General features: G+C 39.3%; 57 protein-coding genes (2 of these 57 cut by a window edge). 33 read left to right on the plus strand and 24 right to left on the minus strand.

Features of this window, described 5'->3' with window-relative positions; all coding sequences use genetic code 11:
- A protein-coding gene (locus PSE83_RS06965) for a GlsB/YeaQ/YmgE family stress response membrane protein (RefSeq protein ID WP_004256598.1) crosses the window boundary here: on the plus strand, positions 1-160 show its 3' portion. Its footprint begins 89 nt before the window's first position; 160 of the gene's 249 nt are visible here — the last part of the coding sequence; the start codon falls outside the window, past its left edge; it ends in the stop codon at positions 158-160.
- Between the two features lie 81 nt (positions 161-241).
- Here PSE83_RS06965 and sseA read toward each other — a convergent pair whose 3' ends face one another.
- Both sseA and PSE83_RS06975 read right to left on the minus strand, forming a co-directional pair.
- Entirely contained in the window at positions 242-1,081 is an 840-nt protein-coding gene (gene sseA / locus PSE83_RS06970; RefSeq protein WP_172767354.1) for a 3-mercaptopyruvate sulfurtransferase, read from the minus strand.
- 38 nt (positions 1,082-1,119) lie between these two features.
- Positions 1,120-1,281 carry a hypothetical protein gene (locus PSE83_RS06975; protein WP_004256593.1) on the minus strand — a complete coding sequence of 54 codons (162 nt, stop codon included), beginning with the start codon at positions 1,279-1,281 and terminating at the stop codon, positions 1,120-1,122.
- Positions 1,282-1,538: 257 nt separating this feature from the next.
- On the opposite strand from PSE83_RS06975, the gene dinG reads away from it, so the two are divergent.
- Positions 1,539-3,650 carry an ATP-dependent DNA helicase DinG gene (gene dinG / locus PSE83_RS06980; protein ID WP_165879243.1) on the plus strand — a complete coding sequence of 704 codons (2,112 nt, stop codon included), beginning with the start codon at positions 1,539-1,541 and terminating at the stop codon, positions 3,648-3,650.
- Positions 3,651-3,773: 123 nt separating this feature from the next.
- Here the strand turns inward: dinG and dps are convergent, their stop codons facing one another.
- Positions 3,774-4,277: a DNA starvation/stationary phase protection protein Dps gene (gene dps, locus PSE83_RS06985; protein ID WP_004256573.1), complete on the minus strand. Its 504-nt coding sequence runs from the start codon at positions 4,275-4,277 to the stop codon at positions 3,774-3,776.
- 338 nt (positions 4,278-4,615) lie between these two features.
- Complete coding sequence (gene rhtA, locus PSE83_RS06990; protein WP_004256572.1) at positions 4,616-5,503, minus strand: threonine/homoserine exporter RhtA; 888 nt, start codon at positions 5,501-5,503, stop codon at positions 4,616-4,618.
- Between the two features lie 323 nt (positions 5,504-5,826).
- Here rhtA and PSE83_RS06995 point away from each other — a divergent pair, with 323 nt between their 5' ends.
- From PSE83_RS06995 to PSE83_RS07005, 3 genes are all read left to right on the plus strand, one after another.
- Positions 5,827-6,402 (plus strand): TIGR00730 family Rossman fold protein, encoded by a 576-nt coding sequence (locus tag PSE83_RS06995; protein ID WP_096864124.1) that lies wholly within the window; start codon positions 5,827-5,829, stop codon positions 6,400-6,402.
- A gap of 30 nt (positions 6,403-6,432) precedes the next feature.
- The gene (locus PSE83_RS07000) at positions 6,433-6,891 is read left to right on the plus strand and encodes a GNAT family N-acetyltransferase (protein WP_164565411.1); all 459 of its coding nucleotides are present in this window, start codon (positions 6,433-6,435) and stop codon (positions 6,889-6,891) included.
- Positions 6,892-7,125: 234 nt separating this feature from the next.
- Positions 7,126-8,724: an ABC-F family ATPase gene (locus PSE83_RS07005; protein WP_164565410.1), complete on the plus strand. Its 1,599-nt coding sequence runs from the start codon at positions 7,126-7,128 to the stop codon at positions 8,722-8,724.
- A gap of 67 nt (positions 8,725-8,791) precedes the next feature.
- Here PSE83_RS07005 and PSE83_RS07010 read toward each other — a convergent pair whose 3' ends face one another.
- The 3 genes from PSE83_RS07010 to moeA all read right to left on the minus strand — a co-directional run bounded on the left by PSE83_RS07010 (position 8,792) and on the right by moeA (position 11,336).
- Positions 8,792-9,127 carry a zinc ribbon domain-containing protein YjdM gene (locus tag PSE83_RS07010; protein ID WP_004909208.1) on the minus strand — a complete coding sequence of 112 codons (336 nt, stop codon included), beginning with the start codon at positions 9,125-9,127 and terminating at the stop codon, positions 8,792-8,794.
- Between the two features lie 209 nt (positions 9,128-9,336).
- Positions 9,337-10,089: a molybdopterin-synthase adenylyltransferase MoeB gene (moeB, locus tag PSE83_RS07015; protein WP_172412275.1), complete on the minus strand. Its 753-nt coding sequence runs from the start codon at positions 10,087-10,089 to the stop codon at positions 9,337-9,339.
- Positions 10,090-10,094: 5 nt separating this feature from the next.
- Positions 10,095-11,336, minus strand: a complete 1,242-nt coding sequence (gene moeA / locus PSE83_RS07020) for a molybdopterin molybdotransferase MoeA (protein WP_164565409.1) — start codon at positions 11,334-11,336, stop codon at positions 10,095-10,097.
- A 449-nt stretch (positions 11,337-11,785) separates the two neighbouring features.
- Here moeA and folE point away from each other — a divergent pair, with 449 nt between their 5' ends.
- Entirely contained in the window at positions 11,786-12,445 is a 660-nt protein-coding gene (folE, locus tag PSE83_RS07025) for a GTP cyclohydrolase I FolE (RefSeq protein ID WP_004256561.1), read from the plus strand.
- A gap of 3 nt (positions 12,446-12,448) precedes the next feature.
- Positions 12,449-13,594 carry a DUF418 domain-containing protein YeiB gene (gene yeiB / locus PSE83_RS07030; protein WP_096864125.1) on the plus strand — a complete coding sequence of 382 codons (1,146 nt, stop codon included), beginning with the start codon at positions 12,449-12,451 and terminating at the stop codon, positions 13,592-13,594.
- Between the two features lie 188 nt (positions 13,595-13,782).
- Here yeiB and sanA read toward each other — a convergent pair whose 3' ends face one another.
- The gene (gene sanA, locus PSE83_RS07035; RefSeq protein WP_004256559.1) at positions 13,783-14,487 is read right to left on the minus strand and encodes an outer membrane permeability protein SanA; all 705 of its coding nucleotides are present in this window, start codon (positions 14,485-14,487) and stop codon (positions 13,783-13,785) included.
- Between the two features lie 367 nt (positions 14,488-14,854).
- Between sanA and PSE83_RS07040 the strand changes: the two genes are divergently transcribed.
- The 5 genes from PSE83_RS07040 (at position 14,855) to PSE83_RS07060 (ending at position 19,699) form a co-directional block, all read left to right on the plus strand.
- Entirely contained in the window at positions 14,855-15,550 is a 696-nt protein-coding gene (locus tag PSE83_RS07040) for a carbohydrate-binding family 9-like protein (protein ID WP_096864126.1), read from the plus strand.
- Positions 15,551-15,717: 167 nt separating this feature from the next.
- Entirely contained in the window at positions 15,718-16,638 is a 921-nt protein-coding gene (murQ, locus tag PSE83_RS07045; protein ID WP_004256554.1) for an N-acetylmuramic acid 6-phosphate etherase, read from the plus strand.
- 56 nt (positions 16,639-16,694) lie between these two features.
- A complete protein-coding gene (locus tag PSE83_RS07050) occupies positions 16,695-18,056 on the plus strand; it encodes a PTS transporter subunit EIIC (protein ID WP_004256550.1) in 1,362 nt (453 codons plus the stop codon).
- A 15-nt stretch (positions 18,057-18,071) separates the two neighbouring features.
- Positions 18,072-18,917, plus strand: a complete 846-nt coding sequence (locus PSE83_RS07055) for a MurR/RpiR family transcriptional regulator (protein ID WP_004256548.1) — start codon at positions 18,072-18,074, stop codon at positions 18,915-18,917.
- Positions 18,917-19,699, plus strand: coding sequence for a sulfite exporter TauE/SafE family protein (locus PSE83_RS07060; protein WP_004256546.1), 783 nt, complete (start codon positions 18,917-18,919; stop codon positions 19,697-19,699). The genes PSE83_RS07055 and PSE83_RS07060 overlap by 1 nt, the downstream gene beginning before the upstream one ends.
- 65 nt (positions 19,700-19,764) lie before the next feature.
- Here PSE83_RS07060 and PSE83_RS07065 read toward each other — a convergent pair whose 3' ends face one another.
- Both PSE83_RS07065 and PSE83_RS07070 read right to left on the minus strand, forming a co-directional pair.
- Complete coding sequence (locus PSE83_RS07065; RefSeq protein WP_004256544.1) at positions 19,765-20,646, minus strand: rhomboid family intramembrane serine protease; 882 nt, start codon at positions 20,644-20,646, stop codon at positions 19,765-19,767.
- A gap of 161 nt (positions 20,647-20,807) precedes the next feature.
- Positions 20,808-22,505, minus strand: coding sequence for an NAD-dependent malic enzyme (locus PSE83_RS07070; RefSeq protein ID WP_004256541.1), 1,698 nt, complete (start codon positions 22,503-22,505; stop codon positions 20,808-20,810).
- A gap of 425 nt (positions 22,506-22,930) precedes the next feature.
- Here PSE83_RS07070 and PSE83_RS07075 point away from each other — a divergent pair, with 425 nt between their 5' ends.
- The 10 genes from PSE83_RS07075 (at position 22,931) to PSE83_RS07120 (ending at position 28,015) form a co-directional block, all read left to right on the plus strand.
- Complete coding sequence (locus PSE83_RS07075) at positions 22,931-23,101, plus strand: hypothetical protein (protein WP_272660747.1); 171 nt, start codon at positions 22,931-22,933, stop codon at positions 23,099-23,101.
- On the plus strand, positions 23,098-23,538 hold the full coding sequence (locus tag PSE83_RS07080; RefSeq protein WP_272660748.1) for a hypothetical protein: 441 nt from the start codon (positions 23,098-23,100) through the stop codon (positions 23,536-23,538). The genes PSE83_RS07075 and PSE83_RS07080 overlap by 4 nt, the downstream gene beginning before the upstream one ends.
- A 59-nt stretch (positions 23,539-23,597) precedes the next feature.
- Positions 23,598-24,296 (plus strand): hypothetical protein, encoded by a 699-nt coding sequence (locus tag PSE83_RS07085; protein WP_272660749.1) that lies wholly within the window; start codon positions 23,598-23,600, stop codon positions 24,294-24,296.
- 143 nt (positions 24,297-24,439) lie between these two features.
- On the plus strand, positions 24,440-25,189 hold the full coding sequence (locus PSE83_RS07090; RefSeq protein WP_004256531.1) for a hypothetical protein: 750 nt from the start codon (positions 24,440-24,442) through the stop codon (positions 25,187-25,189).
- On the plus strand, positions 25,182-25,325 hold the full coding sequence (locus tag PSE83_RS07095; RefSeq protein WP_272660750.1) for a hypothetical protein: 144 nt from the start codon (positions 25,182-25,184) through the stop codon (positions 25,323-25,325). Before PSE83_RS07090 ends, PSE83_RS07095 begins: the two co-directional genes overlap by 8 nt.
- Before the next feature lie 31 nt (positions 25,326-25,356).
- The gene (locus PSE83_RS07100; protein WP_210852897.1) at positions 25,357-26,079 is read left to right on the plus strand and encodes a hypothetical protein; all 723 of its coding nucleotides are present in this window, start codon (positions 25,357-25,359) and stop codon (positions 26,077-26,079) included.
- An 8-nt stretch (positions 26,080-26,087) separates the two neighbouring features.
- A complete protein-coding gene (locus PSE83_RS07105) occupies positions 26,088-26,339 on the plus strand; it encodes a hypothetical protein (RefSeq protein ID WP_004256523.1) in 252 nt (83 codons plus the stop codon).
- Between the two features lie 15 nt (positions 26,340-26,354).
- The gene (locus PSE83_RS07110; protein WP_004256521.1) at positions 26,355-26,612 is read left to right on the plus strand and encodes a hypothetical protein; all 258 of its coding nucleotides are present in this window, start codon (positions 26,355-26,357) and stop codon (positions 26,610-26,612) included.
- Between the two features lie 7 nt (positions 26,613-26,619).
- The gene (locus tag PSE83_RS07115) at positions 26,620-27,474 is read left to right on the plus strand and encodes a hypothetical protein (RefSeq protein WP_272660751.1); all 855 of its coding nucleotides are present in this window, start codon (positions 26,620-26,622) and stop codon (positions 27,472-27,474) included.
- Between the two features lie 151 nt (positions 27,475-27,625).
- Positions 27,626-28,015 carry a hypothetical protein gene (locus PSE83_RS07120; protein ID WP_036957927.1) on the plus strand — a complete coding sequence of 130 codons (390 nt, stop codon included), beginning with the start codon at positions 27,626-27,628 and terminating at the stop codon, positions 28,013-28,015.
- A 157-nt stretch (positions 28,016-28,172) separates the two neighbouring features.
- Here PSE83_RS07120 and cdd read toward each other — a convergent pair whose 3' ends face one another.
- The 4 genes from cdd to metG form a co-directional block, all read right to left on the minus strand.
- On the minus strand, positions 28,173-29,060 hold the full coding sequence (gene cdd, locus PSE83_RS07125) for a cytidine deaminase (RefSeq protein WP_004256516.1): 888 nt from the start codon (positions 29,058-29,060) through the stop codon (positions 28,173-28,175).
- 206 nt (positions 29,061-29,266) lie between these two features.
- Positions 29,267-29,962 (minus strand): CidB/LrgB family autolysis modulator, encoded by a 696-nt coding sequence (locus PSE83_RS07130; protein ID WP_004256514.1) that lies wholly within the window; start codon positions 29,960-29,962, stop codon positions 29,267-29,269.
- Complete coding sequence (locus PSE83_RS07135) at positions 29,962-30,429, minus strand: CidA/LrgA family protein (RefSeq protein WP_004256512.1); 468 nt, start codon at positions 30,427-30,429, stop codon at positions 29,962-29,964. The genes PSE83_RS07130 and PSE83_RS07135 overlap by 1 nt, the downstream gene beginning before the upstream one ends.
- Positions 30,430-30,572: 143 nt before the next feature.
- Positions 30,573-32,600, minus strand: coding sequence for a methionine--tRNA ligase (gene metG, locus PSE83_RS07140; RefSeq protein WP_004256509.1), 2,028 nt, complete (start codon positions 32,598-32,600; stop codon positions 30,573-30,575).
- A 259-nt stretch (positions 32,601-32,859) separates the two neighbouring features.
- Between metG and apbC the strand changes: the two genes are divergently transcribed.
- The 6 genes from apbC (at position 32,860) to asmA (ending at position 39,190) form a co-directional block, all read left to right on the plus strand.
- On the plus strand, positions 32,860-33,972 hold the full coding sequence (apbC, locus tag PSE83_RS07145) for an iron-sulfur cluster carrier protein ApbC (RefSeq protein ID WP_004256506.1): 1,113 nt from the start codon (positions 32,860-32,862) through the stop codon (positions 33,970-33,972).
- Positions 33,973-34,177: 205 nt separating this feature from the next.
- Positions 34,178-34,738, plus strand: a complete 561-nt coding sequence (locus tag PSE83_RS07150; protein WP_004256501.1) for a LemA family protein — start codon at positions 34,178-34,180, stop codon at positions 34,736-34,738.
- Positions 34,739-34,824: 86 nt separating this feature from the next.
- Positions 34,825-35,781 carry a zinc metalloprotease HtpX gene (gene htpX / locus PSE83_RS07155; protein ID WP_004256497.1) on the plus strand — a complete coding sequence of 319 codons (957 nt, stop codon included), beginning with the start codon at positions 34,825-34,827 and terminating at the stop codon, positions 35,779-35,781.
- 178 nt (positions 35,782-35,959) lie between these two features.
- Complete coding sequence (gene udk, locus PSE83_RS07160) at positions 35,960-36,604, plus strand: uridine kinase (RefSeq protein ID WP_004256495.1); 645 nt, start codon at positions 35,960-35,962, stop codon at positions 36,602-36,604.
- Positions 36,605-36,642: 38 nt separating this feature from the next.
- On the plus strand, positions 36,643-37,224 hold the full coding sequence (gene dcd, locus PSE83_RS07165; RefSeq protein ID WP_004909269.1) for a dCTP deaminase: 582 nt from the start codon (positions 36,643-36,645) through the stop codon (positions 37,222-37,224).
- A gap of 127 nt (positions 37,225-37,351) precedes the next feature.
- Positions 37,352-39,190 carry an outer membrane assembly protein AsmA gene (gene asmA / locus PSE83_RS07170; protein ID WP_272660752.1) on the plus strand — a complete coding sequence of 613 codons (1,839 nt, stop codon included), beginning with the start codon at positions 37,352-37,354 and terminating at the stop codon, positions 39,188-39,190.
- Positions 39,191-39,240: 50 nt separating this feature from the next.
- Here asmA and PSE83_RS07175 read toward each other — a convergent pair whose 3' ends face one another.
- Together PSE83_RS07175 and PSE83_RS07180 are read right to left on the minus strand one after the other, a co-directional pair.
- Complete coding sequence (locus tag PSE83_RS07175; protein ID WP_094960640.1) at positions 39,241-39,774, minus strand: hypothetical protein; 534 nt, start codon at positions 39,772-39,774, stop codon at positions 39,241-39,243.
- Positions 39,775-39,954: 180 nt separating this feature from the next.
- Complete coding sequence (locus PSE83_RS07180; protein WP_004256484.1) at positions 39,955-41,538, minus strand: TerC family protein; 1,584 nt, start codon at positions 41,536-41,538, stop codon at positions 39,955-39,957.
- A gap of 242 nt (positions 41,539-41,780) precedes the next feature.
- On the opposite strand from PSE83_RS07180, the gene gndA reads away from it, so the two are divergent.
- Positions 41,781-43,187: an NADP-dependent phosphogluconate dehydrogenase gene (gene gndA / locus PSE83_RS07185; protein WP_004256481.1), complete on the plus strand. Its 1,407-nt coding sequence runs from the start codon at positions 41,781-41,783 to the stop codon at positions 43,185-43,187.
- A 190-nt stretch (positions 43,188-43,377) separates the two neighbouring features.
- Positions 43,378-44,559, plus strand: coding sequence for a multidrug effflux MFS transporter (locus PSE83_RS07190; RefSeq protein WP_004256478.1), 1,182 nt, complete (start codon positions 43,378-43,380; stop codon positions 44,557-44,559).
- Between the two features lie 87 nt (positions 44,560-44,646).
- On the opposite strand, the gene PSE83_RS07195 is transcribed toward PSE83_RS07190, so the two are convergent.
- The gene (locus tag PSE83_RS07195) at positions 44,647-47,799 is read right to left on the minus strand and encodes a M66 family metalloprotease (RefSeq protein ID WP_272660753.1); all 3,153 of its coding nucleotides are present in this window, start codon (positions 47,797-47,799) and stop codon (positions 44,647-44,649) included.
- A 301-nt stretch (positions 47,800-48,100) separates the two neighbouring features.
- Here PSE83_RS07195 and PSE83_RS07200 point away from each other — a divergent pair, with 301 nt between their 5' ends.
- Entirely contained in the window at positions 48,101-48,742 is a 642-nt protein-coding gene (locus PSE83_RS07200; protein ID WP_004256473.1) for a CatB-related O-acetyltransferase, read from the plus strand.
- 50 nt (positions 48,743-48,792) lie between these two features.
- On the opposite strand, the gene PSE83_RS07205 is transcribed toward PSE83_RS07200, so the two are convergent.
- The gene (locus PSE83_RS07205; RefSeq protein ID WP_004256470.1) at positions 48,793-49,269 is read right to left on the minus strand and encodes a YbaK/prolyl-tRNA synthetase associated domain-containing protein; all 477 of its coding nucleotides are present in this window, start codon (positions 49,267-49,269) and stop codon (positions 48,793-48,795) included.
- 349 nt (positions 49,270-49,618) lie between these two features.
- Here PSE83_RS07205 and PSE83_RS07210 point away from each other — a divergent pair, with 349 nt between their 5' ends.
- Positions 49,619-51,796 carry a TonB-dependent receptor gene (locus PSE83_RS07210; protein WP_164565401.1) on the plus strand — a complete coding sequence of 726 codons (2,178 nt, stop codon included), beginning with the start codon at positions 49,619-49,621 and terminating at the stop codon, positions 51,794-51,796.
- A gap of 67 nt (positions 51,797-51,863) precedes the next feature.
- Positions 51,864-52,838, plus strand: coding sequence for an ABC transporter substrate-binding protein (locus PSE83_RS07215; RefSeq protein ID WP_423810794.1), 975 nt, complete (start codon positions 51,864-51,866; stop codon positions 52,836-52,838).
- Between the two features lie 34 nt (positions 52,839-52,872).
- Here PSE83_RS07215 and hisIE read toward each other — a convergent pair whose 3' ends face one another.
- The 6 genes in view from hisIE to hisC are tightly spaced (at most 13 nt apart) and all read right to left on the minus strand, a layout consistent with a single transcriptional unit that may run on beyond the window.
- The gene (gene hisIE / locus PSE83_RS07220) at positions 52,873-53,484 is read right to left on the minus strand and encodes a bifunctional phosphoribosyl-AMP cyclohydrolase/phosphoribosyl-ATP diphosphatase HisIE (RefSeq protein WP_004256466.1); all 612 of its coding nucleotides are present in this window, start codon (positions 53,482-53,484) and stop codon (positions 52,873-52,875) included.
- Complete coding sequence (gene hisF / locus PSE83_RS07225; RefSeq protein ID WP_004256465.1) at positions 53,478-54,254, minus strand: imidazole glycerol phosphate synthase subunit HisF; 777 nt, start codon at positions 54,252-54,254, stop codon at positions 53,478-53,480. Before hisF ends, hisIE begins: the two co-directional genes overlap by 7 nt.
- Positions 54,236-54,973, minus strand: coding sequence for a 1-(5-phosphoribosyl)-5-[(5-phosphoribosylamino)methylideneamino]imidazole-4-carboxamide isomerase (gene hisA, locus PSE83_RS07230; protein WP_004256464.1), 738 nt, complete (start codon positions 54,971-54,973; stop codon positions 54,236-54,238). Before hisA ends, hisF begins: the two co-directional genes overlap by 19 nt.
- Before the next feature lie 5 nt (positions 54,974-54,978).
- Positions 54,979-55,572: an imidazole glycerol phosphate synthase subunit HisH gene (gene hisH / locus PSE83_RS07235; RefSeq protein ID WP_004256463.1), complete on the minus strand. Its 594-nt coding sequence runs from the start codon at positions 55,570-55,572 to the stop codon at positions 54,979-54,981.
- Positions 55,572-56,639, minus strand: a complete 1,068-nt coding sequence (gene hisB / locus PSE83_RS07240) for a bifunctional histidinol-phosphatase/imidazoleglycerol-phosphate dehydratase HisB (RefSeq protein ID WP_004256459.1) — start codon at positions 56,637-56,639, stop codon at positions 55,572-55,574. Before hisB ends, hisH begins: the two co-directional genes overlap by 1 nt.
- A gap of 13 nt (positions 56,640-56,652) precedes the next feature.
- Positions 56,653-57,671, minus strand: the 3' portion of a protein-coding gene (hisC, locus tag PSE83_RS07245; RefSeq protein WP_004256456.1) for a histidinol-phosphate transaminase. The gene runs 52 nt beyond the window's last position; only the last 1,019 of its 1,071 coding nucleotides appear in the window; the start codon falls outside the window, past its right edge; it ends in the stop codon at positions 56,653-56,655.

A 57,671-nucleotide genomic window follows, 5' to 3' on the forward strand; every position in this document is an offset into this window, starting at 1 on the left:
TATGACCACCGTGCTGGGGATTGTTGGTGCCGTTGTGGGTGGTTACATCAGTACTTTCTTTGGTAAAGGAAAAGTTGATGGTTTCAACTTTGGGAGTTTTGTTGTCGCGGTTATCGGTGCGATTGTCGTACTGTTCTTAGCCGGGATATTTGCCAAATAACCATTTCCTCTACTTGGTAAATCTTCATTCTATAAGCCACTTAAATAATCAAGTGGCTTATATTTTTATGGAAGAAGAGGATTACGACTCGATTGGCAGGCCGTTATCTTGCCCCCATTGGGCCCATGAACCATCATACAAACGCATGTTTTGGTTACCTAATAATGTTAATGCCATTAATACCACAGCTGCGGTCATTCCTGAACCACAGGTCATCACTGAAGGTGCATGGATATCCACACCTTGTTTATTAAAAATAGCTTTAAGTTGCTCCGGTGATTTGAATTCACCCTTTTCAACGAGAAGATCCCATGGGACGTTTTTGCTCCCAGGAATATGCCCCATACGTAGACCCGGACGTGGTTCTGGCGCTTTGGCAAGAAAGCGTGGTTCTGCACGAGCATCAATAATTTGAATTTTTCCTTGATTTACAATATCAAGCATGTGCTCTTGATTCAGTGCGTTACTGTCTTTACGTATGGCATGGAATTGTTTCGCAGCTGGCGGAGTAACTTCCCCGGACTGAACATCAAACCCTGCTGCTTTCCAAGCATCGATGCCACCGGCTAAAATTTTAACGTTTTTGCAGCCCATAGTGGTGAAAGTCCACCATGCTCTTGGGGACGAAAATAAGTTATTCTGCGAATAAATAATAACTTGGGTGTCATTACCTATGCCCATGGCACTAACTGCTTGGCTAAAAACATCGGCACTTGGCAGCATATGGGGTAAATCACAGCTTTTGTCTGCAATTTCATCTTGATGAAAGAACTGAGCGTTAGGAATATGTTCTTCTAAATATTGTTGGCGGCAATCATAAGGTGCGGTCGGTGGCGGAGAAGAAGCATCGAGTACAATGATGTTATCATCAAATAGATGTGAATTTAACCATTGTGGGGTTACGAAATAATCGTTGTACATAAGCTATCTCCATCCTGGGCTGATAAATTATTTTAAAATTACTGAATTTGATTGGGTGCTGGCAGTGCTGAAGGGGATTGCGGTTGCCCTTGCTCAAGTGGTGTGGTTGAACGTGTATAAATGTTCATACCCGCTAAAACAATACCGCCTACAGAACCAAAAGCGCATAATGCGCAAAGTGCGATAACAACCTTTTTCATTTTCTATAGCCTGCCTAGTGATAAAAATCCAAATGATATAAGAACTCAAAGTATAACCGGATGAGTGTTGCAAACAAGTTAAAAGCTATTATTTCTGTTGCAGAATGGGCGTTTTGCAAAAAGCTTCCCAATTTTTATGTATAATGGGTATTAATACAGTAGTTTTGCGAAGCGGTTGGCAAAAGCGTTTTTTACATATTCCGTATTGTTGTCAGTTTCGTTATCTTTCATTTTAACTTTGGTCACCTGCATAATTTATGTCCCTGTCGAATAAAACTAAAGAACAAATAACTCAGTGGTATAAAGGGTTGTCCGTACAAATTGACGGGTTTGTTTCCCGATCACCGCAGCGGCAGATGATCGCGCAAGTCGCAAAAAATTTAGCAGATGATGACGGCCGCCATTTGGTTATAGAAGCGCCTACTGGGGTGGGTAAAACGCTATCTTATTTAATACCAGGGATAGCGGTTGGTAGGGAAGAAGGTAAAACCTTAGTGGTCAGTACGGCGAATGTGGCATTACAAGACCAAATTTATAGTAAAGATTTACCCTTATTAAGCAAAATTATTCCTGATTTAAAATATACAGGGGCGTTTGGGCGTGCTCGTTATGTTTGCCCTCGTAATTTAGAAGCTATTTGTGCCGCGGAAGGCGAACAAATTGATTTAATGTTATTGGTGGAAGATAAAACAGAAATTGCGAATAGTGAAGAGCGGGCTATTTGTCAGCAACTGCGGCATGACTTTCAGAGTTTTGCATGGGATGGGCTAAGGGATCACCACAAACGTGCATTTAGTGATAGCTTATGGCGCAAAGTCAGCACAGATAAAATGAATTGTTTAGGTCGTAATTGTCAATTTTATCAGCGTTGCCCATTTTTTATTGCTAGGCGGGAAATCGAAGATGCCGATGTGGTGGTTGCTAATCATGCGTTAGTTATGGCTGCAATGGAAAGTGAATCGGTATTACCTGACCCGAAAAATTTATTATTAGTGCTTGATGAAGGCCATCATGTTCCGGATGTTGCAAGGGATGCCCTTGAAGTTGAAGGCGAAATTACGTTAGTTCAACTAACGGCACAGCTTGATAGCTTTATTCAGCATGTTGGGCAGTACATGGGGCAATTTCGTCCGGCGAAGCCACCAAAGTTAGCTAACCCCGAACGGTTACAGCAACATGCAGAAAAATTACGTGAAACATTTCGTGATTTCTCATTATTAGCGAATGCATTATTACCAGAAACATCAAAAGAAACTGAATATTTATTTCCGCTTGGTGTATTGCCTGAAGCTATGCAACTGAGCTGTCAGGCCTTGTTTAAGCAAACTGATGCATTACAGGGACTGGCGGAAGCCATCTTAAATGATTTGACGGAACAAACTGCGAAGCAAGATATTGTCCGCTTACATCGCTCCATTATTGTGACTAGTAGGGCTATGGGGTACTTTGAAAATATGTCGAAGCTTTGGCGGTTGGCGGCATTAGAACAAAGTTCAGGTGCCCCTGTATCAAAATGGTTAAGTCGGCGTTATGAGAAAAACCAATCTCGCTTCTTTATGCATTGTGCAGGGATCCGAGTCAGCGAACAATTACAACATTTGTTATGGCGAAATGTTCCTCATATTGTGATTACCTCGGCAACACTGAGGTCATTGAACAGTTATTCACGTTTTATGGAACTTACTGGGTTATCCGAAAAAAGTGATGACCGCTTTGTGACATTATCTTCTCCTTTTAACCATGTTGAGCAAGGAAAAATTATTATTCCTAAAATGGAATATGAGCCAACGATAAACACTGAAGCTGAACACTTAGCGGAAATGGCAGTATTTTTCCGTGAACAATTCGCTAAAAATACTCACCGTGGAGTACTGGTTTTATTTAGTAGCCAAAGAGCGATGGAAGGTTTTCTTGAGCACGTAAAGGATTTGCGTTTGCAGCTTTTAGTTCAAGGAGATCAACCACGTTACCGGTTAGTCGAAACTCATTGCGAAAGAATTAACCAAGGGCAATCTAGTGCCTTAATTGGCTTACAATCGTTTGCTGAGGGGTTAGACCTAAAAGGGGAATATTTAACTCAGGTCCATATTCATAAAATTGCATTTCCACCAGTAACAAACCCTGTGATTATCACCGAAGGGGATTGGTTGAAATCATTGAAGCGATACCCATTTGAAGTACAAAGTTTACCTAGCGCCTCATTTAACTTGATACAGCAAGCAGGTAGGTTGATTCGTAGTCATGAGTGCTATGGTGAAATTATTATTTATGATAAACGTTTGCTAACTAAAAATTATGGTAAAAGGCTATTAAATGCATTACCTGTATTTCCTATAGAACAACCTGAGATACCTAAAAAAAGTAAATAACTAAGTTAACTTATTTTATTTTTAGGTATTTGAATAACAGTTTGATTATAGTTAATGACTCGCAAATAAAATGGCCACTCTACAGTGGCCATTGGTCAATTTTAATTGACTCTATTTACGACATTACTCAATATTTGCTTCTAAGAACCAGAGGAATTTATCCATATCGCGGGAAGCTGCGGTAAACATATCCGCAGTGTCTTCGTCTTCCACTTCATCAATGGCTTTACGGATATCATTTGCGACAATAGCATAGCGGTCGGCTAACGCTTTTAAGTGGTCTTGTACGCTATGGATATTAATTGGGTAAGCTTCTAACGAGGTGAAGCGGTTAACTTCTTGCGTTGTACCAATAGCAACACCTCCCAATTGAACCGCGCGCTCTGCGAATTCATCTAAATGTTCAACTAACGTGGTTCTAAAGCCATCTAGCATTTCATGGATAGCAATAAAATTACGGCCACGCATATTCCAGTGGGCTTGTTTAGTCATTAGAGAGAGATCGGTAAAATGGACCACCATAACATTAAGAATTCCAATGGTTTCCAATTTTACGCTGTCTTCCATATCATTACGTGTATATAAAAGTTCATTTGAAGATGCTTTAAATAATTTAGCTGTGCTCATGATTCATCCTCTCTTAAATATGAATTTGTTTAGTAACCTCATCTGTCAATAAATATAAAATAACTAAACTAATTTGTCATAATGTAATAAACGATTAATTTAATAGGTCTATTCGATATACTTTATTAACCGTTAATTAATTGTGGATCTTCGGTACTAATCGTTTTTGACAATAAGTGCGATAGAGATAATAAATTTTTATTTAAAGCATAAACTAGAAATAAAAATAGATTATTTCAAATTGATGAATAAAACTTTACACGAAAAAAGGTTAATAAATATCTATATATCGAATTTATTAACCTTGATTGTCTTTGTTTGCTTCGAGCTTTTAGTGGCTAGGACACTTTTTCGATTTTTGACTTTGGTACCGCTGTTGAGGTGGAACCAATAGAAGCACAGACAATACATAATAATGCCAACCATTGAGTCATCGTCAAATGCTCATTTAGGAAAACAATTCCTAAAAATGCGCCCATACAAGGTTCAAGGCTCATCAATGTACCAAAAGTTCGAGCTGGTAAACGCGTTAGTGCGATCATTTCTAATGTATAAGGAAATGCGGTTGATAAAATCGCGACTGCTAGTGCAATAGGTAAAATTGAGGGGTCGAACATCACCTCGACACCTGTTTGCATTAAGCCGATAGGGAAGAAGATCATGGCAGAAATAAATGAACCTATTGCAACGGTTGCTGCACCGTAACCCGCTCCTGCACGTTGCCCGAATATAATATACAACCCCCAACAGACACCGGCTCCGAGAGCATAGAGAGCACCGAGTGTATCAATGGAATCAATATTATCGCCGATTGGAAGTAAGAATAATAACCCAACAATAACAAGGGCTATCCATAAAAAATCAATCGGACGGCGAGAAGAAAACATCGCAACGGCTAAAGGGCCAGTAAATTCTAAAGCAACAGCTATCCCTAATGGAATTCGTTCAAGAGATAGGTAAAACAAATAATTCATCGTACCTAGGGATAACCCATAAGCAAGCAATGGAACTAGCGAATTTTTTCTGAATTTTAAACGCCAAGGCTTAAAAATAACGAACAAAATAATAGTAGCAAGCAATAAACGTAAACCAGTAACACCGGGAGCGCCGATAACAGGAAATAAAGTTTTAGCTAAAGAAGCTCCGCTTTGAATAGAGGTCATTGCAAGCAGTAATAACCCTATAGGTAATAGCGGAAATGCGCTCTTTTTAGTGTCGGCAGACATAAATAAGTAAACCTCGGAAAACGTAACTTAATTGATAATAAATATTTAGAAAATAAGTATTCAGTGATGAAAAATAATTTCTTAAAGATTATCTCATAAAACAGCACGGCTTTATATTTGTTTATGGTTTAGCTATAGAGAATAAGGGGGTAAATGTGCTTTATTGGTTGTCAACATGTTGGTTTAAGTGAATAGCAGTGCTATAAACATGAGTTAGTCTCATTTTATTATGGCGAAGAGTGAAGCTTGAGCTTCTGTATTAGGCTCGTATAATTCAGTGCTTTAACTAAAAAGTCACAATAAAAATGGAAAATGAGGAACAAATGGGAAAAATTAAAAGTATTGCAGTGTATTGTGGTTCCAGTATGGGAAAAAATGAGGTCTATCAGCAAAAAGCCATTGAGTTTGCTAAAGAAATGGTTAAACGTGATATCACGTTAGTCTATGGTGGAGCGAGCGTGGGAATTATGGGGACAGTTGCTGATACCGTATTGTCATTAGGGGGAAAAGCGATTGGGGTGATCCCATCATTGCTAGAAGAACGTGAAATTTCTCATAAGAATTTAACTGAGTTGTATAAAGTTGAAACGATGCATCAGCGTAAAAGTAAAATGATTGAGCTTGCGGATGCCTTTGTCGCTTTGCCTGGCGGTTATGGCACGCTTGAAGAGTATGCAGAAGTATTTACTTGGAGCCAAATTGGTTTACATGCTAAGCCATGCGCTTTATTTAATATTAATAATTATTGGCAACCATTGATTGATATGACAAATAAGATGGCAGATGAAGGTTTCCTCCATGAAAAATACCGTCATATGGCGATTGTGAATGATTCTCCCGCTGAGTTATTAGAAAGTTTTGAATCTTATGTCGCCCCACCAATTAAAACCTACGACTAGCGTTAATATTAAAATCACAGAGAGGAATGCATGATAAGGGAAGCTATTAAAAGTGATGTAGAATCCATTTTATCGCTTTACCAAATTTTGTTTTCGGAAATGGCATTATTCGACCCTGAACGTTTACAACCAGCGGAGCAGACTAGGGAATTTATTGAAAATGCGATTATTGACGATAAATTTTGTTTATTAGTTGCTGAATTTAACAGTGAGATTAAAGGGCTTTGTATTGCACAACAACAAGCAGCTGACCCTTATAACTGTGTTGTTCCTCGAAATTTTGGTTATATCTTTGACCTAGTGGTTGAGCCTAATTTCCGTGGTGAAAAAGTAGGCCAAAAATTACTAAATGCGATGAAAGCATGGGCGAAGGGTAGACAATTGAGCCACTTGGAGCTGTCAGTGTTAGCGCAAAACCATAAAGCGATTAAATTTTATGAGCGAGAAGGGCTAACTGAAATCAGCCGTACTATGGGGCTCACTCTTTAGTTTGGCATTTAGTCAGCCTTTCCTTTCGTGTTAATCAATTTGCTGAAAACAGCACAAGATCTAAGCGGTGTAATATGGCATAATGCGCCGCTATTTATACCTGCCATACTCTAATGACCATACATGGAGTGTATTTTGCTGCTCAAATCACTATTTTGGGTTGTTTTGCACGCTGTAGTCATAGACCCCTAATCATCGCAGGCTATTTTACACCGTTTAATTTAAGGCATAGCAGTGTTAACAACGAACAATATCACTATGCAGTTTGGCAGTAAGCCACTGTTTGAAAACATTTCAGTTAAATTTGGCACAGGCAACCGTTATGGTTTGATCGGCGCAAATGGCGCGGGTAAATCCACGTTTATGAAGATTTTAGGGGGAGATTTAACCCCTACAGCTGGAAATGTGAGCACGACTGATCCAAATGAGCGTATTGGTAAACTTCGCCAAGATCAGTTCGCATTTGAAGAATTTACCGTACTTGATACCGTGATTATGGGCCATAGCGAGCTGTGGGACGTCAAACAAGAGCGCGATAGAATCTACGCCTTACCTGAAATGAGCGAAGAAGACGGCTACCGTGTGGCTGACCTAGAAGTCGCTTATGGTGAAATGGACGGTTATAGTGCGGAAGCGCGCGCAGGTGAATTATTACTGGGTGTGGGTATTCCTGTTGAACAACACTATGGGCCGATGAGTGAAGTCGCACCAGGCTGGAAGCTGCGAGTGCTGTTGGCTCAAGCCCTATTTTCTGACCCTGATATCTTATTACTCGATGAGCCGACGAATAACTTGGATATCGATACGATTCGTTGGTTAGAACAAGTGCTGAACGATCGTAACTGTACTATGATCATTATTTCCCATGATAGGCACTTTCTAAATACCGTATGTACCCATATGGCTGATCTAGATTACGGTGAATTGCGTTTATTCACTGGTAACTATGATGAATATATGATCGCGGCAACTCAAGCACGTGAGCGTTTACTGGCAGATAACGCGAAGAAAAAAGCACAAATTGCAGAACTGCAATCTTTTGTTAGCCGCTTTAGCGCTAACGCATCTAAATCGAAACAAGCGACTTCACGCGCACGTCAAATTGATAAAATTCAATTGGATGAAGTGAAAGCGTCTAGCCGACAAAATCCATTTATTCGTTTTGAACAAGAGAAAAAATTGTTCCGAAATGCGCTTGAATTAGAAGCTGTAACGAACGGTTATGACCAAGAGCCATTATTCAAAAACGTCAATTTATTACTGGAAGTTGGCGAAAAAATGGCTGTCATTGGTGCTAATGGTATCGGTAAAACTACATTCTTAAAAACGCTGGTGGGTGAACAGCCTGCAACGAGCGGGATGGTTAAATGGTCAGAAAACAGCAGCATTGGATACTATGCCCAAGACCACGCAGAAGATTTTGAAACGGATTTAACCGTGTTTGACTGGATGAGTCAGTGGAAAAGTGAAGGGGATGACGAGCAAGCGGTGCGCAGTATTTTAGGCCGTTTACTGTTTTCTCAAGATGACATTAAAAAGAAAGTTAAAGTGTTATCCGGTGGTGAACAAGGGCGTATGTTATTTGGTAAGTTAATGATGCAACAGCCAAATATTTTGATTATGGATGAGCCAACCAATCACTTGGATATGGAATCTATCGAGTCATTAAACTTAGCCCTAGAATTATACAAAGGTACGTTAATTTTCGTTTCTCATGACCGTGAGTTTGTTAGCTCGTTAGCGAGCCGTATTTTAGAAATCAAAGAAGATAAAGTAATTGATTTCAAAGGTACTTATGACGAATACCTGACAAGCCAAGGTGTGGTTATCTAAATAGAGTTTTTAGATTAGAAACAAAAAGCCCTCAAATTTTGAGGGCTTTTTAATGGGTGAAGTAAACTTAGTTTTTCTTCACAAACTCAGATTTCAATTTCATTTGACCGAAACCATCAATTTTACAGTCGATATTGTGGTCGCCTTCGACCAAACGGATACCTTTAACGCGGGTACCAATTTTTAGCATAGAAGAGCTGCCTTTGACTTTGAGATCTTTAATAACCGTGATGGTATCACCATCAGCTAACAGGTTGCCATTGGCATCTTTTACAATCAATTCATCAATATCAGCTACAGGTTCGGCATCATTCCATTCATGCGCGCACTCAGGGCAGATATACATATCGTTATCAGTATAGGTGTATTCAGACTGGCATTTCGGGCAAGGAGGGAATTGCATATTCATACTCTCAGTAACTTTATCAAAAGAATAAACAGTGGTGATATTTAAACCATCAAGCACCACAAAAGAGAGATAGTATAAGGTGAAAGGGCAATTAAATTATTTTTTCGGATTATTCTTAATTTTGATTTAATAAAAATAGGAAAAAGGCGAGAAAAGCCTCGCCTGAATGATGAGAAAAGCCAACTTGCCCGAAAATTTAGCAGTTAGCTTTTAGCACAGACTTCACAATGCGGGTCTTTGCTAAGTTTAAATTGGCGAAAATCCATGGTCATTGCATCAAATAGCAATACTTTTCCTGAATTAACTTTCCCATAATTAGCTAATAATTTAATGGTTTCCATCGCTTCTAGCGTACCAATGGTACCGACTAAAGGGGACATAACCCCTGCTTCCACACAAGTTAAGTTATTTTCACCAAATAAACGGCTTAAACAGTGATAGCAAGGGGTGTTTTCTTCATAAGTGAAAACAGATAATTGCCCTTCCATGCGAATAGCAGCACCTGAAACCAGTGGTTTTTTTCGTGGTAAACACAAGCGGTTGAGCTGTTCACGAATGGCAACGTTATCTGTGCAGTCTAAGATCACATCATGATGCATAATTAATTCATCAAGTTGTGCATCATCAAGTTGTGCATTGACGGTGTCAATTTGAATATATGGGTTAATGGCAGCAAGTTGCGCTTTAGCTGAATCAACTTTCGGTGTACCAATGGTGACGTCACGGTGCAAAATTTGCCGTTGCAAGTTAGACAATGACACGGTATCGAAATCCACCAATGTCAGATGACCGACACCAGCAGCAGCAAGGTATTGAGTTGCGGCACAGCCTAAACCGCCAAGGCCAATAACCAGTACTTTGCCAGCTTTAAGTTTTTCCTGCCCATCGAAATCAAACCCACGGAGGATAATTTGGCGGTTGTACCGCAACATTTCCGGATCGCTAAGCTCTTGCACTGTTATTATTCACTTTTTAATAAATAGTTAAACATTTCGACTTCAACCATTTCACCTGCTTCAACGCGCCCACGCTCTCTTTCAAGGACAATAAAACAGTTGGCTAAACTAAATGAACTAAACACATGTGAGCCTTGGTGACCCGTCGTGGCGACTTGCAACTGCCCTTGCTCATTGGTGCTTAGAATTCCTCGTTGAAAATCTAAACGGCCCGGGCTTTTCTTCAACGCGGTGGTCACTGGAACCTTAAAGCGTAGCGGAGCACGCCATTGGCCGTGCCCTGAAAGGCGGGCAATCAGCGGTTGAACCAATTGATAGAAGGTGAGTGCGGCGGAAACAGGGTTCCCCGGTAGCCCACAAAACCAAGCGTCGCTCAGCTTACCAAAAGCAAAGGGTTTTCCTGGTTTAATGGCTAACTTCCAAAAACCAATGGTGCCTAATTCATCCAAAATTTGTTTGGTATAGTCGGCTTCACCTACGGAAACACCGCCACTACTGATCACTAAATCAGCGTGTTGGTTAGCTTCGATAAAGGTTTGCTTGAGTTTTTCGGGCGAGTCCGGTATTACCCCTAAATCAAGCACTTCACAATTAAGTTTTTCCAGCATCAGACGAACGGTAAAACGGTTAGTATCATAAATTTGCCCATCTGCTAAAGGAAGGCCGACAGCTTGTAGCTCATCTCCCGTTGAAAAAACGGCAACTTTAAGGCGGCGATATACGGTGACATCAGCAATACCCAGTGAAGCAATTAAAGGTAGCTGAGCGGTCGTTAGTAAGGTGCCCTCAGGGAATACGGCACTGCCTTGGGTGATATCTTCCCCTGCTTTGCGGATATTACTACCTTGTTTAATTGGTTGGGTGAATACAATACCTTGGTCCGTTTGTTGTGTAGATTCTTGCATCACAACGGTATCCACTCCTTGTGGAATTGGTGCGCCTGTCATAATACGTACGCAGCAACCTGCTTTTAGTTCACCTTCCATCGGGTTACCCGCAAAAGATTTACCTGCTACAGGCATTGGCGTTTTACCATCCCAATCGGCGAAACGTAAGCCATAACCATCCATAGCAGAATTATCAAATGGTGGAACATTGATAGGGGAAATCAGGTCTGTCGCAATGATGCGTTGTGCAGAGGAGGTCAGTGGAATGATTTCTGTATCTGTGACAGTTTTCGTTTGAGATAGTAATTTTTCCAATGCAACATCTAGAGAAATCAAATCGTTAGTATGACACTGATCCATAAATAATGACCCTCATTATTGTTATCTGCCTTGAGGCTTTAAAATGTGTTCGTGATGCATATTATGGCAGAAATCCATTAGTGCGTGAATGAATAGAAATTGATTACAGATAGCTTTTGGTTAGATTTAACGAACAGGGAGGCATTAACGCAGACAAAATTACACATGAAATGACCAATTTTTAGATTATTTATTGCGTTAATCATTTCAAGTTTGTTTGTTTATCGCCATTCAAGGTTAAAACATTGATAAAATATGTGCTACTAATCACCTTATATAAGGTGTAAAACCTTTTAATGTATGTATTCATTTGGTGAATAAATTACAGGGCTAAATGCAAATATTTCACAGCGATTAACGATGTTGTACTGGATTATCTCTACCTGCTGTTTTAGAGTACCGCACACCTGCATTTTATAAAAATAGTTATACCATTTGTGGAGGATCACATGTCATCTCTGAGTAAAGAGGCCGAATTAGTTCATGCCGCGCTGGAGGCTAGAGGCCTAGAAACGCCTTTACGTATCCAGCCAAAATCAGGCGACGAACGTAAGAAACTGATTGAAGGGCACATGACAGAGATCATGACGCTACTGAATTTGGATTTAACCGATGACAGTTTAGCTGATACCCCTCGTCGCATCGCAAAAATGTATGTTGATGAAATTTTTTCAGGGCTTGATTACGCAAACTTTCCAAAAATCACTTTAATTGAAAATAAAATGAAAGTGGATGAAATGGTCACTGTGCGTGATATTACGTTAACAAGTACCTGTGAACACCATTTTGTTACGATTGATGGAAAGGCCACGGTTGCCTACATTCCAAAAGATAAAGTCATTGGTTTATCGAAAATTAATCGAATTGTGCAATTTTTCTCACAGCGTCCACAAGTGCAAGAGCGCTTAACACAGCAAATTTTGGTTGCTCTGCAAACATTATTGGGAACAACAAATGTAGCTGTTTGTATAGATGCAGTGCATTATTGCGTGAAAGCACGTGGTATTCGTGACGCGACAAGTGCAACAACAACAACGTCATTAGGCGGGTTATTTAAATCAAGCCAAAATACACGGCAAGAATTTTTACGTGCAGTGCGTCACTTATAATTTATGACAGCAACGACGCCGTCAAGTCGCATTGGCCAACTTGACGCTGTTCGTGGTATGGCGATTTTAGGTATTCTTTTAATGAATATCTTTGCTTTTGCTTTACCACAAGCGGCGTATTTAAATCCTTATTACACCAATAAAACACCCGACTCAGAGGCTTACCTCTGGGGGATTTTCAATGTCCTTTTCCAAGGCAAAGTTCTTGCTATTTTTTCAATCCTATTTGGGGCAACCCTTGCTTTATTACAACCCCGTTCTCTTCGTTGGAACCAGTGCCGTCTATTCGTTCTAGCCCTGTTCGGGGTGATTCATGGGGTTGGTTTTTGGGATGGTGATATTCTTTTGGCTTATGCATTGACGGGCTTGTTGGTAACCTATCTGCTTAATCAATATGAAGATGGTTTTTTATTGAAAATAGCACTATCAATCTATTTGATTGGGTTAGTTATCTTGCTCGTGTTGGGTAGTAGTGTAGACCCCTCCGGTTTTTGGCAAACCTCTGATGAGCAACTGGCATTTGAATATGCGATACATACCTCAGGGGGAATGGATGGCGTGCTTTATCGAGCGTCAGAGATGCTAAAAATGGTTGAAATGTTGGTTATCCAATATGGCTGGCAATTAGCGGCATTGATGGTTATTGGTGCACTGCTAATGAAAAATGGTTGGTTACGAGGGCAATTTAGCGCTCAACACTACCGCAAAGTAGCCTACATATTTATCTTGCCATCTATATTGGTCCAAATAGTTTCGCTATACATGCAAAGCCAATTCAATTGGAGTTATTTTTCAACATCAATCATTGGTTACATTATTAATGAGCTAGTTATTCCATTTCAATCTTTAGGATACATAGCTCTGGTGTATGGCTTTTGGACGATACTGGCAAACAGCAAAGTCGCTCTTGGCTTGCAATATGTGGGGCGGATGGCGCTAAGTAATTATATTTTGCAAACGCTAATTTGTACCATGTTGTTTTACCAATTCGGCTATTTTGGTCAATTTACGCGGGTTGAATTACTTGCCTTGGTTCCCATTATTTGGGGAGCAAATTTATTGTTTTCTTATTATTGGTTGATGTTTTTCAGGCAAGGCCCACTTGAATGGTGTTGGCGCAAATTAACGAGAAAGCTGATAGGTAGATGAGTATTCATCTACCTATCAGACTGCTGACAAACATATTATGTTTGGCGGCAAGTCGAATAGGTTATTGAAAATAAACTAGGAAAATCAATTTATTGATTTTCGGCTGATAACACAAAGCGGGAAAAACCACGCTTTTATCCCGCTTTGTCAACAACCTCATAGGTAGATGAGTATTCATCTACCTATATCTACTTCAATTTATTGACTTCATCCGGTGAAACCGCCGGATAGCCTTTAATTCCTGCTGGCATCTTAATGGGGGCAGGGATGGATTCTTGTTCACCTAAAAATTTAGGTTCCCGTTTTAAGATATATAAATCCGCCAGAGCGCCTAGCCGTGCAAACACTTCACGCACTCTCACTCTATACATTCCAGAAGGTGTCGGAACTGCTAAACATTGTGCATCAATACCTTTATGTTTGGCGATAAAGACCGCGCGTTCACAATGAAAACGCTGGGTAATAATCGTAAAATTATCGGTATCAAACACTTTTTTAGTGCGTACTACGGAGTCTAATGTCCTAAAACCTGCGAAATCGAGCACGATTTTAGAGGCTGGAACCCCTTCTTTAATTAAATCTTTACGCATGTTGATTGGCTCATTGTAATTATGAGCGCCATTATCACCACTGAGGAGCAAATATTTAACTTTTCCACTGTGGTATGCCTCTGCTGCGCCTTTAATGCGATAGGTATAATAGAGGTTATTAACACCAGAGGCATAATATTTGGATGTGCCAAGTACCATCCCAACATCGCGTGCAGGCAATTTTTCTACATCTTCATAGATATAGGGGGCGGTATCCCAGCTTATCCAGCGATCAAGCAACATTATGGTCGTAAATGCGATCCCTGCAAGAATAATAAGACCAAAAAACAGACGTTTCCTCATGTCCTAGCCTTGATAATAAAAAGTCATAATCCGAAATTGTCAGCCCCAATAGGCCTGTGTCTTTAGGCTACTTGACTTAAATTAGTGACGCAAGTCGCGTAACGTAAAGTCATGTCAATGTCTGAATACCAATCGAAGTTGACTAATATTAAGCCTAATAATTGAATTAAAATTAATCAGACATTGGATGAAAAAGATAAATCACATTCTCATTAAAGAGTGAGCGGCTTCACATCATGATAGTTTTTATAGAATGAAGCTATATATTATGAAATTTTAATTCTATATTTTGTATGTTCTATGAAATATTGTTTCTTTGGCGGTTTTTTGTGAATAACAGCTCTCTAATCAGATAGGTGAGGAAAGTATGAAATTAACGACATTACTAGCCGCGAGCGCTGTGCTTGTTACAGCAAGTGTGGCGGCAAAAGAGTACCAAATTAATCATACCGATCAGTTAAAATCACTCAATGATGCGACTAAAAGTACGGAAGTCTGGGAAAAAGCAGAAGTATTAACCGATTTTACTTACCCATGGGAAAAGGAAGTGGCTCCCAAAACAGATTTTCGCGCTTTATGGAGTGATGACGCACTATATTTCCGTTTTATTGCAGATGATAAAGATATTCAGTTAGGTGATAACCCAGATAAAGACCAAGCGGTGTTAGATTCTGACCGAGTCGAACTCTTTTTCGCGACTAGCCCTGAATTAAAACCTTATTACACGGCTGAAATGGACCCGAAAGGGCGTACTTTCGATGCAAAAGCTAATTATTACCGTGAAATTGACCCAAGTTGGAACTGGGAAACATTACAAACCGTGGGTGAAATAACGCCAAATGGTTATGTATTAACGGGAAAAATTGATTTAGATGAATTCACTAAACTCGATTTATGGCAAGACGCAGACAAACAGACACTAATGTGTGCCATTTTGCGTGGAGAGTTCAGCGCGGGTGAACCTAAGCAAGTGCGTAAATGGATTAGCTGGATCAAACCTGATTCCGTTAAACCTGATTTTCACATCCCATCAGCCTTCGGAACCTGTAAGTTCGTAAAATAGCATTATCGCCGGTGGCTTTTGTCACCGGTATTTTTCAATACAAACCTATTATTGTGAGAAAGATCATAACCCGCAATTAAGTGGTACGAAATTGCTATGATTTGAATTGAAATTAAAATTCATTTAATGTATTTTTTAATGAAATTAAATTTCATGAGGGCATTTGAATGTCTCTAGCCGAAAATACTCTGAGTAACTGTCTACACAATGAATTCAATCAGGAAACGCAGCAGTTTTCACGTTTGGATACGCTATCGATGGTGAACGTCATTAACCAAGCTGATAGCACGGTTGCAGGTGCCATTCAGGCTGTTCTACCTGCGATTGCTCAAGTGGTTGACGCTGTTGCTGAGTGCTTAAAGCAAGGTGGACGTTTGTTTTACATTGGCGCGGGGACTAGCGGTAGGTTAGCCGTATTAGATAGTGCAGAATGTCCACCCACATTTGGTACTTCACCTGAAATGGTGCAATCGATTATTGCGGGTGGCCAAGATGCAATGCTAAAAGCGGTTGAAAATATTGAGGATTCAGCAGAATCAGCGATTGCTGAGCTAAAAAAACGCCAACTTTGTGCCAAAGATGTCGTGGTGGGCATTGCTGCGAGTGGACGTACACCATTTACCTTAGCGGGTATTGAATACGCTAATGAAATCGGTGCGTTAACGGTGGCTATCACCACGCGAGGAAGAGGGTTATTAAGTGACGTAGCAAAATTGGCAATTGCCCCCGATGTTGGCCCTGAAGTGTTATCGGGTTCGACTCGTATGAAAAGTGGTACTGCGCAAAAAATGATTTTAGGCATGCTAAGTACTTGTGTGATGGGGAGACTAGGCCGTATTCATACTAATTTAATGGTTGATGTTGTTGCCAGTAATATCAAATTACTGCGCCGCGCAGAACGGATTGTGAGTGAAGTCTGCGGTATTGATGAACACACCGCGGCAGGGTTATTAGCGCAAGTGGATTATCATCCACGACGCGCAATTTTAATGCATGAGCTACAAATTAATGCACAGCAAGCGACGGATATCGTTCAACAACATCCAAATACCACCTTGGATAGCATGTTAGCAATTACCGTTAAGTAATGGGATAGCATGTTGAAGAGCAGGGTTATTGGCTCAGTCAACATCAGGGGGATCATATGGCTAATAAGATAGAACATCTGGAAGTACTCGCCAGAGAAATAGAAAAATATGCGGGCGGCTTTGAGAACGTGGCAACATTAACTCATTGTATGACGCGTATCCGTTTAGTTTTAAAAGATAACAGTAAATTTGATGCTGAGTCCTTGAAACAAATTGAGGGCGTAAAAGGTGTTATTTTTAATGGTGAACAGCAACAAGTGATTGTTGGGATGGGAACCGCAGCGAAAGTTTTTTCGGTGATGAACAAACGTATGCAAGGTAGCACCTCTACGACATCAGAAAATGCAGCACCGGCGGAGAAAAAAGCGTTTTCCATTCGCCGTACGTTGAATACGTTAGCCGCTATATTTGTTCCTACTATTCCAGCGTTGATTGGTTGTGGTCTAATTATGGGGCTAATCAATATCGTCCGCTTGGTTGCTCCGGGGGTTGTCGACCAATTCCCTGAGTTATTTAAGTTATTAAAATTGATTGGTAGCGCAGTCTTTGTTTATCTTTCAATTATGATTGGGGTGAATACCGCGAAAGAGCTTGGTGCATCTACCTCAATTGGTGCGGTCATGGCTGGGTTACTTTCGATGCCGGGGTTAGCGGATATCACCTTATTTGGTTCGAAATTAGTCCCGGGTAGCGGGGGTATTTTTGCAGTGCTCATGGTGGTCGTTTTCTCTTCTAAATTTGAAGTGTGGTTTAGGAGCATTATTAAAGAAAGCTTAGACCTTATCGTGACGCCATTTGTGACCATTTTAGTCTCTGCGATGGTCGCAATTGTGGTGTTCCAACCCGCAGGACATTACTTAAACCAAATTTTGGCTCAAGGTGTTTCTGTCGCTTTATTAAATAGTGGCGGTGGTGCCGTGGCGACTGGCGGTATCTTGGGGGGGAGTTTCTTATTCTTATTACTAACGGGTTTACATCAAGGTTTGATCCCAATTCACGCTGAAATTTTACAAACTTTTGGTCTGAATTACTTGTTCCCAATTTTAGCTATGGGGGGAATGGGGCAAGTGGGTTCGTGTTTCTGGGTTTATTTAAAAACCAAAAACCAACGCTTGAAGAAAACCTTAGTCGGTGCGTTACCTGTGGGTATTTTTGGTGTCGGTGAACCACTTTTATTTGGTGTGTCATTACCATTAGGTAAACCATTCATTGCAGGTTGCATTGGCGGAGCTGCGGGCGGGGCATTAATGGCGTTCTTCCATGTCGGGATCATCATTCCTTTTGGAACAGCAGGGTTATCATTAATTCCATTAGTGGGTGATGGCCAAATATTGGATTTCTTAATTGCTGTTGCAGGTGCATGGATTGTCGGGTTCATTGCCAGTATGATAATAGGCTTCACTGATCCAGAAAAATAATTAGAAGGAAAAGCCATGTCGACACTGACGGTAAAACTGGAAAGCTTGCAGACACGCGGTAAAGGCACAGAACAACGTATTGCCACATTTTTGCTGGATAACCGCGAAAGTCTTATCGCGATGAATGCAGCGGAATTGGCACAGGCGGCTGGGGTCAGTAGTGCATCTGTTATCCGCTTTTCACGCCAAATGGGGTACCGTGGCTATCCTGAATTTAAAGTTGATTATTTGTCGGATGAGAAGCAACACAAAGCAGAAAGTTTATACGGTAATCTGAGTCGTCACGATGATACCTCTCAGATTATCGCCAAAACAGGGCAAATGTTTATTTCGGCTATTGAAAAATCACTGGATTTACTTGAGCCCTCTGTCGTAGATACCATCGCGCAAAAAATGTTTCAGGCCAAACGTATCGTGCTGTTTGGTGTCGGGTCTTCAGCCATTGTTGCCAGTGATATTTTCCATAAATTAATTCGCATTAATAAACACGCACTGTTTAGTTATGATTTGCATGTTCAGCTAAGTTACTCGGCAAACTTAGGGCCGGAGGACCTTGCTATTGCAGTAACGGCGCGTGGAAACACTCAAGAAATCAATAGCATGCTTCGTGCTGCAAAAGAAACAGGTTGTCCGACAGTCGCACTGACACGTTTTGGTCAAGATGAAGCGATAAAGTTAGCGGACTTCGCCTTGCCTTATTTTTATGATGAGCAACATTCCCAATTAGGCATCATCACCCCCCAAGTGTTACAGATGATTACTTTCGATACATTATTTTTTAAATACCTCACGTTAGCAGATAGTGATGCAAATGAAGCATTACAAAAAGGGCGACGAGCACTGATACAAGGCAAGAGTTAATGATTGTAACGGAGTTAGCGATAGGCGCACTTATTGGGCTGATTATCAGCACAACGGGTGTCGGTGGTGGTGTGATTGTCTTACCGATACTGACCTATTTTTTTGGGCTAAATGCACTAGCAGCAGTAGCCACTGCCAATTTCCTTTCGATGCTAATGAAGGTTTCTTCTTCTTATATGCATTTTCGATTAGGCAATATCCCCTTTAAAGGCGCTATGATTGTATTAGCGATTATGTTGCCGAGCACATTTCTCTCAAGTCTGTTTGTTACATGGTTGGGGGGATTACCGGGGTATGAAAAACAAGTCGAGTGGGGTATTAACCTGTTAGTGGCTGCTGCCATTATTTTTTCGCTATATTTATTTGTTCAGCGAATGTTTTTTGTTTCGATCATCAAGCAAGAAGCGGCAAAAGGGGATCAGCTAAAATCCATGGCTGTGCCGGCTATCCTAGCGGGTGTTGTACTTGGTGCAACTGGAGTTGGTGGTGGGGTGGTTGTTCTCCCTATGTTGCTGCGCTATATGCAACTGAATATTAAGCAAGCAATTGGTACATCGATTTTTGTAACAACCGTGTTGTCTGGTTCCTCTGCTTTAGCTTATGCGCAAGATGGCTATACGGATTTAAAACTGGCGCTGATATTGTGTGCAGGGGCATTGATTGTGATGCCATTAGCTAAATATTTACTGGTCCGTTTATCTGAACGTACTTTCCAATACATTACATTGTTATTAATTATCTGTAGTGCAGTAATGATGACAATGAATTTATTCACTTTCTAGATTTACGCGTCCTATTATTGACGGTATCAATAATAGGACTAATCTCTTACGAAAAAACGGTATTTTTATCGCTGATTAAGTTCTTTTGCCATTTCTTGGTAAATAAACTGGCGCTCATAGTTCAGGTCTTCGTCTTGTAGGGAAGAAAACTGGCTTAGTGTTATGGCCAGTAAGGCGGCAGCTATAAGTACAATGACACCGCTAGAGAGTAGTTTTGTCCGGACGGTTGCTTGGGGCGCAAGTACAAAAGCGCCACTAATAACAGCGCCAAGTACTGCTCCACCAATATGAGCAGCGTTATCAATACCTGACTGCAAACCATTGATGAGAGTTAGCGCAATCATTCCAATAATATTATATAGCGGGCGTTTTAATTGGTTGCGCTCTTCAAGAGAGAGGTTTGGGTTATTTATCCCTTTTAATAAATAAATTACGGAAGCGGCAGCTAACCCCATAATGGCTCCAGATGCGCCAATACCAACGGTAATATATACCGTGTTATCAGGTAAATATAAACTATTCCATGCATTCATTGACGCGCGGTTTGCTGCGGCGTTAATGGCTTCACTGTATTGCCAATAAGCGCTAAAAAATGCCGCGCCAATACCTGAAAATAGGTATATTGCGAGCATCCTAAATTTTCCATAGGTGCGTTCGCATTCAATCCCAATAACAAACAAGGCCAATGTATTTAAAGCAAGGTGCATACCACCTGAGTGCAATACCATACTGACTGGATAACGCCACCAATCCCCCGTTAATGAAAGTTGGTAAACATTGGCACCAAATAATAATAAGTTATTTTCTTGGGAACCGAGTGGGGCGGCATAATTGAGCTGGTAAAAATAAACAACAATATTTAGCACCGCAATAAAAAGCGTTAGGGCTATTGCCCATAGGGAAAACTTAGGTTTCTGTGGAATAGCAGCATTGAGGTCGCCAGTCATGTCAATATCCTATTAATCAGTCATGGCCATTATCTTAAATAAGTGATTTGTTTAGCGCAATTTATCATTATCTGAGAAAACAGACATTCGTTTTTTCGGATCTATAAAAAACAAAAAAGGAGCTCTAAAGAGCCCCTTTCAATCAATACCGTTATGACAAATTAAAACGAAGTCCGTTTATAGGTACGGTACTCTGGTTTCCAGAAATTACGCTCAATGGCTTCATCCAATGCGCTATCAGAGGTGACCGTTGCCACACCTTGAATTTGTGCTTCTTTTGCCACTTGTTTAGCAATAATGCGAGATACATCTTGAATATCAGACAGTAGAGGTAATAGCGCACCTTCACCATTTTTGGCTAGTGGCGAACAGCTGGCGAGAGCACGGCTGGCAGCCATTAACATGCCATCAGTGACACGTTTAGCACCAGAGGCAATCACACCAAGACCAATACCCGGGAAGATATAGGAGTTGTTACATTGTGCAATTGGGAACACTTGGTCTTTGTAAGACACTGGGCTAAATGGACTTCCTGTTGCGACTAAGGCCTTGCCATCAGTCCAATTGATAATGTCTTCAGGGCGAGCTTCGACGCGTGACGTTGGGTTAGATAACGGCATCACGATAGGACGTTCACAGTGCTTATGCATCTCTTTAATGATTTCCTCTGTGAATAACCCAGCTTGGCCAGATACACCAATCAATATGGTTGGTTTGGCATTGCGTACCACATCTAACAGTGAAATTGAGTCACTGTTAACATCCCAGTCGGTTAAATTCCCACTGTTTTGGGTTAATTTGGCTTGGAAATCGAGTAAGTTAGGCAGTTTATCGGTTAATAAACCAAAGCGGTCAACCATATAAATACGTGAACGCGCTTCTTCGTCACTCAAGCCTTCGGATTTCATCTGGGCGATGATTTGTTCTGCAATACCGCAACCTGCTGAGCCTGCACCCAAGAAAGTCACGCGTTGGTCGCTTAGCTTACTGCCTGCGGCATGGCTGGCGGCAATTAAGCTACCTAATGCAACCGATGCGGTGCCTTGAATATCATCATTGAAACAGCATAGCTCATCACGGTAACGGGTTAATAAAGGCATCGCATTTTTCTGTGCGAAATCTTCAAATTGTAATAATACATTTGGCCAGCGGCGTTTAACTGCCTGAACAAATTCATCAAGGAACTCGTTGTATTCATCACCCGTAATACGTGGGTGACGCCATCCCATATATAGAGGGTCATTCAGACGCTGTGGGTTGTTGGTTCCTACGTCAATAACAATAGGTAAGGTATAAGCAGGGCTGATACCCCCGCACGCGGTATAGAGAGAGAGTTTCCCAATTGGGATGCCCATACCACCGATACCTTGGTCACCAAGGCCTAAAATACGTTCGCCATCAGTAACAACAATCACTTTCACATTTTGTTTGGTGGCGTTTTGTAGCATGTCGTCGATGTATTCACGATTTGGATAAGAAATAAATAAACCACGTGCACGACGATAAATGTCAGAGAAATGCTCACAAGCTTCACCCACGGTTGGGGTATAGATAATAGGCATTACTTCAGTGAGGTGAGCATCGATAAGGCGATAAAATAAGGTTTCGTTGGTGTCTTGAATATTTCGCAGATAAATGTGTTTATCAATATCTGATTTAAAATCAATTAATTGGCGGTAGGCACGTTCAACTTGTTCTTCGATGGTTTCTACTTGTTCAGGAAGTAAACCATGCAAGTTAAAATTTGCACGCTCTTCTTCGGTGAAGGCGCTTCCTTTATTCAGCAAAGGGAATTCAAGCAAAATTGGGCCAGCGTAGGGTATATAGAGAGGGCGTTTTGTTTCGTACTCATGTTCCATGAAATATCACTCTTCGGACGATTAATCAACAAAGTCAGGGTAGATCCTAAGCTAAACAGCAAATATGTACAGTAAATAATGATAAAAAAGCGTTAAAAAATTTACTGAAAAATATTGTGCATATGATAAGGAGTTTATGCGCGGAAGGGAATGAAAGCCGATAACGGCATACGCATTACGGTAGGTAGATCACGCTTAGGCAAATAATGAATGTCTCATCGTTATTTTTACGTTTTCAAACGTTAGTTTAGCTTTGCTGCGGGTTCAATTTTTTCATGTTTTTTCTTATTTTTAGTCAGTTACAGAGAGAAAAAACGGATTCACTGAAAGTTAAATTATATTTTTAAATATCATATATTGCTGCAAGTTTTAAATTTATATAAGTTGAATTTTATTTTATATTTCATTTTTCACTAAGGAGTTTTATGAATTTAATTAATGGGGTGTTAAGAAATAAGCGTATTTATATATTACTTATTATGGCATTTCTAGGAGGAATGAATCATTCAAGAGCAGACTATAACCCAATCGAAACACTAAGGAATATTGACAGCTATTTCTATGAAAACAAATATGGTTCATCAATTTTTGGTTGAGTTATAACAGATTATTTTTATTTGGTGATGAAAGAAAAAACAAAACAATTAATAAAACATTGATAGACAAAATAAATTATGACCATGCATTAGAAATGCTTCAAGTATTGAAGCGAAAAGCGAAGAAACAGAGTACTCATGATATGACTTATAAAGAAGCAGATGAAATGCACTATCTGGTTATGTTACGTAATAAAATACCCGAAGAAGCTTGGGTTTTAGGTGTGGTATTTTCTGTATTAGATGAAAAAGAAAAAGAATTTTATTGGCAAAAAATTATGGCAGCTTCCGGAGACCGTGGCCATGAATTATCGGTAATATATAGCTTGATGAAAGTGATGTTAGAAAAGGAAAAGAAGGCCACTAAAAAACAGAAAATCATTATTAATAAATGGTATGAACGTATGAGTAAAACATTAGCTTCTGCTAAATCATAGTTTTCATTTAAATAAGTTTGAAAACTAAATGTTATATAAGTATTCAGGTGTCAATTATTATGAAATTATATTTTGGTTTGATTCTACCGTTATTATTATTTTCCTGCATTGTTAATGGCGAGAACCGTCCCGGTTTTGTCTGTGGGCAGTTTAATCGGAATATTATCGAAGTTCCTAGTAAGTATGTTTTTCCATTTGCTGAATATGAAGGATATGGCTATTTTGAACCAAGGTTTGTTGAAAACAAAAAAGGGTGTGAGGCTAATTTTAGAATTCTGCCAATGAGGATGTCATGGCCAGACTTAAAACCATTTAGTGAAGTCAGTCATGATGTTAAAATAATAGAAGTCTATGTTGAGCTATTAAATGGAGACCCTGAAAAATATTTTAGTCATAAGAAAAATATATATCTAAATATGGGGGTTATTAAAAGGAAAGGTGAACTATATTATGATGAAGAATTAGAGTTGTATTTTAATGAGGTTTTTATTGAGTCTAAACATATTAATGGTAATAAAGTTTATGTCAATATAATAAAGTATGGTTACTATTGGGATGAAGATAATGGTGAAGTTAATGTTTTAATGGAGTGTTCATGGAGACAGTTAGATGATAGTTATCGGCGTTGTAAATTATTATCATTAATGCCTGAATTTGGTCTTAAATATAGTGTTTCATTTGAGTTTTCAAATCTTGTTAATTGGGAAGCTATTCAAGACAAGGTAAGGCTATTTTTATCTGAATATATTAAAAATTAGGGGCTAAAAATATGAATGGTCGTGATCGTAGGCTGGGAGACTTAGAATTAATATCAATAGATTTATCTAATGTTACCCGAATTTTAATAGTTAGTAAAAATCCAGAGATTATGTATGATTAGTTTATTTTAATAGGTGTAAGTATGAGATTTGAACTAATAATTAGTTATCTAATTAAATTTACAGTTAATTGTCTTATGCTATTAATCTCAATAAATAGTTACGCTGATAATCGTCCCGATTTTGTCTGTGGGCAGTTTAACGGAACGGTTATAGAAGTTCCTGACAAGTATGCTTTTCCATTTGCTGAATATGAAGGGTATAGCTATTTTGATCCAAGGTTTATTGAAAATAAAGAAGGATGTGATGCTAATTTTAGAGAGTTAACATTAATAACGCATTGGCCTTATATGACAAGTGTTGATCCCCAAAAAAAATTTCATCTTGAAATAGATGAAAAAACGATAAGAATTATATTGAGACCAATTAGAGAGAAAGATTATTCATTAACACAAAAAATGAAAAATTATCTAAATGCATCATATTTAGGAAAGCGAAGTCAAATATTTTATGACGATGATTCCGAACTTCAATATGTTGACTATTTTGATGAATATAATGTATCTGAAAAACTATATAGTGGAAAAAGAACTCAAAAGAAAAGAACTTTTTTTTGGTTCGAAAATGAAAATGAAATTATTGCTATCTTAGAATGCTTATGGCTACCATTGGAAAATAAATATTCAAGTTGTAATATGATTTTTTCAATATCAGAAATAGGTATACTTGCAGAGATTAAATTTAGTTTTGATAAGTATAATCAATGGAGAGATATAATGAATGAAGCTAAGGTTTTTGTCTTCGGTTTTATTAAGGATGAATATTATGAGTAAAGATATGGTTAGTTTTTCAATTAATTATAATGATATCGCAAGTTTAAATGTTATTTTATTAGAAAGTAAATTTGCAAATTCTATGGGCGAAGAAAATTTTTCAAGTATACCTAGTGAGGATGTTTTTATAATTTAAAATATATTGATTTATTTCAACAGGTGCAAGTATGAAATTTGAAATGATAATTAATTATCTAATTAAATTTACAGTTAATTGTCTTGTGTTATTGATTTCCATAAATAGTTTCGCTGATAATCGCCCCGGTTTTGTCTGTGGGCAGTTTAATAAGAATATTATAGAAGTTCCTGGCGAGTATGTTTTTCCATTTGCTGAATATGAAGGGTATAGCTATTTTGACCCAAGGTTTATTGAAAATAAAAAAGGGTGTGAGGCTAATTTTAGAGTGCTGCCAATGCGAATGTCTTGGTCTGATTTGAAACCATCTAATGAGGTAAGTAATGATGTTAAAATTATAGAGGTTTATGCTGAACCATTAAAAGGAAACCCTGAAAAATATTTGAGTTATAGAAAACACGTGTATTTAGATATGGGGTACCTCAAAAGAAAGGGGGAGTTATATTATGATGAAGAGTTGGATCTTTATTTTACTGAAGTGACTGTGACAATACGAAGAAGTATTGGTCATAAAGATGATATGTATTTTAATAAAAAAGGTTATTATTGGAAGGAAATTAATAATGAAGTGATTTTTTTAATTGAGTGTGAATGGTTACCAATTGATGAGAAGTATCATAAGTGTTTTCAATATTTTTTGATTCCAGAAATAGGAACTAAGGTTAAATTTTATTTTGATGCTAAAGAATTATCTAATAGCAATATAATGAGGGAAAAAATACGAATTTTTTTACTCGACCATGTTAAAAATTAGGAGATGATATGAGAAATCAAGAAATTAGAAAGGGTGATTTAAAGTTAACTCGTAGTGATGTTTCTAATGCAATTAAAATTTTATACGTAACCAAAGAACCAAAGTTGATGTATGAATATTTGGAAAGTAAAGGAGACCGATATGCTAAATTAGCTAATAGTGTGGTTAAAGGTGATTCTCTTTCAGGTGCTTTTGCGCTTAATTATTTAGATGAAGCTATTTTAGAGCATATTGGAGTGCAAGATGAGTTTATAATTTAGCGTATTCGCTATGATATGGCAATAGCTTATGTTCAAACCCTAAAAAATAGATTTGATGATGGAAAGGATGTAATCTATGGTGATATAAATCACATAGAGGCTAAATTATTTCATAGTAGTGTATTTTCTTATTATAATCTTCCTTCTGATGCATGGACTTTAGAACCTGTATTTTTTGTGTTACCTAGAGAACAAAGAGAGAGTTATTGGCAGAGAGCTTTAAATTCTGTAGGTGATATAGAAAGTGAAACATTATTAATGTATAAATACTAAAGATATAATGTCTAGAGCATTATATGAAGCTCCAGCGCATATGCAGCCTAAAATACATAGTTGGACTAAACGAGTTCTGGATATTGATAATGTAGTAGATGGCGTGGTGGTTACAGCCAAAAAATCTTATCAAAATATTATATCTCATATAGAAGAAGATAATATGGATAGAATAAATACAATTATTTATAATACAGGAAACCCTTTAATCGATAGAGGAACAGAGCGTTTTTCATTTTGGGATTATCCTTCACAACATTTAGAACCATTTCAAGTACAAACAGATTGGCGTGGTCAAACGGAATTTACACATAAAAATTTATTATCTGAATATTATTTAGAAAGACCTGATTATATATTACCAGAAGCAGGCTTATTTGATTCACCATCAGTTAATTATCAACCAGATGTTGCTCATTATGACCGTATGATTGATGATTTAAGGGGAAATATGCCATCAATAAACAACAAGTCAACACCTCCAATTAAGTATTCACATAATATGGTTGATAAATCAATATTGGAAAGCTCTTATCCAAAAGCCGAACCGAATAGACAATTAGCACCTCGTACAACAAACCTACTTGATAGGTTTAAGGATAATGAAACACCAACAAATTATTATCTAGAACGCCCGAGTGTTGTTCTTCCGGGAACTTCCGGATTTAAAGACTTCCCTACAGATACCATTAGAAATAACCATCATTTTGAAAATATGATTGGCCAGTTAAGAGACAATATGTCATCAATGAACAATTCAATGGACTCATTTGAAGATAAATACTCAATACCCTCAATGCCAAGTATACCTGAATTTAGTTATAGTGGTTATTCTTCTGGAGGGTCTTTTAGTTTTAATTAATTTTTCAAAGTCTATTTATAATAAAATAAATTATTTTAATTATCTAGAAAAAGAATTTTTAAATAATCATATGAAGGCACGGGGTGAGTCATTTACCAGTGAAAAACGGAGTCGGTATCAAAAAGAAGTAAAATTAGCATATGGACGAATTATGAAAAATCGGAAAGAAAGTGATAACATTCCAATTGGTGATATTACGCATCAAGAATTTATTAAAATAAAAAAAGAAGCGATGTTAAATTCAGGAATTCCTTATGAAGGTTGGTTATTTAAAGATGTATTTGAAGTATTATCTATAGATAAACAGAATAAAATTATAGGGAAACTATTAAATAGCTTTTCTAATAAATCACTTAATGGTGAATCAGCGTTATTTGCTAGCATTTGGCTAGGCATGAAAGAAGAAGCCGCGCAATCTGCATCGATAAAACAGCAACAAAGCCAAGCTTGGCTAGAGAAAATGCGAAAGATCCCTTTAGTTATTACATTAGAAGAGACGATAAATGAAACAGAAAAATTGTTTAATGAATTCACTTACTAGGACATATATTAATCAAAACTAGTGAGTTCTATTATGGATGGCCACTTTGCAGGTAAATGGTTTTGTGAACAAGATTAAAGTTCTAATAGCAACTATACGGTTATTGCTGTTTATTCAAGCTCCCAGCAATAACCGTTATATTTAAATAAATATAAAATTAATCCAAATAAGCTAATTCAATATTTTGGCAACCCAATGCCTGTAATGTATTTTCGGTAACATACCAATGTTTGATAATTGCATCTTGTTTTTCAACAAACTTAGCTTGGTCGATGGCGTGAATATCTTTACCTGCAAGGTTAATCATAATTAAAGCGGCTTGTAGTGGCGGTAAACTTGGGTTGAATGCGGCATTTTCTGCGTAGCGTCCGGTAAACAGTGAGCCATCTTTTAATTGTAACGCAATTCCTGAATGGGATTGGCTATAAGGTGCATGGGATTGGTTTGCAGCCTCAATTGCTGCACTTAATAACCGGTCACGGCTTTGGTTTTTATAGCCATGGTCAACAGGGTCTAGCAGTAAAGTGGTAATATTGAGGTCAGACGGCCCAAATGAGTCGGGTAAATAGTGGTGTAGTACCGCAGGTGTGCGACCTGGTAAATTCACCATAATTTTACCACCTTCACGTAATTCATTCATAAATTGGCGGCAGTGGCCACAAGGTGTGTAATTTACAGTAATTGAGGTAATCTGCGTTTCACCTTTCATCCAAGAGTGTGTCACTGCACACTGTTCTGCATGGATCACTTGGCCCATTGATACATGGCTAAATTCCATATTGGCACCAAAATACAAGTTACCACTTGCTCCACGTGCGATTGCACCCACGTTAAAATGGGAAATAGGAGTGAGGGCATAGGCAGCAGCAAAAGGTAATAATGCAAAGGCTAACTCAGCGTCGTCTACACTTGTTTCAGCTTTAATCTGTTTAACTTGTTCCGCCGTTAACATGCCTTGAAAATCAGATTTATCAATGATAGGTCTAAGTACTGACTGTAACTTTTCTGGAAGCTCGGCCCAAGCGGCCTTAAATCTTGAATGCATGAGTTACTCTCCCTATTTTAATTGTTTTTATTCTATTCAATAATACGTAGAACTATATGTGATGATTGTCACTATTTTGAATGTAATACATGAAACATATTCTTTTGTTGTGAGATATGTCTCATATTTTATCAGTGTACGTATGAGCAAGAGGCTATTGAACTCCTCTTACCCATATATTTGGTTATTGGCTTAATGAATTAAGCTTAGCTAAAAAGATGTAAAATGACAGGGAATATAAACGGGGCAATAAGCGAGGTGATAACCCCACAGGTCATTAATGCAAGAGAGCTATAAGCACCTTCAATGTAATTCACTTCGGCACAGCGGGCAGTACCTAGGGCGTGGGAAGCTGTTCCCATCGCGAGCCCTCTTGAGGCGTGGGTTCGTACACGTAGCACATCAAATAAGCTATGGCCAAACATGGCGCCTAAGATCCCAACAAACAACACGCAAGCGGCACTAATCGCAGGGATCCCACCAACAGAATCAGCGACAGCCATCGCAATAGGAGTAGTTACTGATTTAGGTAAAATAGAACCCGCGATATCTGGGGTTGCCCCCAACCATAGTGCGATGGCAGCACCGCTGAACATGGCCACTAAACTACCTGCAAAACAAATGCTTAATAAAGATTTCCACTGGGCACGAATTTGGTGCATTTGTTCGTAAAGTGGAAAAGCGAGCGCAACGACTGCGGGTTGTAGTAAATCATTGAGTATTTTGCTACCTGCAAAATAGTGCTCATAAGAGGTATTCGTGATCACTAGTAGTGCAATCAATACCGCAATAGTAATTAATAGTGGGTTTAAAATCGGTAACTTAAATGTGGTCGACAACTTACGCGCTAAATAAAACACCACAATGGTCAGCGGTAATGACCACCAAATATGTTCTAACATTATTCATTCCCCTTAGTTTTATCATTATTAATGACCGAAGAAATTGGGTCTTCGGGGGGTAAAGGAACGTCATCAGGTTGAGCCCCAACGACAGGGCGTTCCTTATGAATATAGTTGGAACTGATGGCGACAACCACCATAACGATTAAGGTACTAACTACACAGGAAACGATGATAGGAACCATTTGTTGGCTGAGTAATTCATAGTAATTCATTATGCCAACACCAATAGGAACAAACAGGATGGTCATATTTTTCAACAAAATGCTGCAACCGGGTTGTGCCCACTTCGCGGGGATAATTTGTAACGCAAGCAATATGAATAAAATTAACATGCCGACAATGCTGCCAGGGATGGAGAATGGAAGTAGTGTTGAGATAAGGTTTCCAATAATCAGGCAAAGGTAGAGTATTGCGAAAGCTCGCAAATATTGCCATCCCGTTATCAGTACCTGTTTAAATGACATGAGACTGGTCCTGTAATGTAATATCTATTCATCATACAATTAACTTTATTATTGTGCTACTGATCACAATAAAAAGCCAATAAAAAAGTGGGAAGTATTTAGCTTCCCACTTTTGATGAATAACAGACTAGAGTAAGTATGGGTTATTTAACTTGCATACCGGGTTGTGCACCACTGTCTGGGCTGAGTAAGAAGATATCTTTCCCGCCAGGACCTGCTGCCATTACCATGCCTTCAGAAACACCGAAACGCATTTTACGTGGCGCAAGGTTGGCAACCATCACCGTTAAACGGCCTTCTAAAGCTTTAGGATCTGGATAAGCGGAGCGAATACCAGAAAATACTTGGCGCGTTTCACCACCGATATCCAATTGCAATTTCAGTAGCTTGTCTGAGCCTTCAACAAAATCAGCTTGCTTGATTAATGCAATTCGCAGGTCAATTTTCGCAAAATCATCAAAAGTGATGGTTTCTTGAATTGGGTCATCGGCAAGTGGCCCCGTAAGTTGCTGTACGGGTTTGATGCTCTCTTTTGAGGCTTCAACCATCGCATCCACTTTTGCCATTTCAATGCGGTTAAATAGCGCTTTGAACGGTGCGACGCTGTGGTTCAGTAATGGGGTGTTAATCGCATCCCATGATAATTCACTATTTAAGAAGGCTTCAGCACGCTTAGTAAGGCCTGGTAAAACAGGTTTCAGGTACGTCATCAGAACGCGGAATAAGTTGATGCCCATCGAGCAAATATCTTGCAGTTCTTGATCTTTACCTTCTTGTTTGGCGACAACCCAAGGTGCTTTTTCATCAACATAGCGGTTTGCGATATCGGCTAATGCCATGATTTCACGGATCGCTTTGTTATATTCACGGTTGTTATAATCCTCACCGATAACTTTAGCGGCATCAACAAATTGTTGGTATAACTCTGGCTCAGCAAGGTTTGCTGATAATTTGCCATCAAAGCGTTTAGCAATAAAGCCCGCATTACGTGATGCCAAGTTAACCACTTTATTGACGATGTCGCTGTTGACGCGCTGGACGAAATCTTCCAAATTAAAATCGATGTCATCAATACGCGAAGACAGTTTTGCTGCATAGTAATAGCGCAAGCAGTCAGCATCTAAATGATCTAAATACGAACGCGCAGTAATAAATGTTCCGCGCGATTTAGACATTTTTGCCCCGTTAACCGTGACATAGCCATGAACAAACAGGTTTGTTGGTTTACGATACTGGCTACCTTCTAACATAGCAGGCCAAAACAGGCTGTGGAAATAGACGATATCTTTACCAATGAAGTGGTAAAGGTCGGTTTTCGAATTTTTATTCCAAAACTCATCAAAATCAAGATCGCCGCGTTTGTCACACAGGTTTTTAAAGGAGCCCATGTAACCGATAGGCGCATCTAACCAAACATAGAAATATTTACCCGGCGCATCAGGAATTTCAAAACCGAAATAAGGCGCATCACGGGTAATATCCCATTGTTGTAGGCCTGATTCGAACCACTCTTGCATTTTGTTGGCGACTTGTTCTTGTAATGCGCCTGAGCGAGTCCACGCTTGAAGCATGTCGCTAAATGCAGGAAGATCAAAGAAAAAGTGTTCTGAATCACGCATTACAGGTGTAGCGCCAGAAATCACTGAACGTGGGTTAATCAGTTCTGTTGGGCTATAGGTTGCGCTACAGACTTCACAGTTATCACCATATTGGTCTTCGGCTTTACATTTTGGACAAGTGCCTTTAACGAAGCGATCCGGTAAGAACATGCCTTTTTCTGGGTCGAAAAGCTGTGAAATAGTACGGTTCTTAATAAAACCGTTATTTTTTAGTTTCCCGTAAATCAGCTCTGATAAAACTTTGTTTTCTTCACTGTGTGTGGAGTGGTAGTTATCATAACTAATGGCGAAACCAGCAAAATCGTTCTGATGCTCTTGGTTCACTGCCGCAATCATCTCTTCTGGCGTTACGCCAAGTTGTTGAGCTTTAAGCATGATTGGAGTTCCGTGCGCGTCATCGGCACAGATAAAGTGAACCTCTTTGCCGCGCATTCGCTGATAACGGACCCAAATATCAGCCTGAATGTGTTCCAGGATATGACCAAGATGGATTGAACCGTTAGCATAGGGTAACGCACAGGTTACCAGTAATTTATTCGCGACTTGAGACATAGTAACTTTCTTACTTCCATTATTTGAAAAGGGTCTTTGATGTTAACCGATCAAAACCATCGCTGCTAGGGGTATAAAATATTAATTGGAAATTTGTTTGAAAAAGAATTTTTACCTCTTCGTGGCTTTTCCTATCTCGATATAATAACTTTCTTCCTGTTCTCTGTTATGATTAATCTCAGTCAAAGTATATCCGCCCAATTTTCTGTAACTTATTCTAGGATATACATAGTTCAAAAATATAAATAAAGGAGCCGGGATGAACGATAAATCCCCCGAGCAGAACAAACCAGAACTGCTGACTGAACAAGTCTCCAAAGTTTTGGCTTCATTTACACACCCAACACTGCAACGTAATTTGATTTCTATCAAAGCGTTACACCATTGTGCAATGTTGGACAACGTGCTGCATGTCGAATTAGTTATGCCATTCGTTTGGAAAGGGCCGTTTCAAACTTTAATTAGCGAAAAAACTGCTGAATTAAAGCAACAAACAGGGGCTCATGCAGTTGAATGGAAACTGCGCCATGACATCACCACATTAAAACGTGCAAATGATTTGCCGGGTATTAATGGTGTTCGTAATATCTTAGCCGTCAGTTCGGGTAAAGGTGGTGTTGGTAAATCCAGTACTTCTGTGAACTTAGCGCTCGCACTGGCACAAGAAGGGGCGAAAGTGGGGATCCTTGATGCGGATATTTACGGCCCATCAATTCCAAATATGTTAGGCACAACTTTAGAGCGCCCAACCTCCCCAGATGGTCAGCACATGGCGCCAATTATGGCGTATGGTTTGGCGACAAACTCAATCGGTTACTTAGTGACGGATGATAACGCCATGGTCTGGCGTGGCCCAATGGCAAGCAAAGCGTTGATGCAAATGTTGCAAGATACGTTATGGCCAGATTTGGATTATTTAGTCATCGATATGCCACCGGGAACAGGTGATATCCAGCTAACACTTTCCCAAAATATCCCTGTAACAGGGGCGGTGGTTGTGACAACACCACAAGATATTGCCTTGGTCGATGCCATGAAAGGCATTGTGATGTTCAAGAAAGTCAATGTCCCTGTACTGGGTGTTGTTGAAAACATGAGCGCACATATTTGCAGTAATTGTGGCCATGTTGAGCCAATTTTCGGTACCGGTGGTGCTGAGAAATTAGCCGAAAAATACCATACTAAATTATTGGGGCAGGTTCCTCTGCATATTTCTTTACGTGAAGACCTTGACCGTGGCCAGCCTACTGTTATGCGTGATCCTGAAGGTGAATTTGCAGATATTTACCGTGAAATTGCTTCGGGTATTTCAGCCTTGATGTATTGGGAAGGGGATAAAATCCCAACAGAGATTTCTTTCCGTGCCGTTTAATCGGTTATAGAGAAAAAAGGCTATTTAGTTTATCACTAGATAGCCTTATTTATTGTTGATACTTTTCTTTACTAAACGTGTTTTTTAACCTTCTATTTTTCTGAATTGTTTGCGGAACATTTCTTTATTGAGTCATGTTCGCGTAGAATAACCACATCTTTTATTTAATCAGTTTTCTTTCTACGGGCAACCCGAAAAGGTGACTATGAAATTTTTAATTTTTATTGTTGTCGTGGTGCTGATCGTTATTTATTTTTATAACCGTATCGTCGCATTGCGAGAAGCTGTTATTTCGAGTGAAACAGAAATTTCAGTTCAATTAGATCGTCGTGGAAAAGTATTTGATAGCTTATTGGCAACAGTTAAAAAATATTTAAGCCATGAAAGCGAGGTGTTCAGTAAAATTACTGAGCTACGGACGCAAGCACAAACGGCGACTGGGGATAAAGCCCGTGAAGCCGAAGATGCGTTATCAAAAATGGTAACAAGTGGGGCAATTAATGTCGCGGTGGAAGCTTATCCTGAGCTAAAATCCGATGCAATTATGGCAAATTTACAAGAAGAAATCGTTTCTTCAGAAAATAAATTGTCATTTGCTAAACGTGGTTATAACCGTTCATTAGAAACTTATAATGCGTATATCGCTTCTATGCCTGCGGCACTCATTGTTGGCATTATTCCTAGCTTAAAAATTTCAAAGGAATATTGGCGTCTTGATGAAGAAACCATTAAGACTGAGGAATCACGTCGAATTAATTTTGATTAAAAGCCTTTAAACCTTTGAAGTGATAAATCATCGGGATGCCTTATGGTGTTCCGATATTTTATGAGTAGTAGATAACAGGTTACATTATGGATTTTAGAAACGTCATTCGTAAAAATAATATTCGCACACGTTTGGTGGTGATGAGCTATATTGTTTTAATGCTAATCATTGGATTACTGGCGGATATTGCAACACATCCAAATGAACAATTGGATTTGGTCGACAATGCGATGATGTTTGTGACACTTCATGAATTACCTATCGCCACTTTCATTGTTTTAGGTTTAACCTTCCTTGGGCTAATTTATATTCATTTTAGAGGCCATAAAATGATGTTAGCTGGGATGAATGCCAGAGAAATCACCCAAGAAAATGCGAATATCCCCCAAGAAAAGCAACTTTTTAATATTATTGAAGAATTAAGTTTAAGTGCCAGCTTAGGCTATATTCCTCGCTTATATATTTTAGAAACGGACGAGCCTAATGCTTTCGCAGCAGGGTGGAATAATCGTAATGCACTTGTGGGGGTGACAAGAGGCTTATTACAGACACTTAATCGGCAAGAGGTTCAAGCCGTTCTTGCTCATGAAGTTGGGCACATTATTCACGGTGATTCAAAATTAACTCTGTACGTGGGGATTTTGGCGAATGTGATTTTAACCGTGACCAATTTATTTAGTCAGATTTTTATTCGAACAGCAGGGCGCAGTCGCAATAATGCGGCGAACAAAGCGCAAATGATCCTATTAGTTCTGAATTTTGTTTTACCGTGGATAACTCAAATTCTCTATTTTTATTTATCGCGTACCCGTGAATATATGGCGGATGCCGCAGCGGTCGATCTCACTTCTGATAACCAAGCGATGATCAGCGCACTGAAAAAAATATCGGGTAAGCACGAAACCCACGAGTATGATAAGGCGAGTACAGGGCAAGCTTACCGTAAGGCCGCTTATATTTTTAATAAGGGCGATTCTGTGTTTTCAACTCACCCTTCGATTGAAAATCGCATTGCGGTATTAGAAGGAAAAAAACAGTTTTAGTGTATAAATGACATTTTGTACGCTTTGATTTACGGCATTTCCTATCTAATGGGTGTTTTTTTTGCGAACTTTGTTGAGGTATGCTGGAACAACACGCCATTACCCCCTATAATTCCGCCAACATAACATTTTGCTGTTGTGTATTTTCATTTCTAATATTTAACCAGGTTATCATTTTATGACTGACATAGCGCATCACTGTACCATTGTAGGTATATCGGGAGCCTCTGCATCTGGCAAAAGCTTAATTGCCAGTACGTTATACCGTGAATTAAGGGAACAGGTTGGTGATCATAATATCGGTGTTATTCCAGAAGATTGTTATTACAAGGACCAAGCCGATGTCCCAATGGAAGAGCGTCTTAAAGTAAATTATGACCATCCTAACTCGATGGACCACAGCTTGCTTTATGAACATCTCAAATCACTGAAAAGTGGTCAAGCAGTAGAAATTCCGCAATACGACTATGTCGCTCATACCCGTAAACAGAAAACCATCACGTTTAAACCTAAAAAAGTTATTATCATTGAAGGTATTTTATTATTAACAGATAAGCGCTTACGTGGTGAAATGGATTTTTCTATTTTTGTCGATACGCCACTTGATATTTGCTTGATGCGCCGTATTAAACGTGATGTAAATGAAAGGGGCAGAACGCTCGACTCCGTTATTGACCAATATAATAAAACGGTTCGCCCAATGTTTTTGCAATTTATTGAGCCATCAAAGCAATATGCCGATATTATAGTACCTCGCGGGGGGAAAAACCGTGTTGCGATTGATATCTTGAAAGCGAAAATTGGCGAATTCTGTCAAGATTAAACCGCGCAGAAATTAAAATAATGAAGGGGGAAACAACCATGCGTCTTTGTGACCGCGATATTATTCAATGGATGGATGATGGTAAATTAGTTATTAGCCCACGCCCACCAGTTGAACGAATCAATGGTGCAACTGCAGATGTTCGTTTAGGAAATCAATTCCGTGTTTTTCGAGGACACACGGCTGCATTTATTGACCTTAGTGGCCCTAAAGATGAGGTTAATGCCGCATTAGATCGCGTCATGAGTGATGAAATTGTGCTTGATGAAGATGAGCCCTTTTTCCTACATCCAGGTGAATTAGCACTTGCAGTGACGCTTGAGTCTGTTACGCTCCCTGATAACCTTGTCGGTTGGCTAGACGGGCGCTCTTCATTAGCGAGGTTAGGTTTGATGGTGCACGTAACAGCACATCGAATTGACCCCGGTTGGCATGGGCAAATCGTGCTAGAATTCTACAATTCAGGTAAATTACCGTTAGCGTTGCGTCCTGGCATGGTGATTGGCGCATTAAGTTTTGAGCCGTTATCTGGTAGTGCTGATCGCCCTTATAATAGCCGACAAGACGCTAAATATAAAAACCAACAAGGTGCTGTTGGTAGCCGTATCAGCGAAGACTGATAACCGGTGAACTTTGCGGAAATTGCGGCGTTTAATGGAGATTAAACAGGTAATTTCCGCCCATTTTCAGGGATAGGTGTGAGTTCATTTTTGTGGCGAGCGCAAGCGGAATTTAAGAGAGGGAAGAATGAAACGTTTTTTGACGACACTGATTATTTTACTCGTGGTAATTGTTGCAGGGTTAACCACACTTGTAATGTTGGTGAACCCGAATGATTTTCGTCATTATATTGTTGAACAGGTAGAGAAAAAAAGCGGTTATCAACTTGAATTCAACGGTGATATGCGTTGGCATGTATGGCCAACTTTAAGCATTATTACTGGCCCTGTTTCCCTTACTGCACCGAATGCCGCTAAACCCATACTAAGTGCAGATAATATGCGCTTAGATGTTGAATTATGGCCACTTATTTCCCATAAGCTTTCTGTTGAGCAAATTGTGATTGATGGTGCTGTTATCCGCAAAACACCGGATAGCGAAATCCAAACTCACCGTAATGCTCCTGTCGCGCCAGGTGGTGTGCCTACATCCTCCCCTTTACCAGAGAAAAATAGCTGGTTATTAGATATAGAAAAAATTAATATTTCCAATAGCTTAGTGATTTGGCAAACATCTAAAGATGAGTTTAACCTACGTAACATTGATTTATCACTGAAGAAAAGTGATAAAAAACAGGTCGCCGTTAAATTCAGTGGAAATCTAAATAAAAACCAACAAGAGTTTGTATTTAATCTACGTGCAGATATCGATTTATCGGATATTAATCAAAAGATTAGTGGGAAATTAACGCAATTTGATTATAAATTGAGTGGTGTTGATTTGCCTGAAAGTGGAATTGAAGGGCAAATAACAAGTGATTTTCTATACACCAAAGGGAAAGTAGAAAGTGCCAGTTTAAGCCATTTGGTGATAACGGCTAATGAAAGTGCCCTGTCAGGCGATGCCAGTATACAATTAGCCGATACCCCCAAAATAATGGTCAATTTAGTGGCCGAAAAATTAGATTTAGATAACTTACTGGGGACTATGCCTAGCAGTACCCATATCGAATCAGAGGTGAATAATAACCGTGTTGGTGTTAAACCGGTTATTTCTGGTGCAAATCCTCAACAATATGATTTATCTGGCTTGCAGGCATTTTCCGCCAATATCAATTTAGCCATTAACCAGTTAATCTATCGTGGAATGATGGTTAGTGACGTAGTTTTTGAGGCACAAAACCAAACACCTCGTTTGACGGTTTCAAAATTACAGGGTAAGGCATTTGGTGGTGCCTTCTCATTACCAGTGACATTTAATTACAGTTCAACGCCGGCATACGTTTCCGCAAGGCCGGATTTTAAAAATATCGACCTAACACCACTATTAAAAGCCTTCAATATGCCACAAAAATTAAGTGGGGTAATTTCGTTAAATAGCACATTATCGGGTGTAGGTTATGATGACCATGCAGTAAAAAATCAATGGCAGGGGCCTGTTAATTTTGAGTTAAGAAATGCAAAATTGCAGGGGTTGAATATTCCTTTATTAATTCAGCAATCCGTTTCCAGAGTAACCAATAAAATTAATGCACCAGTGAATACGGGTAACGTCACTGAGGTTGATTCTTTCATTGTGGCAGGTAAATTAAATAAAGGTAATTTGAATATTTCCTCTATGAATGCAACGTCATCCTTAGTTAACATTAGTGGGCAAGGTCGTATAAATATCCCTAATGAAACTATTGATGTCAATTTAGGGGTTAATATTGCTAACGGCTGGGGCGGTGATTCACGTTTAGTCCAGCAATTGCAAGCAATGACTATTCCACTGCGTATTTATGGTAGTTGGAATAATTTAAAATACCAATTAGATGTGGAAAAACTACTGCGTGATGAGTTACGGACTCAAGCCAAAGAAGCCCTTGGTAATTTTTTAAAGAAAGAAGAAAATAAAGGGCTTAATGATTTATTGAATGCATTGTAACGATATATGTCATCATGGAGCCACCTAAAACAGGTGACTCCACTTAATATTTATGGTTCAAATTTGGATGGGGCTTTGTTCCCCTTCCTTAAATCAGCCGCTTTTTGCATATTATCAAGATGAGCTTGGTTACCTCTACTAACATTAAACTTATTGTTACTTTCTGCCTTACTCATCTTTTCAGTGATTGTTGATAATTTAGTCTCTAGCTTAGTGATTGTTTTTTGCTTTGAACTATTGTGTTTATATGATGAGGAATCTAGTTTATCCTGATACGATTTAACGGATGCCGTTAGTCTATCTAGCTGTGACTTTAACTCTTTGATAGAATCATTTTGGAAAGGTCCTGATGCTTTGTCACTTAGAATATTACTTAGCTTCGATTTAATGTGACTTAATCCAGTAGTAATATCTTTATTCAGCTTAGTAATCTCTTTTTTATGGACTATTTTTTCTGAAGTTGCTACAGGGCATTTTTGATTATGATTACTAACGCTACTCGTGTTTCCACTTACACCTTTTGATGAGTTATTTATTTTTACATTCTGACTAGTATTATTTGGTTGATTGCTATTGATATACATAATATGACCTTTATTAAAGTTAATTGTATTTTATTGGTCGAATTATTCAGTGTTTCAATGCTATTTTCTTTAATAAAACGCTACTGTTTTTATTGTTAACGGGTAAAGAGATAACATCTGCGGTTTTTAGACAAAAAAATACCGACACAGAGGTCGGCATTTTTGTATTAGCGCTAAAGGTTAGTCATCTTCAAACTCATAACCATCCCCTTCAGGGGCAGGTGGCGTGATTAACACTTTATTGACTCGGTGGCTATTGACTTCCAGTGGTTGGAAAATACAACCATTGATAGTGACTTGCTCTCCCACTTCAGGAACACGTTGTAAGTGTTCCATTAAAAGACCCGCAATCGTTTCATACTCACGTTTATCGTCTAATTCCATAGGGATAAACATGATCAGGTCTTCAAGTGGCATAAAGCCGTTGGCAATCCAAGTACCATCATCCAGTTTTTGAATGTCGTGGCGTGAGTCATTTTCTTCATCACCAACCGGCAAGTTACCTGCGATCGTTTCCATTACATCGGTCAATGTCACGATACCTTCGATAGAACCAAACTCATCCACAACAAAGGCAAAGTGAGTATGCGCCTTACGAAACTGCTCTAACGCTTTTAACAGAGACAACCCTTCTGGGAATATCAATGGTTGGGTAATCAATGCACGTAAGTTTAATGGTTGGCCTTTTAATTGCTGTTTAACCAAATCCATTACATGTACTACCCCAACAGGTTCATCACTGATAGTTTCATCAATGACCACTAAACGCGAGTGTGGGTTTTTCTCCATTAATTGCAGTAAATCTGAAGATGATTTATTAATGTCGAGATAATCCACATCATGGCGTGAAGTCATAATGCTTTCTACGTTACGTTGTGCCATACCGAGCACTCGAGCAATCATTAAACGCTCTTGTGGGTCAAAAACGGATTGATTATCAGCGATAAGATCAGAAGTATGTGGGTCTAATTCCCCACGCTCATTATTACCGCTAAGAATGCGTAATACCGCCTCTGCTGTACGTTCACGTAGTGGACGTGAGCCTTTAAGGAATTTACGTCGGTTAAATTGGGCAAATTGGTTTAGGACTTCAATCATGATAGAGAAGCCAATTGCAGCGTATAAGTAACCTTTCGGTATGGCATAGCCAAACCCTTCGGCAACTAAGCTGAAACCAATCATCAGTAAGAAGCTTAAACACAGTATGACAATGGTTGGGTGCTGGTTAACAAAGCTAGTTAACGGTTTACTTGCCCAAATCATTAATACCATAGCAATGGTTACAGCGGCAATCATTACGCCGATATGGTCAACCATGCCGACAGCGGTGATCACGGAGTCCAGTGAGAATACGGCATCAAGAACAATAATTTGTGCAACAACAGCCCAGAAATTCGATGTCTTTCTTTGAGTATTGGTGTGTTCGTCTTTCCCCTCCAGCCGCTCGTTTAGTTCCATTGTGGCTTTAAACAAGAGGAATAGACCACCCACCAACATGATTAAATCTCGAGCACTAAAAGGATGCTCAAAGAGAGTTAATATTGGTTTCGTGAGGGTAATGAGCCATGACAAGCTAAATAGAAGCACAACACGCATAATCAGGGCTAATAAAAGTCCAGTTACACGGGCTCTATCACGCAGCTTTGGCGGGAGCTTATCTGCCAGAATGGCGATGAAGACGAGGTTATCAATACCAAGAACGATTTCTAGAACGATAAGGGTAGCGAGGCCCGCCCAAATCGAAGGATCTGCGATCCATTCCATACAGTTTGTTTTACCTTCTGATATGACGGCTTATACCGACGAATGAATAATGCGGTTTGTTGAATGAAATATCAATAAAAAATCACGCTAATTGGACAATTCTTGACAAAAATGGCCTTGTATACGTCATCGATTGCATCAATAACTACCATGCTGCCCAATCCTAGGTTAATATGTGATCCCGTTAACAGAATGTCAGCACGGTCGAGGCTGACTTGGTCCTAATCAGACAGGAGTTGTTCATGTCAAAGCAGCAGATTGGTGTTGTCGGAATGGCAGTCATGGGGCGTAACCTTGCGCTCAATATTGAAAGCCGCGGTTACTCAGTGTCTATTTTTAACCGTTCTAAAGATAAAACAGACGAAGTGATTGCCGAAAATCCAGGGAAAAAATTAGTTCCCAACTATACAATTGAAGAGTTTGTTGACTCTCTGGAAAAACCTCGCCGCATCTTGTTGATGGTTAAAGCGGGTGAAGCTACGGACAAAACCATTGCCTCACTGACTCCTCATCTGGACAAAGGGGATATCTTAATTGACGGCGGTAATACCTTATTCACTGATACTATCCGTCGTAATCGTGAATTATCCGAGCAAGGTTTTAATTTCATCGGTACTGGTGTTTCAGGTGGTGAAGAAGGCGCACTGAAAGGCCCTTCAATTATGCCGGGCGGGCAAAAAGAAGCTTATGAATTAGTTGCGCCAATCTTAAAAGAAATCGCAGCACAGGCTGAAGGCGAACCTTGTGTGACCTATATTGGTGCAGATGGTGCGGGCCACTATGTGAAAATGGTTCACAACGGTATTGAATACGGTGATATGCAATTAATCGCAGAAGCCTATTCATTATTAAAAGGTTCTTTGAACCTGAGCAACGAAGAGTTAGCAGGTATCTTTGCTGAGTGGAATAAAGGTGAGCTGAGCAGCTATTTAATTGAAATTACAGCAGATATTTTCAAGAAAAAAGATGAAGATGGTAAATATCTCGTTGATGTGATCCTTGATGAAGCGGCTAATAAAGGTACAGGTAAATGGACTAGCCAGAGTGCGCTGGATTTAGGTATTCCTCTGACTTTAATTACTGAATCTGTATTTGCGCGTTATATTTCTTTCTTAAAAGATCAGCGCGTTGCGGCATCTAAAGTATTAACCGGTCCAACCCTAAAAGCTGTTGAAGGTGATAAAAAAGACTTTATTGAAAAAGTTCGCCGTGCACTGTATTTAGGTAAAATTGTGTCTTATGCGCAAGGCTTCCAACAACTGAAAGCAGCATCAGAAGAATATAATTGGGATTTAAACTACGGTGAAATCGCAAAAATCTTCCGTGCAGGTTGTATCATTCGTGCGCAGTTCCTGCAAAAAATTACCGATGCGTATAACCAAGATGCGAAAATTGCTAACTTGCTGTTAGCGCCATATTTCAAGCAAATCGCTGACGAATACCAGCAAGCACTGCGTGATGTTGTCTGCTATGGCGTACAAAATGGTATCCCAACACCGACATTCTCAGCGGCTATCTCTTATTATGATAGCTACCGTTCAGCAGTATTGCCTGCAAACTTGATCCAAGCGCAACGTGACTACTTCGGTGCTCACACTTATAAACGTACGGATAAAGACGGTGTTTTCCACACTGAGTGGATGGAATAAAATTCGTTATCATTAATTTTTGATAACACAAAAGGCGCTAGGTTTAGCGCCTTTTTTCACTTTGAAGAGCCGTAAAATATTTAATTTATTATTATAAGTAAATCATTAATTCGACGGTGGCTTTTGCTTTTCTATAATTTATTGCATCTCATATTTTAAAAATTAACTTTATCGAGTCTGGGCATGGTTTATGCGTAATTTTCTTATCTTATTACTTTTATTGGTATTACTTGGTCCATTAGGGATTGATTTATATTTACCAACAATACCTGATATTGCGAAGGATTTAGGAAGCAGTGAGTCGGTGATCCAGTCAACGATAGCATTGTTCATTCTTGTTCTGGGGCTAGGGCAATTGATTTCGGGCCCATTAGTCGATAGATATGGACGAAAACCTATCGCGATTTTGGGCATGGTGTTGTACATCATTGGTGCTGGTGTTGCCATTGTAGCAACAACACCCACAGTATTTATTGCCTCGCGTTTATTGCAAGGGGTTGCAGTCTGTTGTACTTCGGTGGTGGCATTTAGCTGTGTACGTGACCGAATGAATGGCACAGAAGCGGCCCGCGCTTTTGGTTTTTTAAATGGAACATTGAATATTGTTCCTGCGTTAGCTCCGCTGCTCGGAGGCCTGTTAGCAGAAGCGTGGGGCTGGCGAGCACCGTTCTGGTTTCTTGCTTTGTATGCATTAGTCATATTAGTGTTAATTGCAGCTTTTTTACCGGAGACACGTCCGGCTAATTTACCTAAAGCAAAAGTTATTCCGCTGAAAACTTATTGGCGAATTTTGGGGAATCATCAATTTATTATTTTTGCCTTAGTGAACGCAGGCACGATGGGTATGGCATTAACATATGTGTCACTTGCACCAACTGTGTTGATGGGGGATGCCCAGTTAACTCCGCTCGCGTTTTCTATAGTATTTGGTGTTAATGGTTTTTGGATCATGTTTGCCAGTTATATCGCTAATTATTTTATTCATAAAATAGGGCGACCAACCTGTTTATTGGTTGGTAGTTCAATGATGGCACTTGGCTGCTTAGGATTATTGCTAGGTTTTGTCGTATTGCCGATAGAAATACAAAGCCATTGGTTAGTCTATATGTTACCTGTCGCTTGTGCTTGTACAGGGCTGGCCTTTATGATGGGAACGGCAACCAGTTATGCTTTAGAACCGTTTGGTAATGAAGCAGGCACTGCATCTGCCTTAGTGGGTTTTGTTCAAATGGCAGGGGGAGCAACTCTCGGACTCTGTGCAATCAGTTTGCCTATCGCACCAAAAATATCATTAGCATTAGTTATGCTGGTTGGCTGTTTGTTTGGATTGCTTGCAAGAAAAAAGAGCTTATCTCTTGTTAAATCAATATAGAGTAGACCGTTTGAAGATTTTATTTTTCATTATGTCGTATATAGTTATCACTAATTAATTTAGTAATTAGTGATAACTTAGATAAAATTATGCAATATCACCATTAATCGTTGTTAGGAGTCTATTCTTCTTTATTTCAATTTCTCTAGAATGGACAATTTTATTATTAATATAAAGATTAGCTTTTATGGGGTTTAAACTTCGCTCAATATTAACATGAAATTTATTCATCATCTCTTCATTTGAACGGAAGTTATGAAGTTGGTACTGGCTTATTTTCCCATCTTCAAAAATAACCTCTAAATATGGCATTTGAGTGTCTATTTTTTTATCATGGCTATAAACCATACCATAAGAACCATATAAAGAAGGGTAGATATAGCTATCGATTACGTCTTTAGGGTCATAGAACCCCATTAAGGTCACAACAGGTACCCCTTGTTTATAGGGAACTTTATAGAGGATTGTTTCATTGTTATCTTTTCGATTCCAAGTGTAGCCATCTGAAATATAACAAATTGAATCATTTTTTTTAATTAATTCAATCTTGTTGTTAATATGAAGCTCACTATTGTAATCCGCGACTGATTCTATTCTTAAAATAGCACCCTTATTACTTTCATTTGCTAATGGAATATTGATTTTTATGGCATGATAACCATTTCCATTATGAATAATAACGTTTTTGTTTTTTTTCAATAGTGAATTTAAATCGTTAGCTGTAATATCTGAACCATTTATTGCAGTAAACTCGATGGCGTTATATTGTGATAGTTCTAAATATGCATCTACCATCTCTTTTATTTCTGGATCCCATTTTTTATATCCTGTTTTTGATTTTTCACTAAATACATGCTGATTTTCAAATCTATTTTGAATTTCAATAAAAGAATTAGGTGTATAAGCGGTGTAAACGTTGTAACGCGCATCATAAGCTTCACCTCCATTCATTCCATCATGATTTAATGTACCATTTTTATACATATTTGGAATAAAATAGTTATTATCTGAATCCCACAGCCAGGTTGAATTTTTTTTATTTGCAGCTGCATGGGAGCCGCCTTCAACTCCCCCGTGATGATCACCTAAACCAAAATTGTGACCGAATTCATGGCTGATCTCATTATTATCTGTACTATATAATGTAGCTTTACCTCTACCACCAGACCAGCCGTGAACTACTCTACCATTTTTATACATTCCGACAGAGTTATAGGCAGTTATTTGGGGAGTTAGAACAAAGGAATCAGTGTCCGGAGCAGAACTATTTACACCATAATTTGCAGTGTTAACACCATCAGCATAAAAAGATTTAGTGATCAACTCTCTCATGCTGCCACTATGGCCTCCTCCCTCATCCGGTGCATTTTCTGTAAAAACTTGGCCATCAGGCATGACTACTTTTAACAAATGGATGGGTTCGTAGCGAGAAACAATTAGTTTACTGACTGGAACCGTTTGATAATATTGGCGATTTAGTTCGAATTTATTTAGGAAAAGATGTTCATTTCTTGGTGGTGTAAGTAACCCGATATCAAAAGTATTAATGAGTAATTCATTTGGGGCACCTACATCAATGTTAGATAATGTACTTTTCTGACCTTGATAATTAAATTCAAGTTTTATTTCTGGATGGATATATTCTTTTGGGATTGTAGTAGACCATGTTTTATCTATATATTCCAAGTTGCTAATGAAATTTTCTTTGTTATTCTGATTAATAGGGATCCATTTTTTATCTAAATCATAGACAAAAAGGACGTTTTCACCTGTTTGTAACTTTATAGTGTTTTTTCCATAATGAATGTAACTGTTATACGATGCATTAGAGCTAAACAGTATTTTATTATTATGGAATGCATCATTTTTATTTAATGTGAAGTCACGACTCCAATTACCATCACTAGTCAATATTTTTATTGAGTCATTATTCTTTATTAGATTATTTAAATAATTTCTTTTTTTCGAAGCCTCAATGATTAATTCATTTTCATCTAAAGTTAGATCAAATTTATTAGGGTATGAGTTGTTGATTTTTGATGTGTTACTAGAAGAAATAGGAATGTTTTCCCATTTGCCATTTGAATTACAATGGAATAATAATACACTGTCTTTTTTTAGCTCGAAAACTTTATTTGTAGTGTGGATGAATGTTGACTCTTTAGCTTCTGATGTGAAAATTATTTTTTTAGATGTGAATTTTTTATTCTTTTTTAGTGTGAATTTTTTGACTCTATCATAATCCATTTTCATTATTTTTAAGGTGGAGTTTTCTTCTAGATTTTTCTCAAAAAAATCTGCGTCTATTTTATTTATATCGATATCTGGCAGGTTTCCAATTTCAAAATAAATAATTGGAAGAGTATTTGAGGGTGCTTTTCTAGGGGGGCTGTAATATTTTATTTGTTTAGCATCATTTTTTGTTAGCCAATGTCCATTTTCATCACATATAAAAAGGGTGGATGATTTTGACGGTAATATAGAAGTGTTATTGCCATAATTAACTTCAATATCGTTATTGTCAGTGTTGTGTAATTTTATAGTTTTACCTTTATATTTGATGCTATTATTTAGAATGAAAGGTGTTTTTATATTGTTATGATTAAGTTTTAAATTTATTTTGTTATTATCTAAAATTGTTTCGTGTAAGTAATTTTGATTTTTGGATATTTCAATTAATTCACTATTAGATCTCATGACAAGGTCGAAATTTACCGGTGATTTGAAATCACGAGGTAATAAATTAGTTTCTCTTATACTATTATCTGCAATTTTTGGTAGTTTAGATGGGGGAGATAGCGGTTTTTGCATGATTAAATTATTATTTTTATCATAAATATTTAATTGAATTGGATTTTCTTCTGGGATATGAGTATGCGGTTTAAACATAATTAAAGTCTTACGTTCCTTAACTAGTTTAGGCTTACTATCTCCATTTATATGGAGTTTAGATGGAATAATATTAGCTTGGGCGAAAAATACATTTCCTTTTAATTCACCATCTACATCACTAGAGTGTAGGTTGTTATTAAAGTAATGATTAGTTTTCCCATTTTCAAAAAATGAGAGATTACCGAAGGATTTGTTTATTTCTGTTATTAAATGCCAATAATCTAGAATGGAGTTAGACTTATTTATAGTATCTATATAATAATCATTGTTTCCTATTGATAAAATATGGCTTTTTAAGCTGTTAATCAATAATGATGGTGAAGTCGTACTTAAGTTTTTATTTGGCATAAAGTATTATCTTATCTATTTGTTGTTTCGTATAAGCTGGTCTAATTTTTAGTTGATGGTAAGATAAAATATCTTTAAAAAAAAGATGAATGGTTTAATAGTTACTCCTAAATGATACTCTAAGTATTGGAAAGCTCACCATGAGTGAGGAAATTAATATTATTTGAACTAGCGAGGTTAAAATGAATAACTCATTACTAAAAAAGCCAATGATTACTTAGTGTGATGTATTTTGAACGCGGATACATCACCATAGAATGCGTTCTATGGTAAATATAAACGAATTAAAAGGTTTAGTGCCATGAATCAAAAGCATTGGTCGAAATATGAGCTACTTCATGAGGTTGTACAAAACCCCAATATCCATATCAAAGGTAGGCATAGTTATTACAGCGACTGTTGGGATAACGGTTTTGAGCAGTCAGTTGTGCGTTATTTACAAGGTGATGAACAAAGCCGAGACTGGCAGCTAGCATGGAATGTTGACCAACTTTATATCGGTGATTATGTCTGTATTGGTAGCGAAGCTGTGATATTAATGGGAGGGAACCATACTCACCGAATGGATTGGTTTTGCTTATATCCTTTTCTTGAATTTATTGAAGAAGCTTATGTAGGAAAAGGCGACACAGTGATTGGCGACGGAGCCTGGGTTGGCATGCGTGCCTTTATCATGCCGGGTGTTAAAATTGGTGAAGGCGCAGTTATTGCAACGAATAGCGTGGTAATTAAAGATGTCGAGCCTTATTGTATTGTAGGTGGAAATCCCGCTAAGGTAATAAAATATCGTTTTCCGTCAGATATTATTACTGAATTACTCGCATTGAAAATTTATGATTGGCCAGAAGAAAAATTTACCGCATTAAAGCGGTTTATTTGTGGATCAGATTTTGTGGCATTAAAAAATGCCTGTCAGGAATATGATCAGCGATTGATTGGTTAATTTTACTTATTGATGGGTATTCTGTGGAATACCCTTTTTTTAATACAAAACTAATTTTCTTCTGTGCGAATAAACTCAACTAAAGTCGGTGCGGCTATTCTTTGATAATCTTCTGTATTTAAAATAATAGAGCGCTCTAATGTACCGGCATTAAAAGCTAGTTCCTCAAAACGTTCAAATAATAGTGGGTCGGCAATTAACTTTAAGTTAGGGTGAAAACTAAAAGGCGGAATAGCCCCGAACACACATTGAGTGAGCTCATCGACTTCCTTTGGGCTTGCTAAAGATGCGCGGGTTCCACCAATGGCCGTGGCAACCTTATTTAAATCAGCCTGTTTATCAGCGGGTAAAATCGCCAGTACATGTTGGCGAACGCCATTTCCTTTTACATGGCATACTAGTCCTTTTGCCCCTTGCCCAAGCTGTGTGCCACGTATTTTTGCCACTTCTTCCGATTTCCCTGCTGTGGGGTGCTCCATCACACGATATTTTGCATTATTTTTATCAAGTAATTGTGTGAGTTGCATAAAAATAGAATTTTCAGACACTGTTTTTTCCCTTTAAAACCACATCAATAATAAGAAATGATAACAAGTTAATTAAGAGATACAACCGTGAAATATAGCGAGTCAAAAACATAAATTTGGGAAATATTATAAATTGCATATCAGATGCGGTTTTTAACTATATTGTTAATCTATTCTTGGGTTTTATTGTCATATCTTCTGGTGAATTAATTATTCAAAATAAAATCAATGAGTTATTTTTCCTTTTTTTTATCATGGTTGAGAATACATCTTATTAAGAATTGAGTTTGATCATTTACGCTGCATTTTATTATAGGTAATATAAAAATTTATATAACGAAAAGATAATATGACTCGTAAATTTAATTTATATCTCATTATGCCGCTTATTGCAGGGATCGCACCGTCTATTGTTGCAGCACAAGTTTCTGAGCAACTGGCTAAACCTAGGCAAGATAGAATGTTAGTCACCGCAGCACCAAGTGATGTAATCATGGAAGCACAGGCTGGTGCTGGCTTTTTCACATCGCAAATTGATATTGGTCCATTAGGCAACCGTGAGTGGATTGATACGCCGTATTCTACAACCACGATTAGCCGCGAAATGATTAATAATCAACAAGCTAAAAGTTTGAGTGAGTTATTGAAATATGCGCCAAGTACACAAATGCAAGCCCGTGGAGGGATGGATGTAGGGCGTCCACAAAGCCGAGGTATGCAAGGTGGCGTGGTGACGAATAGCCGGATTGATGACCTGTATATGGTGTCAACAACGGCATTCCCCGTGGAAATGTTGGATAGAGTGGACATTATTAATAGCTTGACGGGAGCATTGTATGGCCCTGCAAGTCCCGCAGGGCAGTTTAATTTCACCACAAAACGCCCAGAGGATATTCAGCGTTTTTCTTTAGGTTACCAAAGCCGTAATGCCTATAGTGGGCATGCTGATTTAGGCGGTTATTTTGATGCTGATAAACGTTTTGGATATCGCCTTAATTTGTTGGATGAAGAGGGAACAGGCAGCCTTAAAGAGAGCACATTACGCCGTAAGTTAGCCTCTGTGGCGCTTGATTGGAATATTCAACCGGGTACACAGCTTCAGTTTAATGCCAGCCACTATAATTTTGTGCAAAAAGGCTATGTGGGTAGTTTTAGTTATGGCTCTGCTATTAAATTACCAAAAGCACCTAATCCACAAGATAAAAATTTAGCTTTGCATACCGCAGGAAATGATTTAACCACTGATACCGTTAGTACTCGATTAATTCATGATTTTAATGAGGATTGGACACTAAAAGCGGCAATTGGTTATCAGCAAGCGGATAGGGCGATGCGTACGGTGACGAGTGCCATTCAAGATAACAATGGAACCATTAGCCGCTCATTAAGTGATTCCCCCGCATCGGGACGTTTTCGTGTGTTGAGTAATTCAGTGGTAATTAATGGTCATGTAGACACGGGCTCTATTGGTCATGATTTATCATTAGCGACGAATGGCTATGTTTGGTCGATTTATAGTGCAAAAGACAAGAGCGTGAGACGTGATTTGGGGCAAACCAATATGCACCGCCCGTCGCCAATGGAAGAGCCATCGGATGGCAAAATTCATACGGGAGGTTCACGTTATAAATCAGCTGAAAATAGCCAACAAAGTATCACTGTCGGTGACACAATCACGTTTGATTCACAATGGTCAGCCATGTTTTATCTCAGCCAAAGTTGGATTGAAAGCCGTAGCTTTGATAAACAAAACCACAAAACCAGCCAGACCAATGACCATGGCCTCAGCCCTCAAGCAGCATTGATGTATAAAATTACCCCTCAGGTGATGACTTATATTAGCTATGCTGATTCGTTAGAAGAGGGGGATACCGCGCCGATGAATCAAAACCTGAAAAATGAAGGGCAGACTTTAGACCCTTATCGTAGCAAACAATATGAATTGGGTATTAAAGCCGATGTAGCAGATTTAAACCTTAGTGCTGCGGTATTCCATTTGGAGCGGCCATTTGCCTACGCGGGGGATGACAACGTGTTCCGCAAACAAGGTGAACAAGTAAACCGAGGGCTAGAGCTCACGGCAACCGGCCATGTTTGGCAAGGGCTAAATGTCTATAGCGGCGTGACTTTCTTAGATCCAAAACTCAAAGATACCAAGTTCACGACAACGCGTGATAAACGTGTTGTTGGTGTGCCGAAAGTTCAAGCCAATATGTTAGTGGAATACAGTTTACCGACAATGCCAGAACTGGTGTACAGCGCTAATGTGCACTATACAGGAAAACGAGCTGCTAATGACACCAATACTAGTTGGGCAGGTAGCTACACAACATTGGATTTAGGAACTCGTTATAGTACAAAAATCAATCAAGTTCCAACGACGGTCAGATTATCCGTCAATAACGTAACGGATGAGCGCTATTGGGCTTCCATTTTTCCATCAGGTATCAATGGAGAAGGGAAAGGGGGAAGTGCTTTTTTAGGTTCAGGCCGTGAAGTTCGCGCAACGGTTACGTTTGATTTCTAATTATAACAGTCTAGGAGTATGCCGTTTTACGTTAAGGTGAAACGGCGTGAAAAATATGAGAAAAACCATTTTTCTGCAATCGGTTATTTTACTGTTTGGACTACTAATGAGTAGCGCAATACAGGCGAAGACAGATAACCCCGAATTGCGTATTGCAACACCGTGGCCAGCACAAAATACTATTATTATGATGCTAGGTTACGGTGAGCAAATTGTCGGCACATCGATGATCGCGAAAAAAATTCCATTATTTCGCCAAATGTTACCCAATATTGATGATGTTCCAGTGATCAGTATTAGCAATCAATTAAACCCAGAACAAATCATTTCATTACGTACGGAGTTACTGTTCATTGCTAAAGGAATGGAAGTCCCACAACGTGATTTATTAGAAAATGCAGGGATGAAACTGGTTGAATACCCAGCGAATTCATTAAAATCGTTACAAGAAAGGGTTCAAGCCACAGCAAAAGAGCTGGGCCCTGATGCGCAAAGTAAAGCTATTGAATATCAACGCTATTTTGACCGTAATATCGTATTAGTTAATGAACGACTAAAAGGGCTCACTGATGCAGAAAAACGGACGGTATACCACAGTATGGGGAACGTGTTATTTACGTCTGGCCGCCCATCATTAAATCAAGATTGGATGGATTTAGCAGGGGCGAAAAACGTGGCAGAAACCTGGTTTTCTGACAAAAAAAATAACTCTGGTGAAGTCTTGTTAGAAACCATTATTAGCGCAAACCCTGATGTGATTGTGGCGATGAATAAAGAAGATGCTAATATCATACGAACATCTTCCCAATGGAAGGCAATGAGCGCAGTAAAAAACCAACAGGTGTATGTAAACCCAAAAGGGATGTTTTGGTGGTGCCGTGAAACTTCAGAAGAGGCCTTACAATTTCTTTGGTTAGCACAAACTCTTTACCCAGAGCGCTTTGTGGATATCGATATGCAACAAGAAACGGCTGATTTCTATCTGAAATTCTTTGGTATTTCATTGAGCGATGCGCAAATCGATAATATTTTGCATCCATAAAATAAAACTGCCAGCGAGGCTGGCAGCCTGTTATTTATTGATGACGCTCTTTTAAACGTTTGATTATCGTGCTTAAATCCAGCTCTTGGTCTTGTAGTAAGACTAATAAGTGGTACATCAAATCCGCGGCTTCGTTAGTCAATTCAGCGCGGTCATTAACGGTTGCCGCCAGAGCGGTTTCAACACCTTCTTCACCCACTTTTTGAGCAATACGTTTAGTACCGCTAGCATATAAACGCGCGGTATAGGAGCTTTCAGGAGAAGCGGTTTTGCGCTCTTTGAGTAACGTTTCTAACTCAAATAAAAAGCCCCAGTCACTTTGTGCGGGCGCGAAGCAGCTTTGTGTACCGTTATGGCAAGTTGGGCCATCCGGCAGTGCGAGAGCCAGTAGCGTATCACTGTCACAATCAGGGTAGATATCCACCAAATTTAGAAAATGATTGGAGGTTTCGCCTTTCGTCCACAAACGTTGTTTTGTACGAGAAAAAAAAGTGACTTTACGGCTGTCTAAGGTGACTTGCAATGCTTCTGGGTTCATATACCCAAGCATTAGCACGTCACCTGAAACGGCGTGTTGTACGATAACAGGCATCAGGTTATCGACTTTTTGCCATGCAAGTTGGCTGCATTGTTCTGTGGTTAACATACTCTAATTTGAACTCCGTTTTCGGCTAGGTATTGTTTTAAGTCACCGATATTAATAATTTGTTTATGAAATACAGAAGCGGCTAAAGCACCATCAACACCTGCGTCAGTGAAGGCATCAAGAAAATGCACTTTTTCACCTGCGCCGCCAGAGGCAATCAAGGGCACTTGGCAGACGTCACGGACTTTTTTGAGTTGTTGTAGATCATACCCTTGGCGTACACCATCTTGGTTCATCATATTTAACACAATTTCACCCGCGCCACGTTGTTGTACTTCTTTTACCCAATCAAGGGTTTTCCACGTGGTTTGTGTGGTACGTTTTTCATCGCCAGTAAATTGGTAAACGAGATATTCACCTGAGCTATCATCGAACCAAGTGTCAATACCGACAACGATACATTGTACGCCAAAGCGTTCAGCTAAACGGCTGATTAATGTAGGGTCGGATAATGCCGGGGAGTTGATGGAAATTTTATCTGCACCAAAAGACAGAATTTGCGCGGCATCGTCAACGCTTTTAATCCCACCTGCAACACAAAAAGGAATATCAATCACTTCGGCGACTTTGGCAACCCAGCTTTTGTCTACCACTCGGCCATCAGAAGAGGCGGTAATATCATAAAACACCAGCTCGTCAGCGCCTTCTTGGGCGTAGCGTTGTGCTAATGGAACAATATCACCGATGATCTCGTGATTACGAAATTGGACACCTTTAACCACTTGCCCATCACGGACGTCTAAGCAAGGAATTATGCGTTTTGCCAACATTTTATTGCCTCCGCAACGGTGAATTTACCTTCTAATAATGCACGACCAACAATCACGCCAGCTGCACCAGATGGTGGAATAGCCGCAATATCATCTAAATCGCCAATTCCCCCTGATGCCTGAAAGGCAATATCAGGGAATTTTTGGCTAATTTCTTGGTATAAATTCACATTAGAACCCGCCAATGTTCCATCTTTGGAAATATCAGTACAAAGGACGTGTTTTAAGCCATAAGGGCGATATATTTCAATGGCTTGCTCTAAAGTTAAATTTGAATTCTCCTGCCAGCCGCTGATGGCAATTTCTTTTACGCCTTTGTCATTAATTCGTACATCTAACGCAAGTACAATGGCTTCCCCACCATAGGTTTCAAACCATGTTTTAACCAATTCAGGTTTGGTCACCGCAGTTGAGCCAATGACAACACGAGCCGCTCCGGCTTCCAGTAAGGCTTTAACATCTTCTTCGGTACGAATACCACCACCAACTTGTACGGGAACACTCACGCCAGCTAATAATTTTTTGAGCAGTGGAATTTGGCGTTTTTGCGGGTCTTTCGCACCCGTTAAATCCACGAGGTGCAATAGTTTTGCCCCTTCTTTTTCATATTGCTGCAAACGTGGGAGTGGGTCATTGCCATAATCAGTTTGTTTGGCGTAATCCCCTTGATGCAATCGCACCACAGTGCCATCGATTAAATCTAATGCGGGAATGATCATGGTAATTACATCTCCAAAAAGTTTTGAATCAAACGTGAACCTGCTGCGCCAGAACGTTCTGGATGAAATTGGACACCATAGAAGTTATCGCAATTCACGGCACTGCTAAACGGATTGCCATATTGCGTTTGCGCGATGGTATTGCTGGAAATAGGCATCGAATAACTGTGTACAAAATAGAAATAGGCATTATCAGGGATATCCCTAAACAAGGGGTTTCCTGCTAAGGCTTTGACTTGGTTCCAACCGCTATGAGGAACTGGAAGTCCATTGGCATCCATTTTTTGTACAGGGCTATCAATTAACCCCAGTAGTGGCACTGTAGATTGGCCTTCTTCACTAAAAGAGCCGAGTAGCTGCATGCCTAAACAGATACCTAACACCGGTTGGGTAAGTGCTTTGATTAACGGAACTAATTCACGTTCAGTGAGCTTTTCCATGGCTGCGCTAGCAGTACCAACCCCCGGCAAAAAGACTTTGTCAGCTTGTAAAATAGTATTGGTATCACGGCTCACCACAGGGTTATAGCCTAGGCGTTTCACCGCATAAGCCACGGAGGCTAAATTTGCACAGCCGGTATCAAGGATGACAACGTTCATTACAGAACCCCTTTCGAGCTAGGTAACGTATCCCCTTCAACACGAATTGCTTGGCGCAATGTGCGGCCGAAAACTTTAAACAAACTTTCGGCTTTGTGGTGATCGTTTTTCCCTTTGGTTTTCAGGTGTAATGTGCAACCCATGGCATAGGAAAGTGAGCTAAAGAAGTGCTCAATCATTTCTGTGCTTAAGTCACCGACGCGTTGGTATTTAAACTCGGCCTTGTATTCAAGGTGCGGGCGACCTGAAATATCCAGTGCACAGCGCGCTTGGCATTCATCCATTGGCAGAACGAAACCAAAACGTGCGATACCGCGTTTATCACCCAGCGCCACTTTCAGTGCTTCACCTAGTGCAAGACCAGTGTCTTCAACCGTGTGGTGGTCATCGATAAATAAATCGCCATTCACTTCAATGTTTAATCGGAAACCGCCGTGAGTCGCGATTTGGTCTAACATGTGGTCAAAGAAGCCTACGCCAGTGCTAATTTTGCTGCCGCCTTCTTGGTCCAGCCACACTTCAACTTGGATATTGGTTTCTTTTGTTACACGCTTCACCAGTGCATGGCGGTTGCGTTTGGTTAATTGCTGGGTGATAGCTTCCCAGTCAAGTTCAGCTGGGTTATAACGTAACCCTTTGATACCCATATTTTTAGCTAATTGAATATCTGTTTCACGGTCACCAATCACATAGCTGTTTTCGCTGTCTAATACGTTGCTGTCTAAATAGCGCTCAACTAACTGCAATTTAGGTTTACGGCAAGCGCAGTTATCTTCGGGCTTATGTGGGCAAATTAACACTTCATCAAATTTAACGCCTTGGGACTCAAATACCTGCATCATTAAATTATGAGGGGGTTCGAAATCTGCTGTTGGAAAGCTATCGGTGCCTAAGCCGTCTTGATTGGTTATCATCACTAAACGGTAATTGGCTTTTTGCAGAGCAAGTAAGCTAGGAATAACTGCTTTTTCAAAGGCGAGTTTACTTAAACTATCAACTTGAAAGTCAGTTGGCGGCTCGGTAATTAATGTTCCATCACGGTCGATAAATAAAATTTTCTGGCTCATGAATCATTCCTAATTAGCAAAGTGCTGCAATAGCTTCAATAACACGGGTATTTTCTATTTCTGTCCCAATAGTAATACGCAGGCAATTAATGAGACCGGGTTGTTTACTTTGGTCACGTAAAATAATGCCTTGGTCCCACAGGGCTTTAAAGACTTTATTTCCATCAGTGAAACGCACCAAAATATAGTTGGTTTCACTTGGATAAACATGTTCAACCACTGATAAGTCGCGTAGCGCTTCACGAAGTGCAATACGGTTTTCTGTTACCGTTTCTACACGGCTTTTCATCGTCTCGATACCTTGGGGCTCAAGGGCTTGAGCTGCAATCATCGCAACAGGGGTTGATAACGGGTAAGGGGCGATAACCTTTAATAGCACTTCAATCACTTCAGGGGATGCTAAAGTAAAACCACAACGTAAACCTGCTAATGCAAAGGCTTTGGATAAGGTTCTTAAAATTACCAAGTTTGGGTATTGTGCTAACCAGTTTGCCACACTGTATTGTGGGCAGAACTCAATATAGGCTTCATCGACAACGACTAATGCACGGCCTGCAGCCATATCTAGCACTTCGCGTAAATCTTTATTGTCGATGATATTGCCTGTTGGGTTATTCGGGCTGCAAATATAAATCAGTTTGGTATTGGATAGATTTTCACGGATCGCGTTAACGTTTAATGCCCAGTCTGGCAACGCCATGATTTTCTTTTGTTCAACACCAAAGGTTTCTGCACTGACGCTGTACATGCCATAGGTTGGCGGGCAAAACATCACCGCATCTTTCCCCGGCTCACAAAATGCGCGGATTAACAACTCGATGGACTCATCGGCCCCACGGCAAACGAGCACTTGTTCTGGTTTAACTTTGGCATAAGCTGCATAGTTATTGATCACCGCAACCGGTTGGCATTCAGGATAACGGTTAAGGTTGCGTTCACTGAATTGGTAATCAGGTGCAATTGGGTATTCATTGGCATTGAGCCAAACGTCGCCATTTCCCCCTAAACGTCGTGCAGACATATAAGGCGTCA

The sequence above is a fragment of the Providencia sp. PROV150 genome, assembly GCF_028481025.1.
Classification (GTDB): domain Bacteria; phylum Pseudomonadota; class Gammaproteobacteria; order Enterobacterales; family Enterobacteriaceae; genus Providencia; species Providencia hangzhouensis.

What these genes read in the sequence shown, in the direction of transcription:
- hisF (WP_004256465.1), bottom strand. Translation starts at nt 54,254, where the DNA reads ATGTTGGCAAAACGCATAATTCCTTGCTTAGACGTCCGTGATGGGCAA.
- asmA (WP_272660752.1), top strand. Translation starts at nt 37,352, where the DNA reads ATGAAACGTTTTTTGACGACACTGATTATTTTACTCGTGGTAATTGTT.
- apbC (WP_004256506.1), top strand. Translation starts at nt 32,860, where the DNA reads ATGAACGATAAATCCCCCGAGCAGAACAAACCAGAACTGCTGACTGAA.
- sanA (WP_004256559.1), bottom strand. Translation starts at nt 14,487, where the DNA reads ATGAGGAAACGTCTGTTTTTTGGTCTTATTATTCTTGCAGGGATCGCA.
- metG (WP_004256509.1), bottom strand. Translation starts at nt 32,600, where the DNA reads ATGTCTCAAGTCGCGAATAAATTACTGGTAACCTGTGCGTTACCCTAT.
- PSE83_RS07090 (WP_004256531.1), top strand. Translation starts at nt 24,440, where the DNA reads ATGAGATTTGAACTAATAATTAGTTATCTAATTAAATTTACAGTTAAT.
- hisA (WP_004256464.1), bottom strand. Translation starts at nt 54,973, where the DNA reads ATGATCATTCCCGCATTAGATTTAATCGATGGCACTGTGGTGCGATTG.
- dcd (WP_004909269.1), top strand. Translation starts at nt 36,643, where the DNA reads ATGCGTCTTTGTGACCGCGATATTATTCAATGGATGGATGATGGTAAA.
- dinG (WP_165879243.1), top strand. Translation starts at nt 1,539, where the DNA reads ATGTCCCTGTCGAATAAAACTAAAGAACAAATAACTCAGTGGTATAAA.
- PSE83_RS07105 (WP_004256523.1), top strand. Translation starts at nt 26,088, where the DNA reads ATGAGAAATCAAGAAATTAGAAAGGGTGATTTAAAGTTAACTCGTAGT.
- PSE83_RS07210 (WP_164565401.1), top strand. Translation starts at nt 49,619, where the DNA reads ATGACTCGTAAATTTAATTTATATCTCATTATGCCGCTTATTGCAGGG.
- PSE83_RS07055 (WP_004256548.1), top strand. Translation starts at nt 18,072, where the DNA reads ATGTCGACACTGACGGTAAAACTGGAAAGCTTGCAGACACGCGGTAAA.
- PSE83_RS07000 (WP_164565411.1), top strand. Translation starts at nt 6,433, where the DNA reads ATGATAAGGGAAGCTATTAAAAGTGATGTAGAATCCATTTTATCGCTT.
- PSE83_RS07175 (WP_094960640.1), bottom strand. Translation starts at nt 39,774, where the DNA reads ATGTATATCAATAGCAATCAACCAAATAATACTAGTCAGAATGTAAAA.
- PSE83_RS07195 (WP_272660753.1), bottom strand. Translation starts at nt 47,799, where the DNA reads ATGCCAAATAAAAACTTAAGTACGACTTCACCATCATTATTGATTAAC.
- PSE83_RS06995 (WP_096864124.1), top strand. Translation starts at nt 5,827, where the DNA reads ATGGGAAAAATTAAAAGTATTGCAGTGTATTGTGGTTCCAGTATGGGA.
- hisH (WP_004256463.1), bottom strand. Translation starts at nt 55,572, where the DNA reads ATGAACGTTGTCATCCTTGATACCGGCTGTGCAAATTTAGCCTCCGTG.
- murQ (WP_004256554.1), top strand. Translation starts at nt 15,718, where the DNA reads ATGTCTCTAGCCGAAAATACTCTGAGTAACTGTCTACACAATGAATTC.
- PSE83_RS06975 (WP_004256593.1), bottom strand. Translation starts at nt 1,281, where the DNA reads ATGAAAAAGGTTGTTATCGCACTTTGCGCATTATGCGCTTTTGGTTCT.
- PSE83_RS07200 (WP_004256473.1), top strand. Translation starts at nt 48,101, where the DNA reads ATGAATCAAAAGCATTGGTCGAAATATGAGCTACTTCATGAGGTTGTA.
- PSE83_RS07100 (WP_210852897.1), top strand. Translation starts at nt 25,357, where the DNA reads ATGAAATTTGAAATGATAATTAATTATCTAATTAAATTTACAGTTAAT.
- PSE83_RS07135 (WP_004256512.1), bottom strand. Translation starts at nt 30,429, where the DNA reads ATGTCATTTAAACAGGTACTGATAACGGGATGGCAATATTTGCGAGCT.
- PSE83_RS07075 (WP_272660747.1), top strand. Translation starts at nt 22,931, where the DNA reads ATGAATTTAATTAATGGGGTGTTAAGAAATAAGCGTATTTATATATTA.
- PSE83_RS07120 (WP_036957927.1), top strand. Translation starts at nt 27,626, where the DNA reads ATGAAAAATCGGAAAGAAAGTGATAACATTCCAATTGGTGATATTACG.
- PSE83_RS07205 (WP_004256470.1), bottom strand. Translation starts at nt 49,269, where the DNA reads ATGCAACTCACACAATTACTTGATAAAAATAATGCAAAATATCGTGTG.
- htpX (WP_004256497.1), top strand. Translation starts at nt 34,825, where the DNA reads ATGGATTTTAGAAACGTCATTCGTAAAAATAATATTCGCACACGTTTG.
- PSE83_RS07110 (WP_004256521.1), top strand. Translation starts at nt 26,355, where the DNA reads ATGGCAATAGCTTATGTTCAAACCCTAAAAAATAGATTTGATGATGGA.
- moeA (WP_164565409.1), bottom strand. Translation starts at nt 11,336, where the DNA reads ATGGATCAGTGTCATACTAACGATTTGATTTCTCTAGATGTTGCATTG.
- gndA (WP_004256481.1), top strand. Translation starts at nt 41,781, where the DNA reads ATGTCAAAGCAGCAGATTGGTGTTGTCGGAATGGCAGTCATGGGGCGT.
- PSE83_RS07095 (WP_272660750.1), top strand. Translation starts at nt 25,182, where the DNA reads ATGAGTAAAGATATGGTTAGTTTTTCAATTAATTATAATGATATCGCA.
- folE (WP_004256561.1), top strand. Translation starts at nt 11,786, where the DNA reads ATGTCATCTCTGAGTAAAGAGGCCGAATTAGTTCATGCCGCGCTGGAG.
- PSE83_RS07010 (WP_004909208.1), bottom strand. Translation starts at nt 9,127, where the DNA reads ATGCAATTCCCTCCTTGCCCGAAATGCCAGTCTGAATACACCTATACT.
- PSE83_RS07115 (WP_272660751.1), top strand. Translation starts at nt 26,620, where the DNA reads ATGTCTAGAGCATTATATGAAGCTCCAGCGCATATGCAGCCTAAAATA.
- PSE83_RS07180 (WP_004256484.1), bottom strand. Translation starts at nt 41,538, where the DNA reads ATGGAATGGATCGCAGATCCTTCGATTTGGGCGGGCCTCGCTACCCTT.
- PSE83_RS07085 (WP_272660749.1), top strand. Translation starts at nt 23,598, where the DNA reads ATGAAATTATATTTTGGTTTGATTCTACCGTTATTATTATTTTCCTGC.
- PSE83_RS07150 (WP_004256501.1), top strand. Translation starts at nt 34,178, where the DNA reads ATGAAATTTTTAATTTTTATTGTTGTCGTGGTGCTGATCGTTATTTAT.
- PSE83_RS07065 (WP_004256544.1), bottom strand. Translation starts at nt 20,646, where the DNA reads ATGACTGGCGACCTCAATGCTGCTATTCCACAGAAACCTAAGTTTTCC.
- dps (WP_004256573.1), bottom strand. Translation starts at nt 4,277, where the DNA reads ATGAGCACAGCTAAATTATTTAAAGCATCTTCAAATGAACTTTTATAT.
- PSE83_RS07040 (WP_096864126.1), top strand. Translation starts at nt 14,855, where the DNA reads ATGAAATTAACGACATTACTAGCCGCGAGCGCTGTGCTTGTTACAGCA.
- PSE83_RS07190 (WP_004256478.1), top strand. Translation starts at nt 43,378, where the DNA reads ATGCGTAATTTTCTTATCTTATTACTTTTATTGGTATTACTTGGTCCA.
- hisIE (WP_004256466.1), bottom strand. Translation starts at nt 53,484, where the DNA reads ATGTTAACCACAGAACAATGCAGCCAACTTGCATGGCAAAAAGTCGAT.
- rhtA (WP_004256572.1), bottom strand. Translation starts at nt 5,503, where the DNA reads ATGTCTGCCGACACTAAAAAGAGCGCATTTCCGCTATTACCTATAGGG.
- sseA (WP_172767354.1), bottom strand. Translation starts at nt 1,081, where the DNA reads ATGTACAACGATTATTTCGTAACCCCACAATGGTTAAATTCACATCTA.
- PSE83_RS07070 (WP_004256541.1), bottom strand. Translation starts at nt 22,505, where the DNA reads ATGGAACATGAGTACGAAACAAAACGCCCTCTCTATATACCCTACGCT.
- PSE83_RS07060 (WP_004256546.1), top strand. Translation starts at nt 18,917, where the DNA reads ATGATTGTAACGGAGTTAGCGATAGGCGCACTTATTGGGCTGATTATC.
- PSE83_RS07050 (WP_004256550.1), top strand. Translation starts at nt 16,695, where the DNA reads ATGGCTAATAAGATAGAACATCTGGAAGTACTCGCCAGAGAAATAGAA.
- cdd (WP_004256516.1), bottom strand. Translation starts at nt 29,060, where the DNA reads ATGCATTCAAGATTTAAGGCCGCTTGGGCCGAGCTTCCAGAAAAGTTA.
- udk (WP_004256495.1), top strand. Translation starts at nt 35,960, where the DNA reads ATGACTGACATAGCGCATCACTGTACCATTGTAGGTATATCGGGAGCC.
- hisB (WP_004256459.1), bottom strand. Translation starts at nt 56,639, where the DNA reads ATGAGCCAGAAAATTTTATTTATCGACCGTGATGGAACATTAATTACC.
- PSE83_RS07130 (WP_004256514.1), bottom strand. Translation starts at nt 29,962, where the DNA reads ATGTTAGAACATATTTGGTGGTCATTACCGCTGACCATTGTGGTGTTT.
- yeiB (WP_096864125.1), top strand. Translation starts at nt 12,449, where the DNA reads ATGACAGCAACGACGCCGTCAAGTCGCATTGGCCAACTTGACGCTGTT.